Here is a 57,671-nt window from a genome sequence, read left to right as displayed (position 1 = left end):
CCGCGGCGCGGGCGGTTTCGAAGGCGTCCTCGTTCTTCACGGTGATCACTTCGTCGTAGGCGCCGGTATTCAGCACCGCCGGCACGAAGCCGGCGCCGATGCCCTGGATCGGGTGCGGACCCTTGGTCCCCTTGGACAGCATGGGAGAAGCTTCCGGCTCCACGGCGATCGCCTGGAAGCCCGGCTTGCGCGCCTTGATCACTTCACTGACACCGGTGATGGTGCCGCCGGTACCGACGCCGGCCACCAGGATGTCGACGCGGCCGTCGGTGTCGCGCCAGATTTCCTCGGCCGTGGTGTTGCGGTGGACTTCCGGGTTGGCCGGATTGTTGAACTGCTGCGGCATGAAGCAGCGCGGATCGGAGGCCACCAGCTCCTCGGCACGGCGGATCGCGCCCAGCATGCCTTCGCTGCCCGGCGTGAGCACCAGTTCGGCGCCGTAGGCGCGCAGCAGCATGCGCCGTTCATTGCTCATGGTCTCGGGCATCACCAGCTTGCAGCGGTAGCCGCGCGCGGCGCACACCATCGCCAGCGCGATGCCGGTGTTGCCGCTGGTGGGTTCGACGATGATGGTATCCGGCTTGATCATCCCGGCCCGCTCGGCGGCCTCGATCATGGCCAGGCCGATGCGGTCCTTCACGCTGTGCGCGGGATTGTGGAACTCCAGCTTGCCGAGGATCTCGGCGCCTGCCTTCGGCGCCAGCCTGCGGATTCGTACGAGAGGAGTGTTGCCGATCAGTTCAGTAACGTCGTTCGCGATGCGCATGCCGGTCTCCGGTGAGTTGACTTTGGACTTACTTCACGTTCATCAGTTCCACGTCGAAGATCAGGTCGGCATCGGGCGGGATCATGCCGCCGGCGCCGCGCTTGCCGTAGGCCAGCGCGCTCGGGATGATCAGGGTGCGCTTGCCGCCGGTCTTCATGCCCTGTACGCCCTGCTCCCAACCCTTGATGACCATGCCGGCACCGAGCTGGAACTCGAGCGGGTCGCCGCGGTCGAGCGAGGAATCGAATTTCTTGCCGCGCTGCTTGGGCGCCAGCGGCTTGTGCAGCCAGCCGGTGTAGTGGACCAGGACCTTGCTGCCGACGGTGGCTTCCTTGCCCTTGCCGACCACGCGGTCGATGATCTCGACCTGGGGCGGCGGCGGCACCGGGATCGCCGGCTCGGCTTGCGGCGGGACGCTTTGCGGCTGGGTGGCCTGCGGCACGGTCTGCTGCTCGGGCGCAGGCTGGGTGGTGGGCTTGGAGGCGTCCTGCTGCTGGGCGGCGGTATCCTGGGCGGCAGCAGCGGTGGCCACCAGCATCAGGGCGGCGAATGCGGTACGACGGATCATGTGGGCTCTTCCATCAAAGTGATCAATAACTGATCCTATGATAGCAAGGCCTCTTCCGCTTGCACAGTTTGCATGTGAGCAACAGGTTTGGCCTCGGCCAAGGTCTCGGCATTTGCGGCGTCCGCCAGCTTGCGCAGCAGGTGGCCGGCCGCCACCATGCCGAAGGTGGCCGTGACCACCATGCTCGAGCCGAAGCCGGCGCAGTTCAGGCCGGTGATGCTGTTCGGATCCACCGCGCAGGCATCGCCGCTCTCGGGATAGCGCAGCGGTTCCATCGAGAACACGGCGTCGATGTGGTACTTGTTTTTTTCGCCCTTGGCGAAGCCGTACTGGGCGCGCAGGATCTTGCGTACCTTCTTCAGCAGCGGCTCCTGTTCGGTGCGGGCCAGGTCGCGTATTTCGATCTTGGTCGGATCGGTCTGGCCGCCGGCGCCGCCGATCACGACCAGCGGCAGCTTGTTGGCGCTGCAGTAGGCGATCAGGGCCGCCTTCGACTTGACGCCGTCGATGGCGTCGACCACGTAGTCGAAACCTTTACCGGCGATCATCGTCTCGATGTTCTCCGGATCGATGAAGTCCTCGACCAGGGTCACCTGGCAGAACGGGTTGATCTGGGCGATGCGCTGCTTCAGCGCCTCGATCTTCGGCATGCCGACGGTCGAGGTGAGTGCCTGCAGCTGGCGGTTGATGTTCGATTCGGCCACGTTGTCGAGGTCGATCAGGGTCAGGTGGCCGACGGCGCTGCGCGCCAGCGCCTCGACGATCCAGGAGCCGACGCCGCCGACACCGATCACGCAAACGTGCGCCGCACGGAAGCGTTCGAGCGCACGCTCGCCGTAGAGGCGCGCAATCCCGCCGAAGCGGCGCGCAAAGTCGACTTCGTCGTCCAGGGAGGCTGCAAGAGTGGGGGTGTCAGTCAGATTCATCCCGCCATTTTAACGGACCTCGCTTGCGCGTCTGCACTAAAATAGCTCCTAGTCAATCAAATTCTTCTCGTGTGTCAACAAAACGCCAATGACTCTGAACCTCCACGACACTGCCCCCGATTTCGACCAGCCGATTGCCGTCCTCAAGCATTGCCACGGACGCATCCGCAAGCAGCTGGCGACCCTCGACAAGCTGCTCGCCCACCTGCCTGAATTCGGCGCCGACGAGCAGGCGCGCCAGGCGGCGCGCGCGGTGCTGAACTACTTCGAGAAAGCGGCCCACCTGCACCACGACGACGAGGAACAGGACCTGATCCCGATGCTGCGCGCGGTGGCGCAAGGCGACGACGCCGCCACGCTGCAGGCGCTGGCGCCGGTGATCCTGCAGGACCACAAGGAGATGGACGCGCTGTGGCAGGATTTGCATGAGCAACTGAGCGCCATCGCGGAGGGCCAGGCGGCAAGCCTGTCGGCCAGCGCGGTACAGCGTTTCAGCCAGCGCTACCTGGCCCACATGGAGCGCGAGGAAAGCACGATGGCGCCGATGGCGCTGCGGCTGTTCAGCCCGGAACAGATGGCGCAACTCGGCAAGGCGATGCAGCGCCGGCGCGGCATCGGCGCCGAGGCCAGCCCGCCGCCCTCGGTCGGCCAGGCCGTGGCCGACCTGCGCAAGGATTACGGCCAGGCCAGCCTGAACGAAGACGAGGTGCTGGACGACCCGATGCTCCAGTTCACCCAGTGGTTCGAGCAGGCCCTGAAGGCCGAGGTGAACGAGCCGAACGCCATGTCGGTGGCCACGGTGGCCGCCAACGGCCGCCCGAGTTCGCGCATCGTGCTGGTCAAGCAGTTCGATGAGCGCGGCTTCACCTGGTACACCAACTACGACAGCCGCAAAGGCCAGGAGTTGGAGGATAATCAATACGCAGCTTTGTTATTCTTTTGGAGCGAACTCGAACGTCAGGTTCGCATCGAAGGACGAGTAGAGCGCACCTCGAGCGAGGAAAGCGACCGGTATTTCCGCAGCCGGCCGCTGAAAAGCCGCCTGTCGGCCATCGCCTCGCACCAAAGCGCTCCGATCGGCAGCCGTGCCGAGCTGGAACAGAATTACGAAGCCGTGGCACGGCAGGCCGGTGAAGAACCGGCGCGTCCGGAAAACTGGGGCGGTTTCCGCCTCGTGCCCGAGCGCCTGGAATTCTGGCAGGGACGCCGCTCCCGCTTCCACGACCGCATCGTCTACGAGCGGCAGGAAGACGGCAGCTGGACCCGCCTGCGCTTGCAACCTTAGGCCGGCTACCGCGCAAGCGGTTCATCACGCGCATGCCGGCCGTGAATGCCGGAGGTAGCCGTGTTCGAACAGATGATGCTGTCGGCCTGGAGTGCGGGCCTGCGTGACAAACTGTCCCTGCCCTTGCGGGTCGAGCTCTGGGACGGCCGGCAAATCGAGTTCTCGCCGGATCCGCGCGTGACCATCCGCGTCCCCGACCGCTCCGCCCTGCGCTACCTGCGCTCGCCCTCGCTGTACAACCTCGGACGCGCCTACGTCGAGGGCGCGATCGACATCAAGGGCCGCGCCGCCGACATCATCAACGTCGGCAATACCCTGGCCGCCAGCCTCGACAAGGGACGCAGCCGCCTGGGCGAGCTGCTGCGCCGCGCTGCCCCGCACACCCGCCAGACCGACGCCGAGGCGATCCGCTACCACTACGACGTCTCGAACGACTTCTACGCGGCCTGGCTCGACCCTGGCATGGTGTATTCCTGCGCCTACTTCGAGAACGGCAGCGAAGACCTGGCCACGGCGCAGCAGAAGAAGATCGACCACATCCTGCGCAAGATCGACCTGCGGCCCGGCCAGCTGCTCCTCGACATCGGCTGCGGCTGGGGCGCGCTGGTGCTGCGCGCCGCGCAGGCCTTCGGCGCGCGCTGCATCGGCGTCACGCTGTCGGAGAACCAGGCGGGGCTTGCGCGCGAGCGGGTCGAACGCGCGGGCCTGCAGGGACAGGTCGAGATCCGCCTGCAGGACTACCGCGACGTCGACGGCGAGTACGACCGCATCACCAGCGTCGGCATGTTCGAGCACGTCGGCGTGCAGCAACTGCCCGGGTATTTTTCACGCCTCAACGGGCTGCTGGCGCCGGGCGGCGTGGCGATGAACCACGGAATCACGACCACCAATGTCGACAACGGCGCCACGCCCTATGGCGGCGGCGAATTCATCGACCAGTACGTCTTCCCGCACGGCGAGCTGGCCCACCTGTCCACCGTGGTGCGGGCGATGCAGGAAGGCGGGCTGGAAGTACGCGACGTCGAGAACCTGCGGCGCCATTACGCCAGGACCTGCGCGCTCTGGACCGACAATGTCGAGAACAACGCCGAGCACATCCGGACGCTGACGGACGAGAAGCACTTCCGGATCTGGCACCTGTACCTGGCCGGCTGCGCGTATGCCTTCGCGCATGGCAGGATCAGCCTCTACCAGATCGTGTGCGGGAAGGCGGATGGGAGTGTGGAACAGCTGCCGTGGTCGCGCCGTTACATGTACCCTACTTGAGGCGCTCGCTGAAGGTCTTGCGGAACTTTGCCACCTTCGGCGCCACCACGAAGGCGCAATATCCCTGCAGCGGATGCTGCGCGAAATAATTCTGGTGGTAGTCCTCGGCCTTGTACCAGGTCTCTTGCGGCAGCAACTGGGTCACGATCGGCGCGTCCCACACCGCCGCCATCTCGGCCATCACCTTGCGCGCCGTGGCTTCCTGCTCCGGCGAGGTGGTGAAGATCACCGAGCGGTACTGGGGACCGACGTCGTTGCCCTGGCGGTCAGGCGTGGTCGGGTCGTGGATCGTGAAGAAGACCTCGAGGATGTCGCGGTAGCTGATCACGGACGGGTCGAACTCCACCCGCACCACCTCGGCGTGGCCGGTAGTTCCCGAGCACACTTGCTCGTAGGTCGGGTTGACGACTTGGCCGCCCATATAGCCCGATTCCACGCGCGTCACGCCGCGCGCTTCCAGGTAGACCGCCTCCAGGCACCAGAAGCATCCGCCGCCCAGGATGGCTACCTCGCTCCTTGATTGCTCGCTCATCGCACACCTTGGTTCGTCAGTTTTGATGGTACTTAATGTAACGCAAAGCAGGCTTTCTTGCAGTGAATGCAGGATGCGGAACCGGCCAATGCCCCGACAGTGGCATAATGGCGGTCCAATGAATACACGTGCTCCCCGCGCCACGACGCGCGGTTTCGATTCGGCGCATTTTCGCCATGCGCTGTCGCAATTCGCCACCGGTGTCACCGTCATCACCACGCGCCTTGCCGACGGCTCTTTCCGCGGGCTGACCGCCAGCTCCTTCAACTCGGTCTCGCTCGAGCCTCCGCTCGTCCTGTGGAGCCTGGGGGCCGGCGCCAACAGCCTGCCCATCTTCAGCGGCAACTCGCACTACGTCATCAATGTGCTGGCCGCCGGCCAGCAGGAACTGGCGCTGCGCTTTTCGCGCCGCAGCATCGAGAATCCCTTCGACGGCGTCGACTACGAACTGTCGCGTACCGGCCAGCCGATCCTGAAGGGCGTCTCGGCCTGGTTCGAATGCCACAACCGCAGCCGCTATCCCGAAGGCGACCACGTCATCTTTGTCGGCGAAGTCGAGGAATGCGCGGTCCATCCGCAGTCGGCCCTGCTGTTCCACGGCGGACGATTCGGCGCAACCGAATAGGACTGCATCCGGCGAGGATCGCGCCAGTTGTCGGATTTTCAGGCAAGTCCAGCCGCCAGCCGCGCCTTACCATTCTCTTCACCTCAACGCCGCTCCCAGCGGCATAACCTGGAGAAGAGAAATGCCTAAAGTCTGGTTCATCACGGGCGCCGGTCGCGGCATCGGCGCAGAAATCGCCCACGCAGCCATCGCCGCCGGCGACCACGTCGTGGCGGCGGCCCGCAGCCTGCAACAACTGAAGACCAGCTTCGCCTCGGTCGACCCGGCCCGGGTCGCGCTGGTCGAGCTCGACGTCGCCAGGCAGGAACAGGCGCCGGCCGCGATCCAGGCCGCCGTCGCGCGCTTCGGCCGCATCGACGTGCTCGTCAACAACGCGGCCTACGGCCTGCTGGGCAACTTCGAGGAATTGTCCCCGGCCGAGATCGAGCAGCAATTCGGCGTCAACGTGTTCGGCGTCATGCACGTGCTGCGCGCCGCCCTGCCGGTGCTGCGCAGCCAGCGTGCCGGCCATGTCATCAACATCAGCTCGATCGCCGGCGTCACCGGCTTCGACGGGGCCTCGGTCTATTGCGCCACCAAGTACGCGATCGAGGGCCTGTCCGCCTCGCTGGCGCTGGAACTGGCCAAGTTCGACATCAGGCTCACCACCGTCGAGCCGGGCTTCTTCCGCACCGACTTCCTCGACCAGTCCTCGGTCCGCTACGGCCAGAAAGTGATCGAGGACTATGCCATGCACGGCTCGGTCGAGAACGCCTATGGCGCCTACCACGGCAAGCAGCTGGGCGATCCTGCCAAACTCGCCGCCGCCGTGCTGCGCTTGGCCGGTATGGAAAATCCGCCCAGGCAATTCCTGGCCGGCAGCGATGCACTCGTCATGGCGAGGACAGCGATCGACGCCAGGTTGAGCGAGCTGAACGGCATGGCCGCGCTGTCGTCCTCGACCGACCACGCCTCCTGAGCGCCTTGGGGTGGACTGGTGTATCCTGCGATCGAGCCATGAACTCGCCCCAGTTTCCCATCCTCGCCGGCGCCCAGCCTGCCATGCAGCCAGCCACGCCGCTCGCGCGGCTGGCGCGGCTGCTTGCCGCCAACGCGCCCCAGGACGGTTCCTTCGAGACCTGCATTCCCGGGGTACATGCCATCCGTGCCTCCACCAGCAGCGCCGAGCTGGTGCACGGCCTGCACCGCCCTGCCCTGTGCATCGTGGCCCAGGGCGCCAAGACCGTCATGCTGGGCGAGGAGTCCTACGAGTACGACCCGTCGCGCATGATGATCTTCTCGCTCGACCTGCCGATCGCCGCCATGATCCGGCAGGCCAGCGTGGCGGCTCCCTACCTGTCCTTTCGTCTCGACTTCGACCAGGAACGCCTGGCGGAATTGATCCTGAAAGCCTACCCGGACGGGGTGCCGGCCGTCGCCGACAAGCGTGCCGTCTATGTGGCGCAGGCCGGCGAGGCCATTGTCGATGCCGCCGCCCGCCTGGTGGCCCTGGCCGGCCAGCCCGAGGAAGCCGCCCTGCTGGCGCCGCTGGCGATCGACGAAATCGTGCTGCGCCTGCTGCGCGGCCCGTTCGGCGCCCGCCTGGCCCAGCTCGGGCGGATCGAATCGCACCGGATCGGCAAGGTGGTCGACTGGATCCGCCGCCATTACGACCAGCCGATCCGCATCGAGCACATGGCCGCGCTGGCGCACATGAGCGCCTCATCGCTGCACGAGCATTTCAAGTCGCTGACCTCGATGAGCCCGCTGCAATTCCAGAAGACGCTGCGCCTGCAGGAAGCGCGCCGCCTGATGCTGTCGAGCGGCATGGATGCCGGCCTGGCCTGCCAGCGCGTCGGCTATGCCAGCCCCTCGCAATTCAGCCGCGAGTACGCGCGCCATTTCGGTTCTGCGCCGACCAGGGACATGCTGCGCCTGCGCAATGCCGGCCTGGCGCAAGCGGTATCTTTTACACAATGAAGCAGGGCTTGCCAACCGGGCAAAAATGAAAATGCCTGTCGCAGATTCAAAAGATGCGGCGCTGCGTCATTCCTATAATGGGCAGGCTATGGCGCGCCCCAGGGACGGGTGCACGCCTTCGTTTTGTGAAAAAACCCACCGAGACAGGAAGATCCATGAGCCATTCCGATTCGCCCCGCAAAGCCGCTTTCCACTGGGATGACCCGCTGCTGCTGAACAGCCAGCTGACCGACGAGGAGCGCATGGTGCGCGACGCCGCCGCGGCCTACAGCCAGGACAAGCTGAAGCCGCGCATCCTCGAGGCTTTCCGCCACGAGCGCATGGACAACGCGATCTTCCGCGAGATGGGCGAACTCGGCCTGCTCGGTCCGACCATCCCGGAACAGTACGGCGGCCCCGGTCTGAACTACGTGGCCTACGGCCTGATCGCGCGCGAAGTCGAGCGCGTCGACTCCGGCTACCGCTCGATGATGAGCGTGCAGTCCTCACTGGTGATGGTGCCGATCTATGAGTTCGGCAATGAAGAAACCAAACAGAAATACCTGCCGAAACTGGCCACCGGCGAATGGATCGGCTGCTTCGGCCTGACCGAGCCGAACCACGGCTCCGACCCGGGCTCGATGGTCACCCGCGCGCGCAAGGTCGAGGGCGGCTACTCGCTGACCGGTTCCAAGATGTGGATCACCAACTCGCCGGTCGCCGACGTGTTCGTGGTCTGGGCCAAGGACGATGAAGGCGCCATCCGCGGCTTCGTGCTGGAAAAGGGCTGGAAGGGCCTGAGCGCCCCTGCCATCCACGGAAAGTTCGGCCTGCGCGCCTCGGTCACCGGCGAGATCGTCATGGACGAGGTGTTCTGCCCGGAAGAAAACGCTTTCCCGGAGGTGCGCGGCCTGAAGGGCCCGTTCACCTGCCTGAACTCGGCGCGCTACGGCATCGCCTGGGGCGCGCTGGGCGCGGCCGAAGACTGCTGGCACACCGCGCGCCAGTACGTGCTGGACCGCAAGCAGTTCGGCAAGCCCCTCGCCGCCAACCAGCTGGTGCAGAAGAAGCTGGCCGACATGCAGACCGAAATCACCCTCGGCCTGCAGGGCTGCCTGCGCCTGGGCCGCATGAAGGACGAAGGCACTGCCGCCGTCGAGATCACCTCGATCATGAAGCGCAATTCCTGCGGCAAGTCGCTGGACATTGCCCGCACCGCAAGGGACATGCTGGGCGGCAACGGTATCTCGGATGAGTTCGGCATCGTGCGCCACATGGTCAACCTCGAAGTGGTCAACACCTACGAAGGCACCCACGACATCCACGCGCTGATTCTCGGCCGTGCCCAGACCGGCATCGCCGCGTTCTGATCTCTCCAGGCGCGCCGCTGCCCAGCGGCGCGCTCTGTCTTGCGGGCGCTAGCCCAACTACAACATTCTTTTCGAATTTCAATCGCGCGGCGTCAATACGGTGCAGTTTTGCGCTACCATGGTTACTGGCATTGCATAACTAAATCTATAAGTTCCTAGACCACTTCGAGAGGCCGCATGAGCGCTCTTGACGGACCGCAATCGCACGCAGTCAGCGACGCCCATGTGATGTCGCTCGAACGGCTGCTTCAAAACCTGCCCGGTGCGGCCTACCGCTGCCGCGTCGACAGTGACTGGACGATGGAATTCGCCAGCGAGGGCATCGAGCGGCTGACCGGCTATTCCGCCGCGGCTTTCCTGGCGCGTCCCGGCATCAGCTTCGCCGGCATCATCCATCCCGAGGACCGGCTTCCCGTCGAACGCGGCGTCAACCTGGCCGTTCAACAAGGCCGCTCCTACCAGCTGACCTACCGCATTCGCTGCGCCAACGGCGAGACCAAGTGGGTGTTCGAACAAGGCGCCGCCATGCCGGGAAGTGATGGCCATCTGCTCGAAGGCTTCCTGTTCGACTACACCCAGCTGCGCAATGCAAACATGCTGGTGCACGAGCAGGCTTCCTATCTGCAGCAGGCGCGCGATGCCATCATCGCGATGGACCTGAATTCGCGCATCACCTACTGGAACAATGGCGCCGAACGGCTCTACGGCTGGAGTGGAACCGAGGCGCGCGGCAAGAAATTTTCCGAGCTGTTGTGCGAAAACCTGCCGGCCTACCATGCCGCCTACGAGAACACCCTCGCGAACGGAGAGTGGAGCGGCGAGCTGTCGCACCTGCGACGCGACGGCGTCTGCATCGAGACCGACACCCGCTGGACCCTGCTGGCAGCCGACCGCGAAGCGGGCGGGCCGCAGAAGATCCTGGTGATCAGCACCGACATCAGCGAGCGCAAGCACAACGAAGCGAAGATCTACCACCTCGCCTTCTTCGACCCGCTGACCGACCTGCCGAACCGTGCCAGCCTGCTCGACCACCTGCGCCGCGCCCTACTGGGCAGCGCGCGCACGCGCAAGTGCGGCGCCCTGATGTTCTGCGACCTCGACAACTTCAAGTACCTGAACGATTCCCAGGGCCATGCGGCCGGCGACATGCTGCTGCAGGCGGTGGCGCGCCGCCTCGAACACTGCGTGCGCGAGGCCGACATGGTGGCGCGCCTCGGCGGCGATGAATTCGTGATCCTGATCCAACCAGGGGACGACACGCGCGAAGGCGCCGCGGCCCAGGCCGAGACGGTAGCGGCCAAGGTGGTGGCCGCGATGGCGGCGCCCTTCCAGCTGGCCGACATGATGTATTCGGTATCGGTCAGCGTCGGCGTGACCACGATGTGCGGCACCGTGGACACGGTCGAATCGACCTTGCGCCAGGCCGACGCCGCGATGTACCAGGCCAAGGCTTGCGGACGCAATACCTACCGTTTCCACGACCCGGCAGTGCAGGCCGCATGGTCGGCCCGCGCCGAGCTGGAGAGTGCGATGCGGCGCGCGCTGCGCGACGAGGAGTTCGTCCTGCATTACCAGCCGCAGCTGGATCGCAGCAGCCGGGTGATCGGGGCCGAGGCGCTGCTGCGCTGGCGCCTGCCGGACGGCAGGCTGCTGTATCCGGCGGAGTTCATCCGGGCCGCCGAAGAGAGCGGCCTGATCATCGACATCGGACGCTGGGTGCTGCGCACCGCCTGCGCCGAGCTGGCGCGCTGGCAGCGCTACCCGGACACGGCCGGACTGACGCTGTCGGTCAACGTCAGCGCCGGCCAGTTCATCGAGCCGGATTTCGTACCGATGCTGCAGCAGATTTTCGAAGAGACCGGGGTCCAGCCCTCCAGCCTCAAGCTCGAGCTGACCGAAAGCCTGGTGGTGAGCGACTTCACCCAGACCGCGCGCACCATGGCCACGCTCAAGCGGCGCGGCATCAGCTTCTCGCTGGACGACTTCGGCACCGGCTACTCCTCGCTGGCCTACCTGCGCAAGCTGCCGCTCGACCAGCTCAAGATCGACCAGTCCTTCATGCGCGACGTGCTGACCGACCAGAACGACGCCTCGATCGTGCGCTCGATCATCGCGCTGGGCGAGAGCCTGGGCCTGCAGGTGATCGCGGAGGGCGTCGAGACACCGGGGCAGCGCCAGTTTTTATCGGACGCCGGCTGCTTCATCTACCAGGGCTTTCTCTACCAGCATGCGCTGAGCGCCGAGCATTTCGCCCAGTACGCGCGCACCGTCCACTAGCGGCGCACCGAGGGATCGTCGTGCAGCGCCAGCGGCACGCCGCGCGCCCAGCGGTTCGCGGACAGCGAAAAACTCAGCGCACGCACCTGGTGGTACCAGCCGGCCGGCACGTACAGCAGCTCGCCCGGCTGGACGATGCACTCGATCATGTTGGCCTGGCGCGCCAGCGGGAAGCGCTCGAAGTCGGGCGCTTCCGGATCGACGGGCGATCCGAACAGCACCGGGTTGGCTTCGCGCACGTACAGGTAGGCATCGTGGTGGGGCGGCACCAGGAAGATGCGCTTGGTCCCCCAGATCTGGGCGAAGATGTTGTCGTCGAAGTCGCAATGCAGGGGCGTCACCGTGCCGGTGGGGCCGAGCCAGAAGCGCGGCGGCCCCATCTTGCGAAAATACGTCGGCCAGTGGCACAGGCTGTTCAGCTCACGCAGTTCGAGGTTGCCGACATAAGGAGGCGGCAATGCGCCGCTGCCGCAGGCCACCAGTTCCAGGTACTCGCGCATCGACATGTCCTGCATCGGACGGTCGGCGCGGAAGGCATTGTTGATGTAGTCGCCGGTGCGGGCCCGCACCCGCAGTTCGCTGTAGCGGTCGCACAGGACCTGCGGCGGAAGGTCGCACAGGGGCCAGCGCCCGACCAGGCCGCTCATCAGGAAAGGCAGGCCCTGCTCGGCGCGCTGCTGGAACACCGCGGCACTCAAGGGGCCCGTGCGGGGCACTTCGGAGATCGAGGGGAGTGCGCGTGCCGTGCGCTTGACGGCCTCGCGCATCGCGGGAATCGAGACGACACCGCGCACCGCCGCATCGCGCTCTTCCTGCGCCAGGCGGCGGGCGGCTTCCTCTTCGGGGGTGGCGGCGAGGGTGGGCAGCGGCGGCATGCGCGCCGCCGCTGGTTTTATTGCATCACTACTATTACCAGACATCTTTCAGCATTCCAGGCAAACCGTTCACGAAATCGCGACAGCTTACTGCCTGAAAGCCGGAAAGTCGATGTCAGCGGCCGGCGCCGAACGGCGTTTCCGCCACACCCTGCACGCCCGGGCGCAACATCACCACCGAGCCAGCGTCGCCACCGATGCCCGGATCGATCGAGGTCACCAGCAGGGTGTCGAGCGCCGGGCCGCCGAAAGCGCACATCGAGGGCTTGGCCATCGGCAGCGCGATCTCGCGGTCCAGCTTCCCGTCCGGGGTAAAGCGCTGCACCAGGCCGGCGTCGTTGGCACAGGTCCAGTAGCAGCCGTCGGCATCGACCGCGGCGCCGTCGGGGCGGCCCTTCTGCCCGGTCAGGTCGAGGAAGACCCGCTTGTTGTGCGGGATCCCCTGCTCGATGTCATAGTCGAAGGCCCACACCGTGCGGCACTGCGGATGCGAATCCGACAGGTACATGGTGCGGCCGTCGGGCGACCAGGCCAGGCCGTTCTGGGTCAGCATATTGCTGACGACCGGGCCGTGCAGCTCGCCGTCGGCGCTGTAGCGGTACAAGCCGCCGACCGCGCGCGCCGCGCCCATGTCCATGAACATGGTGCCGCTCCAGAAGCGGCCCTGGCGGTCGCAGCGCCCGTCGTTGAAGCGCATGCCTTGGCCCAGCGCGTCGCCCGAAGGCGCCGCCAGGCGTGTGGCCTCGGCCTTGCCGTCTCCACCCAGCTGCAGGCGGAAGATGCCGGTCTCCATGCCGGCCACCAGGCTGCCGTCAGAGGCGGCGGCCACGCAGGCCACCATCTCCGGCGCTTCCCAGTGGCGCAGCGCGCCGCCGGCATGCTCCATGCGCCAGACGCGGCGCGCCGGGATGTCGACCCAGTACCACGCCCCTTCGAGCGCGTTCCAGGTCGGGCTCTCGCCGGTGGCGCAGTGCACGCCCTCGAGTCGGATGATCTCCATCGCCATTACAGGTCGGTGATCTCGCGGTGTGCCGGCACCAGGGCCTTCATCACCAGCCAGGCGACCATGTAGGCCAGCGCGCAGATCGAGAACATGATCAGGTAGCCGGTCTCCAGGTGGCCCTGGGCACCGTAGTAGTCGAACAGCCAGCCGCCCAGCTTGGTGAGCAGCACGCCGCCCAGGCCGCCGGCCATGCCGCCGATGCCGACCACCGAGCCGACGCTGTGTTTCGGGAACATGTCGGAGACGGTGGTGAACAGGTTGGCCGACCAGGCCTGGTGGGCCGAGGCGCCGATGCCGATCAGGATCACCGGGAACCAGAAGCCCAGGTAGCCGAGCGGCTGGGCCAGCAGCACCACCAGCGGGAACAGGGCGATGGTGAACATGGCGCGCATGCGGCCCTGGTAGATGCTGTGGCCGCGGTCGATGAACCAGGTCGGCAGCCAGCCGCCGCCGATCGAACCCACCATCGTCATGCTGTACAGGACCGCCAGCGGCACGACCATTTCCGGGCCGGTGAGGCCGTACTGGGCCGACATGTACTTCGGCAGCCAGAACAGGAAGAACCACCACACGCCGTCGGTCATGAACTTGCCGAAGGCGAAGGCCCAGGTCTGGCGGTAGCCGAGCAGCTTGAACCAGGAGGCTTTCGGCTTGGCCGCTGCCGCGGCCGGGCTGGCGTCCACGGGTGCGCTGTCGCTGTTGATGTAGGCCAGTTCGCCCGCGCTGAGGCGCTTCTGGCGGTCCGGCGTGTCGTACAGCCAGATCCAGATGCCCATCCAGAGGAAGCCGATGGCGCCGACCATGATAAAGGCGGCCTGCCAGCCCCAGAATTCGGCGATCAGCGGCACGGTCAGCGGCGCCAGGATCGCGCCGACGTTGGCGCCGGAGTTGAAGATGCCGGTGGCGAAGGAACGCTCGCGTTTCGGGAAGTACTCGGCGGTGGCCTTGATCGCGGCCGGGAAGTTGCCCGCCTCGCCGATCGCCAGCACCGCACGGCCCACCATGAAGCCGATGATCGAGACCGGTACCGCGGCCAGGCCGAGGGTGGTGAACACGCTGTTGACGGCGGTGCCGATGCCGATCGCGTAGGCGTGCGCGATGGCGCCGATCGACCACACCACGATCGCGAGGATGAAGGCGCGCTTGGTGCCGAGGCGGTCGATCACGCGGCCGGCGAACAGCATCGAGATCGCGTAGACGAACTGGAACACCGCCGTGATGTTGGCGTAGTCGGTGTTCGACCAGCCGAATTCCTTGGTGAGCAGCGGCGCGAGCAGGCTCAGGACCTGGCGGTCGAGGTAATTGATGGTGGTAGCGAAGAACAGCAGGGCGCAGATGGTCCAGCGGTATTTGCCTACCGTGGAGGTGTGCCCGGAGGCTTGCTCTGGGCTCATGCTCATGACTTGCTGATTCATGGGATCAGTTCTCTTCAAATGAAACAGCCGGTGTCTCCCCCGGCTGGTGGTGCGATGGGATACAAAGGGGGCGCCGTAGCGCCCCCCACATTACTCTGCGACTTTCAAATCTCCGTCCAGCACGCGTGCGAGGCGCAGTGGATTGTCGTCGCGAAGTGCTTCCGGCAGCAAGCCTTCCGGCAGGTTCTGGTAGCACACCGGACGCAGGAAGCGGTCGATCGCGCTCGCGCCCACCGAGGTGCTGCGGCTGTCGCTGGTGGCCGGGAACGGGCCGCCGTGGACCATCGCATGCGACACTTCGACGCCGGTCGGGAAGCCGTTGAACAGCACACGGCCCGCCTTGCGCTCCAGCACCGGCAGCAGGCGCGCCGCCAGCGGATGGTCGGCCGGCTTCACGTGCACGGTCGCGGTCAGCTGGCCGTGCAGCTGCTCGGCTGCCCGCAGCAACTGCTCGGCACTGTCGAAACGCACGACCAGCGCGGCCGGGCCGAAGACCTCGTCCTGCAGGTCCGGGTTGGACAGGAAGTCGGCGGCTTCGCATTCGTACAGCGCTGCCTGGGCGGCGCAGCCGATACCTTCGGTGCTGCCCTGGGCCACCAGGCGCACGCCCGAGGTGGCGCCGAAGCGCGCGATGCCGCTGTTGTAGGCGTCATGGATGCCGGCGGTCAGCATGGTGCCGGCGCCCTTGCCTGCCAGCGCGGTGGTCGCCGCTGCAGTGAAGGCGTCCAGTGCCGCGCCCTTGACCGCGAACACCAGGCCCGGGTTGGTGCAGAACTGGCCGACGCCCAGCGTCAGCGAGTCGACGAAGCCGTTCGCCAGCGCGGCGCCGCCTTCTTCCAGCGCGGCCGGCAGGAAGAACACCGGGTTCACGCTGCTCATCTCGGCATAGACCGGGATCGGTTCCGGACGGCTTGCTGCGGTGCGCATCAGCGCGGTGCCGCCGCCACGCGAGCCGGTGAAGCCGACCGCCTTGATGGCCGGGTGGCTGACCAGCTGCTGGCCGACGGTACGGCCGTCGCCGAAGATCATCGAGAACACGCCTTCCGGCAGGCCGCACTCGGCGACCGCGCGCTGGACGGCGCGGCCGACCAGTTCCGAGGTGCCGAGGTGGGCGCCGTGCGCCTTCACGATGACCGGGCAGCCTGCTGCCAGTGCCGAGGCGGTGTCGCCGCCCGCGACCGAGAAGGCCAGCGGGAAGTTACTGGCGCCGAAGACCACGACCGGGCCGAGGCCGATCTTGGACAGGCGCAGGTCGGGACGCGGCGGGGTGCGTTCCGGCAGCGCGGTATCGATGGTCGCGCCCAGGAAGCGGCCGTCGCGCACCACTTTCGCGAACAGGCGCAGCTGGTTCACGGTGCGCATGCGCTCGCCTTCCAGGCGGGCTTGCGGCAGGCCGGTTTCCTGCTGGGCGCGTTCGATCAGGGCCGAACCGATGGCCAGGATCTGCTCGGCCACCGCTTCCAGGAAGCGGGCGCGCTGCTCCAGCGGCAGGGCGCGATAGGGATCGAAGGCGGCGGCTGCGAGTTCGCAGGCGCGTTCCACGTCGGCGCCGGTGGCCTGGCCGAAGCCAGGTGCGATCTCGGCGCGGGTGGACGGGTTGTAGGCTTGCACCTCGCCCGCGCTGCCGCGGACGAGTTGGCTGCCGATGATCATTTCACCAGTGATCTGCATGGCTTATACCGCGTTCTTTTGTTTCTTGATCAGTTCCAGCAGCATTTCGTCTTCTGCCGGGGTCAGGTCGGTCAGCGGCGGACGCACCGGACCTGCGCCATGGCCGACCACGCGGGCGCCGGCCTTGACGATGCTGACGGCGTAGCCGCCCTTGCGGTTGCGGATCTCCAGGTAAGGCAGGAAGAACTCGTCCAGCATGCGGTTGGTGGTGGCGGTGTCGCCGGCGACGGTGGCGTGGTAGAAGTCCATCGCCAGTTGCGGCACGAAGTTGAACACGGCCGACGAGTACACCGGGGTGCCCAGGGCCTTGTAGGCGCCGGCATACACTTCCGCGGTCGGCAGGCCGCCCAGGTAGCTGAAGCGGTCACCCATCTTGCGATAGATCGACACCATCAGTTCGATGTCGCCGATGCCGTCCTTGAAGCCGATCAGGTTCGGGCAGCGGTCGGCCAGCTTGGCCAGCGAATCCGCGCTCAGGCGGCAGGCAGCGCGGTTGTACACGACCACGCCGATCTTCACGGAGCGGCACACCGCTTCGACGTGGGCGATCAGGCCGTCCTGGTTGGATTCGGTCAGGTAGTGCGGCAGCAGCAGCAGGCCCTGCGCGCCCTGGCGCTCGGCTTCCTGTGCGTGGGCGATGGCGGTGCGGGTCGGGCCGCCGCAGCCTGCCAGGATCGCGACGCCGCTGCCGGCGCAGGTGTCGACCGCGGTCTTGACGATCTGGCTGTATTCCTCGCCGTGCAGCGAGAAGTATTCACCGGTGCCGCCGGCGGCGAACAGCGCGGTCGCGCCGTACGGTGCCAGCCACTCGAGGCGGGAACGGTAGCCGGCCGGATTGAAGTCACCTTGTGCATCGAAGTCGGTAACTGGGAAGGACAGCAGGCCGTGCGACAGGACTTTTTGTAGTTCGAGTGGTTGCATTACAGAGTCTCCAAGACAGTGATGGGTGAGATGTGCTGCTAAGTTGTATGTCATCGTACAACTGAACGGATGACCCCGCAAGCACAAATTTCAAATTTTTTTAATTGATCATCGACTCGATACGGTGCTGCGCCTGCACCAAGCGTTCGCGGCTATTGGACAGGTGGGTACGCATGGCCGCGCGCGCGGCCTCCGGATCGCGCCGTTCGATGGCGCGGAAGATGTCGTCGTGCTCGCGGCTGACGCGCTCGTTGAAATTGGCGGGCTTGTCCTGCTCCAGCTCCACCGTGTTCAGGCGTGCACGCGGGATGATGGCGTGACCCAGCTGGGTCAGGATGTCGGCGAAATAACGGTTGCCGGTGGCTTGCGCGATCAGCAGGTGGAAACGCCGGTCGGCCTCCGCCGCCGAGCGGCCCACCGCCATCGCCTCGTGCATCTCGCCGAGCGCTGCGCCCAGCTCCCGCACCTGTTCGTCGCTGCGGCGCGCGGCGGCCAGGCCGGCGGTTTCGGTCTCGACGCCGATGCGCAACTCCAGGATGGCGAGCACGTCGCGCAGGGTCAGGATGCTCTCGGCATCGATGCCCAGGCCCGACTGCGGCACGGGTTCCAGCACGAAGGTGCCGATGCCGTGGCGGGTCTGCACCAGGCCCGAGGCCTGCAGGTGTGAAATCGCCTCGCGCACCACCGTGCGGCTGACCCCATGCTGGGACATCATCGACGATTCGGTCGGCAGCTTCTCGCCCGGCTTGAGCACGCCCTGGCGAATACTGCTGCTGATCTGTTCGACGACGCCTTGTGCCAGGTTGCGGGGTTTGCGCTGCGAAGGGATCATGGAGATATCTGGATTGGGAAGAGGACAAGACGATTATATATCAAGACAAGATGTCTGACATCTTATGACAAGACGAGTGTCCTTCACATGCAACAACCGCATCCCGGCCTGGCCGCTTGATAAATTGGCCAGACCAAAATAGAATCTGACGATTATCCAGGAGTCTGCCCATGCCACGTCTTGCCCGCTCTCTCGTCTCTGCCCTCCCCCTGCTCTTCGCCCTCCAGGCCGGCGCCGCGCCGGCCCTGCCCGACCGCGTGATCCTGGTCGGCGATTCCACCATGGCCAGCACCACCGGCTACGGCGACGCCCTGTGCGCGCGCTTCACGCCGGAGACGGCCTGCCACAACCTGGCGCGCGGCGGCCGCAGTTCGGGAAGCTTCCGCGCCGAGAAGCGCTGGGATGAAGTCATGGGCCTGCTGCGCGACGGCGCGGGCTTCCGCAAGACCTATGTGCTGATCCAGTTCGGCCACAACGACCAGCCCGGCAAGCCGGGTCGCTCCACCGACTACGTCACCGAATTCCCGGCCAACATGAAGCGCTACGTGGAAGAGGCGCGCGCGCTGGGCGGCGTGCCGGTGCTGGTGACGCCGCTGACCCGCCGCAGCTTCAAGGAGGGCTATGTGCGCAACGACCTCGCCCCCTGGGCCGGCACGGTGCGCGAGATCGCGCGCGGCACCAGGACGCCGCTGGTCGACCTGAATGCGCTGTCGCTGGCGGCCGTGCAGGCCATGGGCCAGCAGGAAGCGGACAAGCTGGCGCGCACCGGCTCGAATTTCGATTACACCCACCTCGGCCCGCTCGGCGCCGAACGCTTCTCCAGCATCGTGGCGCAGGAACTCGTGCGCAAGGTGCCGGCCCTGTCGGCGTCGATGCGGGGTGCACAGTGAAGCTGTCCTTCGCACTGGCCGGGCTGGCCGCGGCAGGCGCAGTGGCCGCGCCGCTCACGCCGCCGCCCTTCCGGCCCGCGACGGCCGCGGTCCCGATGCCCACGGCCGAACGCCAGCATGCACCCTTCGACGGCTGGGCCGCGCAAGAAGGCGGCACCCGCGGCGGCGCGCTGGCCAGTCCCGCCCATGTGTACACCGTGCGCGACCGTGCGCAGCTGCTGGCGGCGCTGGAGGCGCCGGCGCCGGCGCGCATCGTGCGCGTGGCGGCGGCCATCGACATGAGCGAGGGCCGGCCCTATGGCAACAGCGAAGACCAGGGCAAACGCGGCACGCTGCGCATCCCGTCGAACACCACGCTGATCGGCGTGGCCCCGGGCGCGGGTTTCGTCAACGCCTCCCTGGCGGTAGCCAACGTCTCGCAGGTGGTCATCCGCAACCTCGCGCTGCGCAATCCCTGCGACGTGGCGCCGCGCTGGGATCCGAAGGACGGCCCCAAGGGTAACTGGAACTCCCTGTTCGACGCCATCACGGTCTCGAACGCGCGCCACGTCTGGATCGACCACAACAGCTTCACCGACGCCCCGGCCACCGACGACAGGCAGCCGGTCGAGAACGGCAAGCTGAAGCAATGCCACGACGGTGCACTCGACATCAACCAGGCCTCGGATTTCGTCAGCGTCAGCTACAACCACTTCACGCTCCACGAAAAAAACCTCCTGATCGGCTCGAGCGACCGCGCCACCGGCGACCAGGGACACCTGCGCATCACGCTCAAGGGCAACCTGTTCGAACACGTCGCCGAGCGCGCCCCACGGGTGCGCTACGGCCAGGTCCACCTGCTGAACAATTATTACGTCGGCGACCGCAAGCACCCGGTCTACGGCCACGGCTACAGCGTCGGCGTGGCCCACGCCTCGCGCATCATCTCGAGTGCCAATGCCTTCGACATCGCGGGTGCGAACAGCTGCCGGCAGCTCGTGCGCGATCCGGGTGCGAGCCCGGGCATCTTCACCGACCAGGGCTCGCTGCTGAACGGCGCAGCGCTCGCGGATTGCCCCTACGGCGGCGACGCCGGCTGGCGCGTGCCCTACGGCTTCACCGCCCTGCCGGCGGCCGAGGTGGCGCGCCATGTGCGCGACAATGCCGGCCCGCGGCCCATGCAGGAAAAAGCGGACGGCTATGCCGAGGCACGTTTCGTCCCTGCCGCGGGCAGCCCCTTCCTGCTGCGCGCACGCCAGGATGCGAACGGCGACTGGCAGGGCGCGAGCCTGCAGCTGGTCGATGGCGGCAAGGTGTTCCAGGTGGAGCTGCTGGAATCGCGCGGCGGCGAGATCAGGCGCATCAAGCAGGTGCGCCGCAATGCCTCGCTGCCGGGCGTTCCGGTGGTACTGCGCTATGCGGCCGAGCCGGGCCCGCAGGGCGAGCTGCTGAACGTGCTGGTGGACGGCGAGCGCGCGACCTGGCTGGTGGCGCCCCCCTTCCCGGCCGTGCAGGCGATTTCCTGGGACGCCGGCGCCAACACGCTGCTCGACTTGCGCGGCGGCCCGGCCGGCACGCCTCCCGAGCGCGTCACCGTACACGTCGGCGCGGACCGCCTTGCGCTGCAGGCGGGCGATACGCCGGAAGCCATCCGCGTCGGCGGCGCATCCCGCATTGCCGCCGTCGCCGCAGATCCGCGCATCGCCGTCGCCGAGGTCTCCGGCGGGGCCTTGCGCGTCACGCCGCTCGCGGCCGGCCGCACCACCATCACCGTGCGCAGCCTGGATGATCCATGGGCCCAGGCGGTCTTCACGGCCACCGTCGGCGCGCCGTTTTCCGCGCCGGCCACGGCCGCGCTCCCGGCCGCCGCTACCGCCTACCCGGCACATGGCGAGCGCGGCGTCCCGCCCGACACGCCGCTGCGCCTGGTCTTCGCGGAACAGCCGGCCCTGAGCGGCGAAGGCAGCGTGCGCATCTACCGCAAACGCGACAAGGCGCTGGTCGCCGTGGTGCGCCCCGGCGAAGCCATCACCCCGCTCGGTCCGCAGGGACGCCGGCGCCTGGTGCGCCAGCATCCGATCACGCTGCAGGGCAAGGAACTGCGCGTGCGGATGCCGCAGGCGCTCGAATATGGCCTCGACTATGAAGCAGTGGTCGATGCCGGCCTGGTACGCGCCAGGGGTTTCGCGGGCGCACGCTGGTCCTTCCGCATCACCCCGCACAAGCCGGTGGGCGACAGCGTCACCGTGGACGACGATGGCCGTGCCGACTTCCGCACCGTGCAGGCCGCGCTCGACCACGCCATGTCCCTGCCGCGCGAGCAGGCGGTCACGGTGAACGTGCGCGACGGCGTCTACCCGGAGCTGCTCTACCTGCGCGACAAGGACAATGTCACGCTGCGCGGCCAGAGCCGCGAGGCGACGATCATCCGGGCCGCCAACAGCGAAACCCGCAACCCGGGCTCCGGCACGGGGCAGCCGGAAGGCAGCGCCGGCCTGCTCGGCGGCCGCGCCCAGTTCCTGGCCCAGGACGTCGACCTGCTGGAGATCCGCGACATCGCGCTGCACAACAGCACCCGCCGCAGCGACGGCCACTCGGCGCAGGCCGAGACCATCTTCTTCTTCAGCGACCAAGGGCGCCTGCTGGTGCGCAATGCCCACTTCATTAGCGAGCAGGACACGCTGCAGCTGCATGGCTACGCCTGGTTCCACAAATCGCTCATCGAAGGCAACGTCGATTTCGTCTGGGGGAACAACCGCGCGGCCCTGTTCGAGGACAGCGAACTGCGCACCGTCGGCGACAGCGCCAATCCGGACAGCGGCGGCTACATCGTGCAGGCGCGCACCGTGGGCAAGGATGAACCGGGCTTCATCTTCCTGCGTTCGCGCCTGACCCGCGGCCCCGGCCCGCTGGGGAACCTGCCCCCCGACGGCGCCACCTATTTCGCACGCTCGCCCGGCACCGCCAACACCTGGGACAACGTGGCCTTCATCGGCTGCAGCGTCGGCCCGCACATCGCCCCGGATGCCTGGTACCGCAAGCCGGTGCCGAATCCCGTCCAGGGCGGCTTCCGCGAATACGGGAACAAGACGGAGGACGGACAGCCGCGCAGCTACGGCGGCTTCCAGATGGACCGCGCGCAGGCCGAACGCCTGTCCAGCCGCGCCGCGGTGTTCGCGGCGCGCGGCTGGAATCCCCAGCCTTGACCCTCCGCGCATAAAGGGTCTCGCCGCGCTTGACAGTGCCGTTTACAGCTGTAATCATTGATTGAGATTACAACTGTAAATGGTACTGTCATGTCGAATACGTCGGGAATCAACATCAGCGACGCCGAGTCGCATGTCATGGAAGTGCTGTGGCGCGCTCCCGGCCCGGTCGTGGCCGAGCAGGTCGTGGTCGCACTCTCCGAGAGCCAGCACTGGCAGACCGCCACCGTCAAGACCCTGCTCAACCGCCTGCTCAAGAAAGGCGCGATCGCCGCGCAGAAGGATGGACGGCGCTTCCTCTACTCTGCCATCCTGCCGCGCGAAGCCTGGCTGGCGCGCGAGAGCGAAAGCCTGGTGCAGCGCCTGTTCGGCGGGCGCATCGCGCCGCTGGTCGCGCATTTCGGCAGCCGGCGCAAGCTCTCGCAGGCGGACATCCAGGAACTGCGCAGGCTGATCGACGAGCTCGATGATGGGGATGACCGTCATAGCTCAACCGTAAACACGGTCGCCGTTGACGTATAATTGGTTGGTCCACTTGCAACAACACCCGCGCCAAACTAAGATTCCTTGTTTGGCTTCGGCCACCAATTATCCAGACGGACCATCGATGAAGAAAACCGCTGCGCTGAACGACACCAGCGCCAACGAGCCGCGGCTGTACCGGGTGGTCTCGGCCAAGATCGAAGAGCTGATCCGCGCCGAGAGCATCCAGCCGGGCGAGCGCCTGCCGGCCGAACGCGAGCTGGCAACCAAGCTCGGTGTCAGCCGCACCTCGCTGCGCGAAGCCCTGATCGCCCTCGAACTGGGCGGCACGGTCGAAGTGCGCGGCGGCTCGGGGGTCTACGTCAGCGAACAGGCCAGGCCGCAGGCCGAAGTACCGACCGCCGGTCCCGGCCCCTTCGAAGTGCTGGCCGCTCGCCGCCTGATCGAGGTCGAGGTGGCGGCGCTGGCCGCGAAACACGCCAGCGATTCGGCCATCGACGCCATCCTGCGCGCGGTCGAAGAGATGGAGCAGCACCACGAAGAACGCAGCGGCAATGAATCGGCCGACCGCAACTTCCACCTGGCGATCGCGCGCGCCACCGGCAACAGCGCCATGGTCGGCGTGATCGAATACCTGTGGAGCCAGCGCGGCTCGCTCTGGCACAAGTTGAAGGAGCACTTCCAGACCGAGGAATTGCGCCAGCAGACCCTGATCGACCACCGCAACATCTTCGCCGCCATCGCCTCGCATGACGTGGCCGGCGCCCGCACCGCCATGCGCGCCCACCTCGACCGCGTGACCCGCACCTTCTCGCGCGGCTGATCGTCCGCCGGGACGCCGTCCCGGCTGCTCCCCTCTCCACGCCTCACGGCGCGCTGCCTCGTCCAGCGCGCCGCTGCATGCTGCGCAACATTATTTTTTCAATAATTGGCTCGACCAGTTAGCGCGTATTTACAGTCCAATAAAAATAAGTGGCAAGTCCAGATTGCGAAAGCGGTCAGACCAAAGTAGAATCGCCAACATCCAATCATCCGCTGAATATCCTTCATGGCGCCTCTGAATGACCAGGCCGCCCGCGAACCACAGCGCTGACCATGGACCACGCGATCCAGGACGACACAGGACGCACTCGACGATTTAAGCAGGAGACATGCAGTGAAACACCAGAGAATCACCGGGCCGCGCCTGGCCCAACCGCGCTTCCTTCTGTCGGCAGTCGCTGCCGCAGTGCTCACCATGACGAATACCGCAGCGGCGCAGGAAGCGCCGATGCAACGCGTCGAAGTCACCGGTTCCTCGATCAAGCGCCTCGCCACCGAGAACGCCCTGCCGCTGACCACCTACAAGGCCGAAGAGCTGACCAACCAGGGCCTGACCACGATGACGGAAGTCGCGGTGGCCCTGACCGTTGCCGCAACCAATGAACCGGTTGGCGGCGGCGGCGGCGGCACCATGATCAACATGCGCGGCCTGAACACCAACCGTACCCTGGTCCTGCTGAATGGCCGCCGCCTGGCGAACGAGGCGCTGGGCGCCAGTTCGGTCAACGTCGACGTCATCCCGATGGCCGCCATCGAGCGCGTCGAAGTGCTGCGTGACGGCGCCTCGGCCCTGTACGGCACCGACGCGATCGCCGGCGTGGTCAACTTCATCACCAAGCAATCGGTCAAGGACGTGACCATCCACGCCAGCACCGTGCAGCCGCAAAAATCCGGCGGCGGCGACCAGAAGCGCGTCACCCTCGTCGCCGGCAAGGGCGACCTGGCGACCGACGGCTGGAACGTCTACACCGCCTTCAGCGCCCAGCGCCGCGAATCGCTGATGCAGAAGGACCGCCCGAACATCTGGGATCCGGTCAAGCTGGCTGCGCTCGGCGGCAACCCGTTCACCGCGAACACCTCGGGCGGCTCGGCATCGCCCGCGAACTACACGATCTACCGCAACGGCAAGTCGGCCAACATCACCGGCAACCCGTATTTCGCAAGCGGCTGCGTGGCGCCGGGCCTGCCCCAGACCACGGTGCCCTCGACCCGCACCAATGCCAACGGCGGCAAGACCTGCATCACCGACCCGACCATCTACCCGCAGCTGCTGCCGGAAAACCAGCAGGTCACCCTGTTCACCAAGGGCAGCCTGGCCCACGGCGACGGCGGCGTGCTGACGGTGGAACTGAACCTGTCGCGCTCCTACATCGACGCCATCAGCCCGCCGCAGCCCTTCGGCGCGAATACCAACTATGACGTCCTGACCGCGTCGCGCAAGCCCCTGATGATCACCAAGGCCAGCAAGTGGTACCCGGGCGGCAGCGGCGGCGTGCCGGCCGTGGCCGGCCTGAACGGCGAAGACCTGGCGCTGACCTGGAGCCTGGACGAGCTGGGCGCAGCCAAGCTGCACGACGTGCAGAAAAACGGCCGCCTGGTCGTCGCCGACGAAGGCCAGATCAAGGGTTGGGATTATCGCGTCGGCGGATCGTATGGATACAGCCACCGCGACACCGGCTTCAAGGAAAACTTCGTGCGCACCCCGGCCGTCTACGCCGGTGTCGCCAATGGCACCCTGAACCCGTTCGGCGCGCAGGATGCGGCCGGCCGCGCCTACCTCGACAGCATCTCGGCCGACGGCGAGGACTTCCGCGTGGCCGACGTGCGCCACTACGGTGTCGATTTCAACCTGAGCCGCACGCTGATGGACCTGCCGGGCGGCTCCCTCGGCCTGGCCGTCGGCGGCGACTGGCACCGCGAGACCTACGAGGAAGATGCGCGCATGATCGCCGACGAGGTGGTCTGGCGGGTCTCCGGCGCGCCGGGCAATAACCCGAGCGGCGCGCGCCGTGTCGCCGGCCTGTACGCCGAACTCGATGCGCCCGTCACGAAACAGCTGAACCTGAACTTCGCGGTGCGCGGCGACCATTTCAGCGACTTCGGTTCGACCTTCAACCCGAAGGCCAGCTTCCGCTACCAGCCGCTCAAGCAGCTGATGGTGCGTGGTACGGTCAGCACCGGTTTCCGTGCACCGACCCTGCCCGAACTGTACGGCACCCCGCGCACGCTGACCCCGTCGACCTCGAGCTGGGACGACCCGCTGCTGTGCCCGAGCGCCACCCCGAACGTGGCCGGTTCCGGTACCCTGACCACCGATCCGCGTTTCGCCGGCCTCGGCCTCGACGCCGAGCGCGTCTGCAACACGCGCCTGACCACGCTCACCGGCGCCAACCCGGACCTCGAGCCGGAAAAGTCGAAGACCTACACCGTCGGCTTCGTGGTCGAACCGGTCAAGAACTTCGTTGCCACCGTCGATTTCTGGAAGATCGACATGAAGGGCACGATCGCCCAGATCAACGAAGATTCCATCTTCGACAACCTGGCGCGCTACCAGGACCTGTTCGTGCGTAATCCGGACGGCACGCTGCAGTACATCACGAAGACGCGCCTGAACATGGGCGGTCTGAAGACCCAGGGCATCGACCTGAGCCTGAACTACTCGCTGCCGACCCAGAAGTGGGGACGCTTCGGCTTCTCGATGGACGGCACCTACACCGACAAGTACGAAGGCCAGAACGACGCCGGCAGCCCATGGGTCGACAGCGTCGGCCGGATCGGCGCCCTGTCCACCGGTTCCACCTCGGCCAACACTTACATCTTCAAGTGGAAGCACCAGGCGCGCGTGAACTGGAACTACGGTCCCTTCTTCGCCCAGCTGACGCAGCAGTACTCGTCGAGCTACGAAGACACCAACGCCCTGCCGACCCAGCAGCCGGGCCAGCCGTTCTACAACGTGATCGCGCCCTACCGCGTGTACAACCTGTCGACCACCTACAAGTTCTCGAAGAACCTCAAGGTCGGCGCCGGCGTGAACAACCTGTTCGACACCGATCCGCCGCTGTCGAACCAGCGCCTGTCCTCGCGTGTCGTGTTTGCGCAGAACATCGCCAAGCCGATCGGGCGCGCCTTCACGGTGCGTGCGGACTACACGTTCTAAGCGTCCGTAGTTCGTGACCGACACAGGGCGGACGGGCATACCGTCCGCCCTGTGCATATTCAGCCAACGCAAGCGATCCTCATGAAGAAGCTCCCCTTTGCCCTGATCGTCTCGGCCGTGCTGGCAGGTCCGGCGCTTGCCGCTTCCGCGCCCATCCGCGAGGCGGCGCCGGCGGACGGCTGGGCCGCACAGGCAGGCGGTACCCGCGGCGGCGCGGATGCCCCCGCCGCCAACATCCTGACCGTCAGCAATGCGGCACAGTTGCGCAGCGCACTGGGCAAGACCATCCAGGGCAGCCGGATCGTCCAGGTGGACGGCGTCATCGACATGAGCGAAGGCCGCCCCTTCAGCAGCCATGCCGACCAGGCCAAACGCGGCCTGGTACGCCTGCCGGCCAATACCACGCTGGTCGGCCTCGGCACCGGCGCGGGCTTTATCAACGCCCACCTGCTGGTATCGAAGGTCACGCAGGTCATCATCCGCAATCTCAAGCTGCGCAATCCCTGCGACGTCGAGCCGACCTGGGATCCGCAAGACGGGGACGAGGGCAACTGGAACGCGGAATTCGACGCCATCTCGATCGTCGGCTCGCAGCATGTCTGGGTCGACCACAACAGCTTTACCGACGCGCCGTTCACGGACGACACGCTCCCGGTCGAGAATGGCAAAACCAGGCAGTGCCATGACGGTGCCCTCGACATCCGCGAAGCCAGCGACTACGTGACGGTCTCGTACAACCATTTCGCGCTGCACACGAAGAACACGCTGGTCGGCGCCAGTGACAAGGCGGTGGACGACGCCGGCCGCCTGCGCGTCACCTTCAACAACAACCTGTTCGAACACATCGCCGGCCGCGCGCCGCGCGTGCGCTTCGGCCAGGTCCACCTGTTCAACAACTACCACGTCGGCGACCGCAAGCATTCGGCCTACCGCCACGGCTACAGCGTCGGCGTGGCCAGGCAGGCGCGCATCGTCTCGCATGCGAACGCCTTCGAGATCGCCGGTGCGCGCAACTGCCAGGATGCGGTACGCGCTTTCGCCACCGGCGCCGACGCCGGCAGCTTCAGCGACAGCGGCTCGCTGCTGAACGGTGCGCCCCTGGCGCCCTGCGGACGCGATGCCCCCGCGTGGAGCGTGCCCTACCCCTTCACCGCACTTCCCGCCGGCGCCGTTCCCGCCCACGTCCGCGCCCATGCAGGCGCCGGCAAGCTGCACATCCAATCATCCCCGGAGACGACATGAGCACCAAACAGATCAACCCGCAGCGCCGTTCCCTGCTGTGCGCCGCATCGGCATCGGTGGCCGGCCTGACGGTCGCCGGCCCGGCACTCGCCGCCAAGAAGTCCAGCACGTCCGCCAAGGACGATCCATGGGCCCGCGCCCAGGGCATCATCGACCAGTTCAGGAAGCCGCTGGTCTTTCCCAAGCGCGACTTCGTGATCACCGCCTACGGCGCCGAGCCCTGCGAGACGATCATGGTCACCGGCTATGTCGCCGACCACGAAGAGGGCAAGCTCAGCACCCCGGCGCCGGGCGCGAGGGATTGCTATGCCGCGATCGCCGCTGCCATCGCCGCCTGCAGCGCGGCGGGTGGCGGCCGGGTCGTGATCCCGGCCGGTAACTGGCTGGTGAAGGGTCCGATCGTCCTGAAATCGAACGTCAACGTGCACCTGGCGAAGGGCGCCCACGTCTACTTCAGCAACGATCCGGAAGACTTCGCGAAATACGGCGACTACGACTGCGGCCCAAGCGGCAAGCTGGTGATTTCGCGCTGGCAGAGCAACGACTGCCTGAACTATTCGCCAATGGTCTACGCCTATGGCCAGACCAACATCGCCCTCACCGGCGAAGACTGGACCAGCATCCTGGACGGCCAGGGCGGCGTGCCGCGCGCCGATGGCGAGACCTGGTGGGACTGGAAAGGCAAGCGCAAGGGCGTGGCAGGGAAGAGCCCGAACCTGCAGCGCACCCAGATTGCCGTGAACCCGGCCAACCCGGCCTCGATCCGGGCCCTCGCCCCCAAGCTGAACGACGCCCAGGTGGCGCTCATGGAAGGCAAGAACGACAAGTGGCGCACCGACGAAGCCTACCTGCCGACCCTGTCGGAAGCCGGCGTGCCGGTGGCCAAGCGCGTGTTCGGCCGCGGCCACTACCTGCGCCCCTGCATGGTCGAATTCATCGGCTGCACCAGGGTGCTGCTGCAGGGCTACCAGCTGAACCAGTCGCCGTTCTGGCAGCACCACCCGGTCAACTGCAGCAAGCTGGAGATCCGCGGCGTGCACATGGACAGCATGGGTCCGAACAGCGACGGCTTCGATCCGGAAGCCTGCAATACCGTGCTGGTGGACGGCTGCACCTTCAACAGCGGCGACGACTGCATTGCGATCAAGGCGGGCAAGAACCTCGATACCCAGTTCGGCCCGACCCAGAACGTGGTGATCCAGAACTGCGTCATGAACAGCGGCCACGGCGGCGTGACCCTGGGCAGCGAAATGTCGGGCGGGATCCAGCACGTGTACGCGCAGGACATCGAGTTCCGCAATACGCACTGGGCCACGGATCCGCTGAATACCGCGATCCGTCTCAAGACCAACATGAACCGGGGCGGCTTCCTGCGCCACTTCTACGTGCGCAACGTGAGCATGCCGAACGGCGTGAACCTGAAGCCGCAGTTCTACACCCCGCTCCCGGGCTCGCCGATCCAGCCAAAGTCGGTGGGATCCGGCGCCGGCGCCGTGATCACCTTCGACTGCGACTATGCGCCGAACGCGGACAACGTACGCACCCGCCCGCCGGTCGTGGAGCACGTCCACATCTCGGGCGTCAGGGTCGGCAACGTCGCTACCAAGGATGGGCCGCGCTCGTGCTACCAGGCCCTGCTGCTGCTCGGCCCCGTCGCCTTCGACTACAACGGCGACAAGCCGGCGCAGATCCTGCCGATCCGCGACGTGACGATCACCGACTGCGATTTCGGCACGCCGGTGAACGCGGACCAGCCCTGGTTCATCCACAACGTCCGCAACGTCAGGCTGACGAACGTGCGCATCGCGGGCAAGGTTCATAACACGACCCTGCAAGCCTGAGCGTGAGGGGCGGCGGCCCAGGATAGGCTAGGATGTCGGACCTGCTCCTACCGATTTCGGCCCTCGCCCCCATGCTCGACCTTATCAACGCCATCCCGCGCAGCCTGTTCCTGCCTCCAACGAGCCTGTTCCTGCTCATCCTCGCGGGACTGGCGATGCGGCGTCGCTGGCCACGCGCCGGACGCGGCATCGCCGGCGTCGCGCTGGCGGCACTCGCCCTCCTGTCCACGACCGCAGTGGCCGACCTGTTCATCCGGCCGCTGGAACGGATGACCGCGCCGCTGCATTCGCCCGAGCGCGCCGGGGCACAGGCGATCGTGGTGCTGTCGGCCGGACGGCTCCGTGACGCCCCCGAATACGGCGGCCGCGACATTCCCGACTACACCGCCCTGGCGCGCGTGCGCTATGCAGCGCACCTGCAGCGGCGCACCGCACTGCCCATCCTCGTCAGCGGCGGCAGCGCCGGCACCCCGGCGCCGGACGAGCGGCCCTACTCACTGGCCGATGCCATGGCGGTGGCGTTGCGCGAGGATTTCGGGGTGCCCGTCAAGTGGATCGAGGCGCGCTCCCGCGACACCGGCGAAAACGCGGCCTTCAGCGCCGCGCTGCTGCGTGCTGACGGCATCCGGCGCGTCCTGCTGGTGACCGATGCCATGCACATGGCGCGCTCCCGCGCCGCATTCGAACGCGCCGGAATCGAAGTCGTCGATGCGCCGACCATGTTCTTCAGCGGACAGGCCCGCAGTATCCATGCCTGGGTGCCCAGTGCCGAGGGTTTGCGCCGGTCCTGGTACGCCATGTATGAACTCATCGGCATCGTGTGGTACCGGCTGAGGTTCGGCAGCGCATGAGCCGGCGCTAACTGCCGAGCACGCGCTCGAGGAAGTTCGCCATCGCATCGACGGTCGGCGCCAGCCACGGATCGAACAGCCAGAACGAATGCGGGGTACCGGGCAGCGCGACGGTATCGGTGTGGATGCCATGCGCGGCCAGCCTGGCCGCCATCGCCTCGCGTCCCACCGAGAAGCGCGGCACGCCGCTGACGATGAACAGCACCGGCGGGCTGTCCTTGCCGGCATGGGTGATGGGCGAGGCTTCGCGCCACAGGGCCTCTTTCTCGGCATAGCGTCCGCCGAACCAGGCGCCTGCAGCCGAGGGCTTCTTGTTCGGGTCGTCCTCGTGCTTGCGCGCGGCTTCCGTCGTGAAGTCGGACAGGCCGTCGATGTTCACCACGGCGCGGATCGCTTGCGGTTCCGTCATGCCGACCAGCGAGGCGATCTGCCCGCCGGCCGAGCCGCCGGCGATGGCGACGCGCGCGGGATCGAGGCCGAAGCTGCCGGCATGCTGACGCAGCCAGCGCAGCGCTTCCTTCACGTCATGGATTGCCGCGGGATAGAGCGCCTGTCCGGACAGGCGGTAACTGACGGTGGCGGCGGCATAGCCTCGCGCGGCGAGCCGGGAAGCGAGCGGCGCCAGGTTGCTGCGTTGGCCGCTCGCCCAGCCGCCGCCATGCACCAGGATCACCAGCGGTACCGGTTTTCCGACCGGTCCCGGCAGGTAGAGGTCGAGCGCCAGCGGCAGGTCGCCGCGCTGCAGGTACACCAGGTCCTTGCGTACCTGGACCGGCGCGGCGATGTCGGCGCTGGCGATCCGGATATCGGGATAGTCGCGGACCAGCTTGCGGTAAGTCGTTTCGGCGTTGTACGGCGCCTGGGCGGCGGCGGCCGTCATGGCAAGGCCCAGCAGCATTCCCACCGTCAGCCGCTTCATAGCGCCTCTCCGCGGAACACGCAACGGCGCCGCAGCGTGGCGCCCGGGGCCAGCACGGTCAGGCCCGGGTAGCCCGGCAGCTTGTGCGCGTTGATCGGGTGGTCCACCGGTTCGAAGCAGAAGAAGTCGCGCCCCGGCGGAACGTAAAGGATGAAGTAGTCCATGTCGGCTTGTACCTCCAGTGCCAGGCCGCGTTCCGGCCAGGTGATACGGGCGGCGCCATGCCAGCCCTCGAATACGTTGTCGACGCCGTCCAGTGGCAAGGGTGACGGCTTGTCGAAGCGCCAGTGGGCGGGAATGTCCTGGCGCATGAGCGGCAGCTTGTCCGGTCCGGCCATCCACACGCTGTTGGCGCCGGCCTCCAGCCGCGCTCCCTGCGGATCGGGCATCCAGGGATGCAGGCCAAGTCCGAAAGGCAGCGCGCTGCGCCCCGCGTTGCGCACGCTGAGTTCCACCACCAATGCGTCATCGGCCAGGGTATAGCGCAGCTCGGCCGTATAGGCGAAAGGCGCGGCATCCCGGCGATCGAGCGTCAGGGTCAGGGAAGTGTCGACGTGTGCCGCCACGCGCCAGGGCTGCTGCCAGCCGTCGCCATGGATCGGGCAAGGCTCGCCGGCCCGGTTGGGTGCGGGTATGTGGCGCTTGCCTTCGAAGGCGAAGCCGGAGGGCGCCATCCGGTTCGACCAGGGCAGCAGAGGGAAGCAGGCCAGCTGCCCGGGCAGCGGCAAGTCGGTGACTTCAGGCGGCAGGCCACGCAACAGCTGCAGCGGCCGGGCTGTATCGCCGCGCAGCCAGTCCAGCCGCGCGAGGCCGCCGCCTATCTGGGGCACGACCTCTGCCAGCAGGCTGGCGTTGCGCAGCGTGAGCCGGTCGAGCATGGGTCAGTATTGCGGCCCGTCGAGCAGGAACTTGCCGCCCTGGTACATCGTAGTGACGTCGTCCTTGGCCGGGAACTCGGAGGTATCCGGGAACAGGTGCGCGAATTTCGAGGAGCTGTCCTTCGGCTTGTAGCCCAGGTGCGAGGCCAGGCGGTTGTCCCACCAGACGCTGTCGTTGTCGGACATGCCGTAGACGATCGTGTGGCCGACGCGCGGTGCGAACAGCGAGCAGCGCAGCAGTTCGGTCAGGTCGTCGTAGGAGAACCAGGTGCTCATCATGCGCTTGTTGGCTGGTTCGGGGAAGCTCGAGCCGATGCGCACGCACACGGTCTCGATGCCGAAGCGGTCGTAGTAATAGCGCGCGATCTGCTCGCCGAAGACTTTCGACAGGCCGTAGTAGCTGTCCGGGCGGGTCGGCGAGTTCGCGTCCAGCACCGTGTTGACGTGGTGGTAGCCGATCGCGTGGTTCGAGCTGGCGAAGATCACGCGCTTGGTGCCCGCCTTGTGCAGGGCTTCGTACAGATTGGCCACGCCGAGGATGTTGGCCTGCATGATCGGCTCGAAAGGCTTTTCGGTGGAGATGCCGCCGAAGTGCAGCACCGCGTCCACGCCTTCCAGCAGTTTCAGAACCGCTTCCTTGTCGGCCAGGTCGCACTGGACGATTTCCTCGCCCTCGCGCGCTTCGCCCATGTCGGCGACGTCGGACAGGCGCACGACTTCCGCCCAGGGCTTGATGCGGTCGCGTAGCACCTTGCCGAGGCCGCCGGCGGCGCCGGTCAGCAGGATGCGTTTGAATGGTTTGCCTTTTGCGGCTTCGGTCATGTCAAAACTCCTTGATTTCGTCGCGCCGTCGTAGGGTGGGCGGGTCTCCCGCCCGCGCGTTCAACTAGTGCGAGCGATGTGGAGACGCAAGCGTTAGTCGAACGCGCGGACGGCGAAGCCGTCCACCCTACGCGGCAGTAACAGCGCAATTTTGGTTCAGGTCACCGGCGCAGGATTGAACAGCGCCAGCGCATTATGCAGTTTCCAGTGTTCGGCCCAGGTCTTGCGCCCGCTGGCCACGTCGAGGATCAGGCGGAACAGCTCCCAGCCCACATCCTCGATAGTAGCCTCTCCGCTGGCGATGCGCCCGGCATTCACGTCCATCAGGTCATGCCAGCGGTTGGCCAGCTCGGTGCGGGTGGCCACCTTGATGACCGGGACCGCCGCCAGGCCGTAGGGGGTACCGCGGCCGGTGGTGAAGATGTGCACGTTCATCCCGGCGGCCATCTGCAGGGTGCCGCAGATGAAATCGCTGGCCGGGGTGGCGGCGTAGATCAGGCCCTTCTGCTGGAGCTTCTCACCCGGCGACAGCACGCCGGTAATCGCCGTGGTGCCCGACTTGACGATCGAACCCATGGCTTTTTCCACGATGTTCGACAGGCCGCCCTTCTTGTTGCCGGGCGTGGTGTTGGCGCTGCGGTCGACGCCGCCGCGCACCAGGTAATCGTCGTACCACTGCATCTCGCGCACCATCGCCTGGGCGATCTCGGGTGTCGCGGCGCGCGCGGTCAACTGGTCGATGCCGTCACGGACTTCCGTAACCTCGGAGAACATCACGGCGGCGCCGGCGCGCACCAGCAGGTCGGTGGCGAAGCCGACGGCCGGGTTGGCGGTGACGCCGGAGAAGGCATCGCTGCCGCCGCACTGGACGCCGACCACCAGGTCGGACGCCGGGCAGGTGACGCGCTGGCGCGCGTTCAGTTCCTGCAGGTGCTTCTCGGCGGTCTGCATCAGGTTGTCGATCATCGACATGAAGCCGACGTGCTGCTGGTCCTGCAGGGTGACGACCGAGGGTTCGGCATTGCCGATCGGGATGGAGCCGGCCGGGAACAGGCGCGCCGGCGGCAGCTTTTCGCAGCCCAGGCTCACGACCATCACGCTGTCGCCGAAGTTCGGGTTGCGCGACAGGTTGCGGATGGTCTTGATCGGGATCTCGGCGCCCGGGGCGTCGATCGCCACGCCGCAGCCGTATACGTGCTCGAGCGCGACAATGTCCTCGACGTTCGGGTAGCGCGGCAGCAGCTCTTCCTTGATGCGCTTGACCGCGTAGTCGATCACGCCCGAGACGCATTGCACGGTGCTGGTGATGGCCATGATGTTGCGCGTGCCGACCGAACCGTCCTTGTTGCGGTAACCTTCGAAGGTAAAGCCTTCCAGGTCCTGGACGGCCGCCACCGCACGCGTACCGATGGGCAGGTCATCGAGCGAGCGTGCCGCCGGCATGCGCAGCACGCGCTCCGATACCCAGCTGCCGCGCGGGATCGCGCCGTTGGCGTAGCCGATCGTCACGCCGTAGCGGATGACGGCATCGCCGTCCGCCAGGTCCACGAGCGACACCTTGTGCCCTTGGGGCACGCCTTCGAGCAGGGTCAAACCGTCCGGAAAGACGGTGCCCGCGGGCAGTCCGCCGTCGTTGACGACGATGGCGACGTTGTCGCTGGCCTGCATGCGGATGGTGCGCGGAACTTGGGTGGTCATGATGGTCGTGCCTTGGTCGGTAGGTTCTTTTTCAGTATGCCATACAAGTCCGCACAGTGGCTAGTCCACCTTGCGATTTTGGCCCGACCAAATTAGAATGGCCTGACCAAAATGTAGTCAAACCGCAGCTGTATACCTAGTAAGACGAACGAAGCGGACAAATCCGCGCACCGGAGACATATGAAGACGACCCTGCTGGCAGCTTCGCTTGCCACTGTATTAGGATGCGCCCTCGCCTGCGGCCCCGCCCTGGCCCAGGGTGGTCAGTACCGCAACACCGACAACAAGAACCTGCTGGACCATTCCGAAGGCACTTACCCGGTGCCGTACAAGAAGCCGGTGGTGGCGGAAGTGACGGCCCAGCTCAAGGCGATCCGCGGCTACATGGATCAGGCGACGCCGACCCGGATCATCAACAAGAAGACCGGCGACCAGATCACTGACCTGAAGACGCCGAACGCCGACGCGATCTTCGAGCCCAGCAGGGGCGACTACGGCATCCAGGTATATGAAATGGGCGTGGTCCACTCGGGCCTCTTGAGAGCGGCGGAAGCCACCGGCGACCAAAGCTTCACGGCGATGAGCCAGCGCCATTTCCAGTTCTTCTCCCAGACCCTTCCCTACTTCCGCGCCCAGGAACAGAAATTCCGCCTCGATCGGGCCAACAGCTTCATACGCTTCCTCGACCCGCACTCGCTGGACGATTCCGGCTCGATGTGCGCCGCCCTGATCCGCGCGCGCCTGGCCAAGGTCGGCCCGGACCTCAAGCCCATGATCGACACCTGCAGCGACTGGGTGATCAACAAGCAGTTCCGCCTCGACGACGGCACCATGGCGCGCAAGCGTCCGCAGGCAGTCTCGCTGTGGGGCGACGACATGTACATGAGCATCCCCTTGCTGGCCGAGATGGGCCGCCTGACGGGTGATCGCAAGCACTTCGACGACGCCGTCAACAATGTGATGGGCATGAGCAAGCGCCTGTTCAACGCCCAGAACAAGCTGTACACCCACGGCTGGCACGCCAACCACCCGGACGCGCCGCGCTTCTACTGGGCGCGCGCCAACGGCTGGGCGGTGCTGGCCATGTCCGACCTGCTCGACGTGCTGCCGAAGGACCACCCGGGCTATCCAAGGGTGCTGGAGCAGCTGCGCGCTTCGATCAAGGGCATCGCCGAACTGCAGTCGGGCAGCGGCCTGTGGCACCAGATGCTGGACCGGAACGACTCCTACCTCGAGACCTCGGCCAGCGCCATCTTCACCTACGTGATCGCGCACGCGGTCAACCAGGGCTGGGTCAGCCCGACCACCTACGGTTCGATCGCGCAGGCCGGCTGGGTCGGCGTGTCGACCCGCATCACCGCCAAAGGCGAAGTAGAAGGCACCTGCGTCGGCACCACCCTGGCCGGCGACATGGTCTATTACTACAACCGCCCGACCAGCGTCGACGCCCTGCACGGCTACGGCCCGACCCTGCTGGCCGGCGCCGAGATCATCAAGCTGATGAACAATCCGGCTTTCGAGATCCAGCACAAGGTTCGCACGTATCATTACGTGCCCAAAGGGGGCAAGACCGACTACAACAAGCATCAGCAATGATGCGTCCATCACCGAGCGAACCCATGAAACGACTGATCCTGGCCGCGGCACTGGCCGCATCGCTGAACGCCTACGCCGCCGAAAAACTGGCGGTAAGCGTCCAGCACGACCTGTCCATCGCACGTCCGTCCGAGACCATCTCGATTCCCTGGAGCGACGTGAATGCCGCCCTGCCCGGCGCGCTGATCCAGAAGATCGCGGTGAAGGACGCCAAGGGCCGCGTGCTGCCCTACCAGGTGACCAACGTGGCGCCGCTGTCCAAGGATCCTGAGGGTAAAGGCATCGCCTACGGCGAGCTGCTGTTCCAGCACAGCTTCGCCCCGGGCGAGAAGAGCGCCAGCTTCACCGTCGAGAAGATCGATACGGTGGCGCCGGTGTTCGCCCAGAAGGCCTATGCCCGCTACGTGCAGGAACGCCTCGACGACTTCGCCTGGGAAAACGACAAGGTGGCGCACCGCACCTACGGTCCGGCCCTGGCCGCACCCGCACCTAGCGGCACGAACAAGGAAGTGCTGGTGACGAGCGGCCTGGACCTGTGGTTCAAGCGCGTCCCGTATCCGATCGTCGACCGCTGGTACAACAAGGGCCATGACCACTACCACGAGGACGAGGGTGAGGGCATGGACATGTACCAGGTCGGCAAGTCGCGCGGCGCGGGCGGCACCGGCGTGTGGGACGGCAAGCAGCTCTACACCAGCGTGAACTACGCTTCGTGGAAGGTGCTGGCCAACGGTCCGGTGCGTGCGGTCTTCGAACTGCACTATGCAAACTGGGATGCCGCCGGCAAGCCGGTCAGTGAGGTCAAGCGCTTCACGGTCGACGCCGGCCGTCAGCTCGACCGCATCGAGAGCATCTTCCAGTACGAGGGTAGCGAGCCGATCACGGTTGCGGTAGGCCTGAACAAGAACCCGAGCGACAAAGGCCAGGATCCGGTCATCACGGTCAAGCGCGAAGGCCCGGTGCTGCTGCAGTGGATCGAGCAGAAGAGCAATGGCGCCTTCGGCACCGCGGTCGTACTGCCCGGCGCGGAAGGCTTCACCCAGGACAAGCTGAACGAGCTGATCCTGGCCAAGGCCACTTCCGGCAAGCCGCTGCGCTACTACGCCGGCGGCGCCTGGAGCCGCGCCGGCGACATCACCACACTCGCCCAGTGGCAGCGCCTGGCGCAGGATACCGCTGCGCGCGATGGCAATCCGGTGCGCGTGACGCTCAAATCCGGGAAGTGAGATGACGATGACATTCCAGCCACGCCGCCGCGCCCTGCTGCGCACCATTCCTGCCGCCGGCCTGCTGTTGGGCGGGGCCGGCTGCGCCATCCCGGGTGCCAAGATGACTGCTGCCGATCCCTGGCAGCGCGCCAATGACATCATCGCGCGCCTCGCCACCCCGCTGCGCTTCCGCGACGAAGACTTCCCTATCACCGCCTATGGCGCCAGGCCTTGCACCATGGTCGAGGCCAAGGGACAGGTCGCCTCGCTGGTCAACGGCACCGTGCGCACGCCTGCCCCCGGCTCGCCCGACGCCTACCCGGCGATCACGGCCGCCATCGCGGCCTGCCACGCCAAGGGCGGCGGCCGGGTCCTGATCCCTGCCGGCGACTGGTATTGCGCCGGCCCGATCGTGCTGCGCTCGAACGTGCACGTGCACCTGGCCGCGGGCGCCCGCGTGCATTTCTCGGCCAATCCGGAACACTATGCACGCCACGGCGAATTCGATTGCGGCCCGAACGGCAAGCTGACCCTGTCGCGCTGGCAGGGCAACGACTGCCTGAACTACTCGCCGATGGTCTATGCCCACAAGCAGACCAACATCGCGCTCACCGGCGCCGACTGGACCAGCATCCTGAACGGCCAGGGCGGCGTGCCTTTCGAGGACAAACCGGACGAATGCTGGTGGGACTGGAAAGGCCGCGGCACACCGCTGCGCACCCGCACCGAGATCGCCGCCAACCCGGCCAACCCGCCGCTGGACAAGGTGGCGCCGACGCTGCCGGCGGCGCAGCGCGCCCTGATCCAGGGCGAAGGCTGGCAGACCGATTCGCGCTACCTGCCGGCCCTGTCGGAAGCCGGGGTGCCGGTGGCGCGCCGCGTGTTCGGCCGCGGCCACTTCCTGCGTCCCTGCATGATCGAGTTCATCGGCTGCGACAAGGTGCTGCTGCAGGGCTACCAGGTGAACGCCGCGCCGTTCTGGCTGCACCATCCGGTGAACTGCCGTGACCTGGCGATGCGCGGCGTGAACATGGAAAGCCTGGGCCCGAACAGCGACGGCTTCGACCCGGAAGCCTGCGACGGCGTGCTGGTGGAAGACTGCACCTTCAACAACGGCGACGACTGCATCGCGATCAAGGCAGGCAAGAACCTCGATACGCAGCATGGGCCGACGCGCAATATCGTGATCCAGCGCTGCATCATGAATAGCGGCCATGGCGGCGTGACCCTCGGCAGCGAGATGGCCGGCGGCATCGAGCACGTCTACGCCCAGCAGCTCGAGTTCCGCAACACGCATTGGGCCAAGAAGCCGCTGAACACCGCGATCCGCCTCAAGACCAACATGAACCGCGGCGGCTTCCTGCGCCACCTGTACGTGCGCGACGTCAGCATCCCGAACGGCGTCAAGATCGAACCGATGCTGTACAAGCCGCTCGACGGTGCGAAGGAAATCACCCAGCCGGTGGCCTCGACCGCCGGCGCGATCATCACGATCGACTGCGACTACGTGCCGGGCGACGATGCGGTGCGCATCCGCCCGCCGCAGGTCTCGGACATCGACATCCGCGGCATCCGCACCGGCAATGTCGACACCGGCAGCGGCAAGTTCTCGTGCTACCAGGCCTTCGTGCTGCTGGGCCCGGTCGCCTCCAGCTTCAACGGCCCGGCCGGTACCCCGATCCTGCCGATCACCCGCGTGCGCATCAGCGATTCGGACTTCGGCACTCCGAAGAACGGCGCCCAGCCGTGGTTCCTGCACAACGCCACCGGCATCACCCTCGACAAGGTCACCATCGGCGGCAAGCGCTACGACACGACCCTGTCTTCAAGCAATCCCTAATACGGGATAGGTCAGGCCAATTCATGTATTTATTTGAAGTGGCCTGACCAAATCTGTCAACATTGCCGTAAAATCTAGAAACTGGCCTGACCAGATCTAGCTAAAAACGCATGGAGACAGCATGAAACAAACAAAGCAACGTGCCGCCTTACGTCAACTTACCCTGCGCCTGCTCGGCTCGGCATCGGTGTCCGCCCTTTCCATTGGCGCCGCCTTTGCCCAGGATGCCCCGGCCGCCCAGCCACAACAGATCCAGACGGTCCAGGTGACCGGCCTGCGCGCCTCGCTCGAGAGCGCGCTCAACGCCAAGCGCCAGGACAACGGCATTGTCGACGTCATCAAGTCTGAAGACATGGGCAAGTTCCCCGATACGAACCTGGCCGAATCGCTGCAGCGCGTGCCGGGCGTCGTGATCGACCGTGATGCCGGCGAAGGCCGCAACATCACGGTGCGCGGCCTGGGCCAGGACTTCACCCGGGTGCGCATCAACGGCATCGAGGGCCTCGCCACCACCGGCGGCACCGACAGCTCGGGCGGCACCAACCGCGGCCGCGGCTTCGACTTCAATGTGTTCGCTTCTGAACTGTTCAGCTCCCTCACCGTGCGCAAGAGCTCTTCGGCCGACGTCGACGAAGGCTCGCTCGGCGCCACCGTCGACCTGCAGACTCTGCGCCCCTTCGACCTGAAAGGCTTCAACGCCACCATCGCGGCCAAGGGCAAGTACAACGACGGCTCGGAAAAGATCGACCCGCGCGTTGCCTTCATGCTGTCGAATACCTTCATGGACCGCACCCTGGGCGTGCTGGTCTCGGGCGCCTTCTCCAAGCGCCGCGTACTGGAAGAAGGCTTCAGCACGGTGCGCTGGGATAACGGCCCCTCGTCGGGCGGCTGGTGCGCGCCGATGGGCGTCGCCAACAACCCGGCCAACTCGACCGCCACCACCTGCGGCCCGGCGGCCCAGGGCGTGCCGCGCCTGCCGGCCTCGCAAGCCGCCACCGATGCCTACAACGCGGCCAGCAGCGTCAACAACTTCCATCCGCGCCTGCCTAGATACGGCCGCCTGACCCACGACCAGGACCGCCTCGGCCTGACCGCCTCGGTGCAATGGCGTCCCCAGCGCGGCACCCTGCTCACCTTCGACATGCTGTACTCGAAGCTGGATGCAACGCGCCAGGAAGACTTCCTGCAGGCGATCTCGTTCAGCCGCAGCGCCACCCAGGGCGGCAAGCCGCAGATGAGCGTGGTCGAAGCGCAGTACGCGCCGAACGGCGCCCTCCTGTACGGCCGCTACAACGGCGTGGACATCCGCTCGGAATCGCGCTTCGATGAACTGAACACCACCTTCACCCAGCCGACCCTGACGCTGGAGCACAAGTTCAACGACAGCTGGAGCATGAGCGCCAAGGTCGGCCGCGCGAACTCGAAGTTCCGCAACCCGGTGCAGACCACCGTCACGCTGGACGCGCTGAACGTGAACGGCTACACGATCGACTTCCGCGGCGACGACCGCCTGCCGGCGATCAGCTACCCGTTCGACCCGATGGCCGCGAACGGCGCGCTCGGCATCATCAGCGTACCGCAGGTGGCCAGCGGCACCCAGCCGAACACCATCCCGAACACGACCAGCAGCGAGATCCGTATCCGCCCGCAGGGCGCGACCAACGTCAACGACGTCGGCCAGTTCGACCTGGCCTGGGAAGCCAGCGATCACCTCAGCTTCAAGGGTGGCCTCAACCGCAAGAAGTACGAGTCGGACACCTTTGAATTCCGCCGCGTGAACCAGAACGACACGATCTTCGCCCCCGCGGCAGGTTCAACCGGCCTGACCACGACCGTCACCGGCTTCGGCAAGGGCCTCGATATGCCGGGCGCTAACGCAACTGGCTGGGTGATCCCGAACCTGTCCGCGATCGCCGCCGCCTACGACATCTACTGCAACTGCATCAAGGCCGGCCCCGCAGGCGGTCCGGGCGACTTCACCCTGTCCTCGATCACCAACGGCAACGCTCGCGGCAACAACCGCACCGTCACCGAGCGCGACGACGGCTTCTACCTGATGGGCGAATTCCGCTACGACCTGTGGAACATCCCGGTGCGCGGCAACCTCGGCGTGCGCCACGTGAAGACCGAGCTGGAAGCGATCGGCTACCAGGCGGCCGGCGGCGGCACCGCGGTGAAGGTGAACCACGAGTACAAGGACACCCTGCCCTCGTTTAACATCGCGGCCAACCTGACCCAGGACTTCATCGTCCGCTTCGGCGCGGCCAAGGTGATGACCCGTCCGCAGCTGGGCTTCCTGTCGCCGGGCGGCACCATCTCGACCACCGGCACGCTGACGATCAACACCGGCAACCCGCTGCTGAAACCCTTCCGCGCCAAGACCTTCGATTCCAGCTTCGAGTACTACTTCGGCAAGAACGCCTTCGTCGGCCTGGGCCTGTTCCAGAAGAACATCGACACCTACATCCAGTCGCTGCGCACCAACGTGCCCTTCCGCGAGACCGGCCTGCCGCTGTCGCTGCTGCCGGCCAACTTCAACGGTGAAGAAGTGTTCCAGGTGACGGCGCCGATCAACACCGATGGCGGCAAGCTGAAGGGCTTCGAGCTGAACTACCAGCAGCCGTTCACCTTCCTGCCGGGCTGGGGCCGCAACTTCGGCACGCTGCTGAACTACACCAAGGTGAGCTCGAAGATCGAGTACGCGGTCTCGCCGACCAGCAACGAGCGCATCGTCGACGACCTGCTGAACCTGTCGCCGAAGTCCTGGAATGCGACGCTCTACTACGATGACGGCAAGTTCAGCGCGCGCGTGTCGGGCGCCAAGCGTTCCTCGTTCATCACCCGCGTGCCGGGCCAGAACAACAACGACGTCGAAGGCAAGAACGAAACCTTCAACGTGGACGTGTCGCTCTCGTACAAGTGGAACGAGCGCCTCGAGTTCACGCTGGAAGGCGTCAACCTGACCAACGAAGCGAACGACCAGTTCATCAGCCGCGCACGCAACAGCGTGGTGGTGAACAACGTCACCGGGCGCGAGTTCCTGGCGGGGCTGCGCTACAAGTTCTGATCGAATCTCCTGCAGTGCTTCCCGGCCCGCGCTTGCGCGGGCTTTTTTCATGGCGAAGGGCTTTCATCCTTCTTGTCATCGTGCCCCGCATATGGAAAGATGCGCTGGACCCTATCTACAGGACCGCCATGGACCGCTTCGCCGAACTCACTACCTTCTGCGCCGTCGCCGCCTGCGGCGGTTTCTCGGCGGCGGCACGCCAGCTGGGGGTGGTGACGTCCTCGGTCACCCGCGTCGTCGACGCACTCGAAGGACGGCTCGGCGCGGTGCTGCTGAACCGTTCGACCCGCAGTGTCACGCTGACCGAAGCGGGCCGCGCCTATTACGAGGACGCGCAGCGCATCCTTGCGCAACTCGATGCCGCCGACGATGCGGCGAGTACCGGCGCGCTCGGCGCCGCCGGCGTGCTGCGCGTCGCGGCCCCGGTCACCTTCGCGGCGCTGCACATCGCACCGATTCTGCCGGCGCTGCGCGCACGCCACCCGCGCCTTGCGCTCGACCTGCGCCTGAGCGACAGCGCGGTCAGCCTGGTCGACGAGTCGATCGACGTGGCGATCCGCATCGGCAGCCTCGATCCGGAGGCGACACTGGTGGCGCGCCGCCTGGCCGGGCATGGCCGCGTGCTGTGCGCCAGTCCCGCCTACCTTCAGCGCCATGGTGTGCCGCAAGCTCCGGCGGAACTGTCCCGGCACGACTGCCTGCAGTTCAGCTATGCCGAGCATCGCCGCGGCTGGCGCCTGGGGCGCAAGGACGACGGTGAAACCGGCATGCAGGTGGAAGAAGTGGCGATCAAGGGCGTCGTCCAGGCCGACAACGCCGAGATCCTGCGCCAGGCCGCCGTCGCCGGCCTCGGTATCGCGATGCTGGCGCGCTGGCTGGTGCACGAGGACCTGCGGGCAGGACGGCTGGTACAGGTGCTGGAAGACTACGAGGTGAATCCGGGACCGATGGACGTGGCCCTGTATGCGCTCTACCAGGCCAACCGCCGCGGTTCGGAGTCGATCCGCAGCTTCGTCGAGCTGCTGGCCGAGCACCTGGCGCGATCGGGCGTACCGCTGGAATGATGCGTCCCCCGTCAGCCCGCCTTGCGCAGCGCCGCGGCGCGTCCCGGCAGTTCACCCAGCCAGTAGACCAGTGCCGCGGCCGGGAAAGCCATGCCGGCCAGCAGCGCGGCGTGCCAGCCGTGGTGCGCATACACCCAGGCCCCAGCCGCCGAACCGAGCGCGCCGCCGCCGAAGAACAGGGCGAAGTAGATGCCGTTCAGGCGGCTGCGTACCTCGGCGCCGAGCCCGAAGATGGCGCGCTGCCCCAGCACCAGGTTGGCGGCCACCGCCATGTCGAGCACGATCGAGGCCAGGGCCAGCACGCCGATGGCGAGTTCGCGCGAGGCCGGCTGGAACAGCGGCAACGCGAAGCCGGCGATGCCCAGCACCAGGGCCGCTGCCGTGGCGGGCAAGGTATGGCCGCGGTCGGCCAGGCGTCCCGCCACCGGCGACGCGATGGCGCCCGCCATCCCGACCAGGGCGAAGATGGCGATACCGGTCTGCGACAGGCCGAACTGCGGGCCTTCCAGCACCATCGGGGTAACGGTCCAGAACAGGCTGAAGGCCCCAAACAGTCCCGCGTGGTAGGCGGCGCGGCGGCGCAGCAGCGGAGTGCCGGCCAGCAGGGTCCACAGCGAGCCGATCAACTGGCCGTAGCCCAGCTGCTGCACAGGCTGGCGTTGCGGCAGCTTGTGGCGCAGGACGAAGGCCAGCACCAGCATGGCGGCAGCGGCCGTGCCGAACACGGCATGCCAGCCGGCGTGGTCGGCCATCAGGCTGGCGGCCGGACGCGCCAGCATGATCCCCAACAGCAGGCCGCTGACCACCTTGCCGACGGCCTGGCCACGGGTTTCCTCGCGCGACAGGTGGGCCGCGAAAGGCACCAGCACCTGCGCCGCCACCGAACCGAGTCCGATGCCGAGCGAGGCCGCCAGGAAGCTCCAGGCACTGGTGCTGCCGGCCGCGACACCCAGGGCCACCGCGGTCGCGAGCAGTGCGCCGACCACCAGCCTGCGGTTTTCCAGCAAGTCCCCGAGCGGGACGATGAAAAGCAGGCCGAGCGCGTAGCCGACCTGGGTCAAGGTGACGATCAGGCCCGCGGCTTCGGCGGACAGGCCGGTGGCGCTGCTGATCGGCCCGACCAGGGTCTGGGCGTAGTACAGGTTGGCGACAATGAGGCCGGCGGAAACGGCCAGCAGGCGCACCATGCCCGGCGCGATGTCGGGGGTGGCGGGATGGTTCATGTGGTTCTCCTTGCGCGGTGGATGCGTTGCAAGGATTGTAGGTGCGTCGGGCCCATCGATTGTTAGCGCGCAGCGCAAGACTGTTTTCGACGGCGCCAAGAAAAAGGCCCGCACACGGCGGGCCTTCGAAGGGAGCGAAGCGCTGCTTAGAACTTGTAGCCCACAGCCACCATGACCGCCACCGGATCCAGCTTCATGTGCTGCTTCTGGCCGGTCGAGAAGTGCACGTCGGTGCGCAGGCGGCTCTTGTTGACGGTCACGTCGGCGAACCAGCGCTCGTTCATGTTCATCGCCACGCCGATTTGGCCGGTGTAGGTGAACTTGTTGTCGATGCTGAAGGTCGTCGGCACGCCGTTGCCCGGGTTGGTGATCGCGGTCATCTTGGCCGAACCACGTTCCTTCATGAAGTAGGCATAGGTGGCGCCGATGCCGACGAAGGGACGGAAAAGCGCGTTCGGTGCGCCGAAGCGGTACTGCGCGAACAGGGTCGGCGGCAGCGCTTCGACGGTACCCAGCTCGCCGGTGCCGGCGATGGCGCCCGCGCCGTAGATGGCGTGCTTGTAGGGCGTGCCCAGGCAGGTCTCGAGCGAGATGTTATCGGTCAGGCCGTAGGTAAAGCTCAGCACCGGCTGGAGGTCCTTGCCGACGTCCGCCTTGGTGCCCGGCAGGGCCGGCGCGCTGATGTCGCCGCTCTCGACCTTCGGGGTCAGCTGGTTGAGGCCGAACTTGACGGTGAGCTGGCCGGCCGACTGGGCCGATGCCGTCGAGGCGCAGGCTAGCGCGGCGGCCACGCCCAGCACTTTGACGAGGCTGTTGAAACGTACTTTCATCTTTTCTCCTGAAATCTGTTGTAGAGGCCCGTCCTTCCGGGACGGGCCTGCCTCGTCTTACAGCCAGCCCTTGACGGCCATGTCCTTCAGCACGTAACGCGCCACCAGGTTGTTCTCGAACGGCGTCGGGTGGATGTCGTCGGCGAACATGTAGCGGCTGACGTCACCGGCCACCGTGTTGGAGTTGGTGCAGATCAGGGAAGTGGTGCCCAGTGCGTTCGGGCCGCAGGCCGGGGTCGAGGTATTGGTCAGGCCGTACGGCGCCGGGTTCTTCACCTGGTCGTTGCTGACGGTGTAGAGGTCGACGTACAGGATGCGCGGGTCTTCCGCGCCCAGGCCGGCCTTCAGCTGGGCGTTGAAGGCGTTGACCATGGCGGCGGTCAGCTGCTGGACCTCGGCGGACTTCGACTTGGCGGCCGGGGTGCTGGCCACGTCCGGCAGGTTGGCGACCACGACGTACTTGGCGCCCTTGCCGACGACTTCGTTCTTCACCAGCGCCGCCATCTGCGCGCCGGCGGCGCCCAGGTCCTGGACCAGCTTCGGACCGTTGGCGCTCAGGTAGTCGGCGCCGGCCTTGTTGCCGGCAGCGGTCGCGTCGGCCGTTGCCTTGGTAACCATCGGGCCATACACCGAAGCCTGGGCCACGGCCGCGTTGCCCGGCTGGCGAGCGGCGGCGCCGACGGCGGCGGCGACGATGGTCTGGGTGCTGCTGCCCGCACGTGCGCTCTCGGCGGCGATGGCCGCGCCGATTGCCTGGGCGGCGGTCTGCGGGTTGGTGGCGCCGGCTGCCAGCTGCATGGTCAGCGAGGTGCCGAAGGCTTGCGCACCGGCGGCGCTGCCGGCGGCGGTCGCGGATGCCTGCAGGGTGCTCAGCGCCATCAGCACGTCGTTACCGCCCGACAGGAGGGTGACCAGTTCGGTGCCGCTGAACTTGTTGCCGTTGCGGGACAGGTGGTTGGCGACCTGGGTCACCAGCGGCACCGTCATTTCGCCGATCGGCGAGCCGGTCGCCTTGTTGCCCGGGCCGATCGGGTTGGTCACGCGCGAACCGCCCTGGGCGTAGTTGAAGCAATTCAGGTTGTTGCTGATCGGGACCGAGAAGCCGCGGGCGGCATCGCCTTCCAGGCCGGTCTGGGCGGCGCAGGGCGCCGGCAGGCGCAGCTCGGCTGCCAGGAAGTCGACCCAGATCTTGCCGTTCAGCTCAGGGTTCTTGGCGGTGCCGTCACCGTTGATGGTGAACTTGCCGCCGCCTGCGGTCTTGACCGCGCCGACGGCATAGGTGCCCACGTCCGAGAGGCTGTCGCCGAAGGAGACCTGCTGGGTGAACTTGAGCTTCTGCGTTTGGTCGCCGCCGCCCGGGCTGGTACCGCCGCAGGCTGCCAGCACCGCTGCCGTCAGCAGGGCAAGCGCGAGTTTGGTTTGACGCATTGTGTCTCCTAAAGTGGTTATTTTGAAACGAACGGGCGTGCTATTCGTATCACAATAATATGCCAGTGTTCAACTTTCTTGTATAGAGAATGCTTGCCTGCACGTCAGTTTTCTGTGACAACAGACAACATCCGGGGACGCGATTATATCCCTGCCATGCGGCAAGAATAAAATGCTTTGGAAAACAGTTTGATATGGAAGAACGCCCGTACGTACGGGCGTTCTGCTCCATGAGCCTGCTCAGGCCTTCGGTGTGAACTGGTTCAGCAGGCCATGCACGATGCCGGTCGAGCCGTGAGCGGCCCGGCGCAGGCGGTCATTGACGCCCAGCCAAGCCCCGTCCTGCGGCGGCGCCTCGACCAGGATCAGGTCGGCGCCTTGGCCGTCCATCGCGCGCAGCGCGGCGTACAGGGCGTGGGCGAAGCCGTCCGGGGTGGCCGGCAGGCGCAGCGCGGCATGCGTTGGAGGCATGTCGGAGTAATGGATCAGCGCGACCTTGCGTCCCGCCGCCGCGAGTTCGGCCAGGGTCTGGCGCAGTTGCGCGCCGTCCTGCATCGCCACCGGCGTATGCGGCGCGTAATGCGATTCCAGCGTGCCCGAGGCGCGCGGTGCGGCGGCATCGGGGGCGCTCGGCACCTGGTCGATCACGGCCGCGATGGCGTCGGCACTGATGTGGCCGGGACGCAGCAGCACCGGGCCATGCGTGGCCAGGCGCGACAGGTCGACGATGGTCGATTCGATCCCGACCTGCGAGGCGCCGCCGTCCAGCACCATGGCCACCGATCCATCCTGGCCGAATTCGTCGCGCACGTGCTGGGCCAGGGTCGGGCTGACCGCGCCGAACTTGTTGGCCGAAGGCGCCGCGACGCCGCCCTTCCCGCCCTTGAAGGCGCGCAGCAGCGCGATCGCCACCGGGTGCGAAGGGCAGCGCAGGCCGACCGTGTCCTGGCCGCCGCTGACGGCATCCGGGATGTTCGCTGCGCGCTTGAGGATCATGGTCAGCGGGCCGGGCCAGAAGGCCTCGGCCAGCGCATGGGCTTCGCGCGGGATGTCGGTCGCCCAGTAGTCGAGCGGCGCATCGGGCGCCAGGTGCACGATCACCGGGTGGTCTTGCGGCCGGCCCTTGGCGGCATAGATGGCCGCGACGGCCGCCGGGTTCTCGGCGTCCGCGCCGAGGCCGTATACGGTCTCGGTCGGGAAGGCGACCAGCGCGCCGTCTTCCAGCGCGCGTGCGGCCGCCGCGATGGCGGCCTGGTCCAGGTCCTGGAGTTCCATCCTTACTCCGGAATGCCGAGAATGGCGCAGGCCTGGCGCAAGCTGTCCTGTGCTTCAGCCAGCGTCGGCGCAACGAAGCTGATGTGGCCCATCTTGCGTGCACGGCGCGGATCGTCCTTGCCGTACAGGTGCAGGTTCGCGCCCGGCAGCGCCAGCACGCGATTCCAGGCCGGCTCGCGCGGGGTGTCGCTATCGCCGTCGAACCACACGTCGCCCAGGATGTTCAGCATGACGGCCGGCGAATGCTGGCGCACGTCGCCCAGCGGCAGGCGCGCCATCGCGCGTACCTGCTGCGCGAACTGGCTGGTGATGCAGGCGTCGATGGTGTAGTGGCCGCTGTTGTGCGGACGCGGGGCCATCTCGTTGACCACCAGGGTGCCATCGGCAAGCACGAAGAACTCGATGCACAGCACGCCCACATAGCCCAGCTGGGCCACGATGGCGCGCGCCGCATCCTGCGCCTGTTTCGCGCAGGCCTCGGACACGTTCGGTCCCGGCACCGTGGTCGTGAACAGGATGCCGTCGCGGTGCACGTTCTCGGCAATCGGATAGACCACCGAGGCGCCGTCATGGCCGCGCGCGGTCAGCACCGAGACCTCGTAGGCCAGCGGCAGCATCTTCTCCAGCAGGCAGGTCACGCCCTGCATGGCGTCGAAGGCGGCGCGCACGTCCTCGCGGGTGCGCACGCGTACCTGGCCCTTGCCGTCATAGCCCATGCGCACGGTCTTGAGGATGCCCGGCAGCAGCTCGTCGCCGATGGCGTCGATGTCGGCGTGCGAGGCGATGGTCTTGTGCGGGGCCGGCATCACGCCGGACGTCGGTGCGCACTCGACGAAGAAGCGCTTCTCGGCGATGCGGTCCTGGGCGATCGACACGCAGGAGGCGGCGGGCGCCACGAAGCTGCGCTCGCCCAGCCAGGCCATGCTGTCGGCCGGGACGTTCTCGAATTCGGTGGTGACAGCCACGCATTGCTGCGCGAGTTCGGCCAGGCCGGCGGCATCGCTGTAGCCGCCCGTGATCAGGCGCTCGGCGACCTGCCCTGCCGGGCAATCCTTGCTTGGCTCGAGCACGGCGACCTTGTAGCCCATCGCCTGGGCGGCGTGGGCGAACATGCGGCCGAGCTGGCCGCCGCCCATCACGCCGAGCCAGGCCGACGGATGGGCGGTGGGAAGCAATGGCACCGCCATTGCCGAGTTGGTCACTTTAGGCATTTTTCAGACGGGAAGGGTCATGGCCTGGGCGGCCGCGGTCTGTTCGAGGCGGAAGGCCAGCAGCTTCTCGGCCAGCGCGTCGTCGGTAGCAGCCAGGATCGCCACCGCGGTCAGGGCCGCGTTGGCGGCGCCGGCTTCGCCGATGGCAAAGGTCGACACCGGCACGCCTTTCGGCATCTGCACGATCGACAGCAGCGAATCCTCGCCGCGCAGGTACTTCGATGGTACCGGCACGCCCAGCACCGGCACGATGGTCTTGGCGGCCACCATGCCCGGCAGGTGGGCGGCGCCCCCTGCCCCGGCGATGATCGCGCGCAGGCCGCGCGCACGTGCGGTTTCAGCGTAGGTGAACATCTCGTCCGGCATGCGGTGCGCCGAGATCACCTGCGCCTCGAAGGGCACGCCAAATTGCTTCAGCACGTCCACCGCGTTCTTCATCACGTCCCAGTCGGACGAGGAACCCATGATGACGCCAACGACTGGTTTTGCTTGATCGGTCATTGCTCAGGCCTTCAGCTTGTCGCCGGTGAGGCGTTCGATGGCTTCGAAATACTTGGCCTGGGTCTTGGCGATGACGTCCGGCGGCAGGGCCGGGGCCGGAGCGGTCTTGCCCCAGTCGGTCAGGGTTTCGAGGTAGTCGCGCACGAACTGCTTGTCGAAGGACGGCGGCGACATGCCCGGCGCGTAGGAGTCGGCCGGCCAGAAGCGCGAGGAGTCGGCGGTCAGCACTTCGTCCATCAGGTGCAGGACGCCGTTGTCGTCCAGGCCGAATTCGAACTTGGTGTCGGCGATGATGATGCCGCGGGTAGCGGCGTATTCGGCGGCGGCGGTGTACAGCTGGATGCTGATGTCGCGCATCTTGGCGGCGAGTTCCTTGCCGATGCGCTGCTCCATCTCTTCGAAGGAGATGTTCTCGTCGTGTTCGCCGATGTCGGCCTTGGCCGCCGGGGTGAACAGCGGCTGCGGCAGCTTGTCGGCCTGGCGCAGGCCGGCGGGCAGCTGGATGCCGCAGATGGCGCCGCTTTCCTGATAATCCTTCCAGCCCGAACCGATGATGTAGCCGCGCACGACGGCTTCGACCAGGATTGGCTTGAGGCGCTTGGCCACGACGGCGCGGCCGCGGACCTGCTCCACTTCTTCCGGTGCCACGACGGATTCCGGCGCGACGCCGGTCAGGTGGTTCGGCACGATGTGGCCGAGCTTCTCGAACCAGAAGTCGCTCATCTGGTTCAGCACCATGCCCTTGCCTGGGATCGGCTCGTTCATGACAACGTCGAAAGCCGACAGGCGGTCGGTCGTGACGATCAGGATCTTGTCGTCGCCGACAGCGTAGTTGTCGCGTACCTTGCCGCGGCCGAGCAGTGGCAGGGACTGGATGGTGGATTCGTAGAGGCTGTTCATAGATGGGATATCAGGGAAACGGGACCGGGATTGTCGCCGGTCGAGTGGGTCAGGTCTGGGGGTGGCCTGGGCCAGTGCGTAATTTTACGTCAATTCGCGAGACGTCGTCCCGGCGAAGGCCGGGACCCAAGTTTGTTTGCGTGTCGACTGCAGAAAACTTGTCGACTGCGGTGAGGAAATTGGATCCCGGCCTGCGCCGGGATGACGTTGAAACGGATAGTGGCAGGATCGGCTTTTGCGAATCCTGCCACGCAAGCAATTACTGCACGATCTGGGCCAGTTCGCCCAACTTGTAGCGCTCGGCCATCTTGTCCAACGGCATCGGCTTGATCTTCGCGGCCATGCCTTCGCAGCCGAAGGACAGGTAACGCGCCTTGCAGACTTCCATCGCGGCTTCGCGGGCCGGCTTCAGGTAGTCGCGCGGGTCGAACTTCGACGGGTTCTGGAACATGTACTTGCGGATCGCAGCGGTCATGGCCAGGCGGATGTCGGTGTCGATGTTGATCTTGCGGACGCCGTGCTTGATGCCTTCCTGGATCTCTTCGACCGGCACGCCGTAGGTCTCTTTCATGTCGCCGCCGAATTCACGGATGATCGCCAGCAGTTCCTGCGGCACCGACGAGGAACCGTGCATCACCAGGTGGGTGTTCGGGATGCGTGCGTGGATTTCCTTGATACGGTCGATCGCCAGGATGTCGCCGGTCGGCTTGCGGGTGAACTTGTAGGCGCCGTGCGAGGTGCCGATGGCGATGGCCAGTGCGTCGCACTGCGTCTTGGCGACGAAGTCGGCGGCCTGCGCCACGTCGGTCAGCAGCTGCTCGCGGGTCATGGTGCCGTCGGCGCCGTGGCCGTCTTCCTTGTCGCCCTTCATGGTTTCCAGCGAACCGAGCACGCCCAGTTCGGCTTCGACCGTCACGCCGATCGAGTGCGCGAATTTCACGACTTCTTTCGACACTTCGACGTTGTATTCATAGGAAGCGACCGACTTGCCGTCGGCTTCGAGCGAACCGTCCATCATCACCGAGGTGAAGCCCGAACGGATCGCGGCCATGCAGACCGCCGGCGACTGGCCGTGGTCCTGGTGCATGACGACCGGGATGTGCGGGTAGGCTTCGACGGCGGCGTCGATCAGGTGGCGCAGGAAGGCTTCGCCTGCGTATTTGCGGGCGCCGGCCGAGGCCTGCATGATCACCGGCGCGTTGACCGCGTCGGCGGCGGCCATGATGGCCTGCACCTGCTCCAGGTTGTTGACGTTAAACGCCGGCAGGCCGTAGCCGTGTTCGGCGGCATGGTCCAGCAGTTGACGCATCGATACGAGTGCCATGGTTGATTACTCCAAACAATTAAGAAACTATTTCGTCCAGCTCGCCCACGCGCACGATCTTGAGCGCGTTGGTGCCGCCGGCCTGCCCCATCGGCGAGCCCCAGGTCACGACGATCAGGTCGCCCTTGCGCACCATGCCTTCGTTGATCAGGACCTCTTCTGCGCGGCGCAGCACAGCGTGGCTGCCGCCTTCCTGCAGGAGGTGGAATGCTCGCACGTTCCGGTACAGCGACGCCTTGCGCTGCGTCGTCTGCAGCGGGGTCAGGGCGAAGATCGGGGTGTCGATCGAGTGGCGGCTCATCCACAGCGCGGTCGAGCCCGATTCGGTCAGGGCCACGATCGCCTTCACCTTCAGGTGATGGGCCGTGAACAGGGTGCCGTAGGCGATCGACTGGTCGATGCGGGTGAACTGGACATTCAGGAAATCTGCATCCTGCTTGTTGTATTCGGATTGTTCTGCCTCGAGGCAGATGGCGGCCATCATTTCGACGGTCTCGACCGGGTACTTGCCCGATGCGGTCTCGGCCGAGGTCATGACGGCGTCGGTGCCGTCCAGCACGGCGTTGGCCACGTCGGACACTTCGGCGCGGGTCGGCACCGCGTTGACGATCATCGACTCCATCATCTGGGTCGCGGTGATGGCCAGCTTGTTCGAGGCGCGCGCCATCTTGATCATGCGCTTCTGCAGCGCCGGCACGGCCGCATTGCCCACTTCCACCGCCAGGTCGCCACGCGCGACCATGATGCCGTCCGAGGCATCGAGGATTTCCTGCAGCACGGGAATGGCTTCCGCGCGCTCGATCTTGGCGATCATCATCGGCTTGTGGCCGTAGCGCTCGCCGGCGATGTTGGCCAGCTGGCGCGCCATTTCCATGTCGGTGGCGTTCTTCGGGAAGGAGATCGCCAGGTAGTCGGCCTGGAAGCTCATCGCGGTCTTGATGTCTTCCATGTCCTTCGAGGTCAGGGCCGGCGCGGTCAGGCCGCCGCCCTGGCGGTTGATGCCCTTGTTGTTCGACAGTTCGCCACCGACCTTGACGGTGGTGAAGATCTCGTGGCCCATGACCTTGTCGACGACCAGCACGATCAGGCCGTCGTTGAGCAGCAGCTTGTCGCCCGGCTTGACGTCGCGCGGCAGCGCCTTGTAGTCGAGGCCGACACGTTCCTGGTTGCCCAATTCGCCGTTGTCGCCCCACTTCGCATCCAGGATGAACTTGTCGCCGTTGTTCAGGAAGATCTTGCCTTCTTCAAACTTACCGACGCGGATCTTCGGCCCCTGCATGTCGGCCATGATCGCCACCTCGACGCCGCATTCGGCGGCGGCACGGCGCACCAGCTCGGCGCGGTCGATGTGATCTTGCGCCTTGCCATGCGAGAAGTTCAGGCGCACGACGTCGACGCCGGCACGGATCATTTTGACGAGGATGTCGAAGTCGGTCGACGCCGGGCCGATGGTGGCAACGATCTTGGTGGCGTTGTACAGAGGGCGCGCAGCTTGCATGGGTTGGCTTTCCTTGATTCTGAAAGAGAAGCGCAGCCTCGGGGCTGCGCTGGTATCACTTACTTGGCGTTACGCTGGAGCAGGATCTCGACTGCCGGCAGGGTCTTCCCTTCCAGGAACTCGAGGAAGGCGCCGCCGCCGGTCGAGATGTAGCCGATCTGGTCGCCGATGTCGTACTTGGCGATCGCGGCCAGGGTGTCGCCGCCGCCGGCGATCGAGAAGCCTTGCGACTTGGCGATGGCCATGGCCAGGGTCTTGGTGCCTTCGGCGAACTGGTCGAACTCGAACACGCCGACCGGGCCGTTCCAGACGATGGTGCCGGCCTTGGCCACCTGCTCGGCCAGCATGGCGGCGGTCTTCGGGCCGATGTCGAGGATCATGTCGTCATCCGCCACGTCGGCCACTTCCTTTACCGTCGCAGCGGCGTTCGGGCTGAATTCCTTGGCGCAGACCACGTCGACCGGGATCGGCACCTTGGCGCCGCGGGCGGCCATCATGTCGATGATCTGCTTGGCTTCGCCGACCAGGTCGTTCTCGACCAGCGACTTGCCGATGTTCAGGCCGACGGCCTTCATGAAGGTGTTGGCGATGCCGCCGCCGACGATCAGGTTGTCCACTTTACCGGCCAGGCTCTGCAGGATGGTCAGCTTGCTCGACACTTTCGAGCCGGCAACGATGGCCAGCAGCGGACGGGTCGGCTGGCCCAGGGCCTTGCCCAGCGCATCCAGCTCGGCGGCCAGCAGCGGTCCTGCCGCGACGATTGGGGCAAACTTTGCGATGCCGTGGGTGGTCGCTTCGGCGCGGTGCGCGGTGCCGAAGGCGTCGTTGACGTAGACGTCGCAGAGCTTGGCCATCTTCTCGGCCAGTTCGTCGCTGTTCTTCTTTTCGCCCTTGTTGACGCGGCAGTTTTCCAGCAGCACGACCTGGCCTGGAGCGACATCGACGCCGCCAACCCAGTCCTGCTTCAGTTCCACCGCTTGGCCGAGCAGCTCGGACAGGCGCGCGGCGACCGGCGCCAGGCTGTCTTCCGGCTTGAACTCACCCTCGGTCGGGCGGCCCAGGTGCGAGGTGACCATCACGGCGGCGCCGGCCTTCAGGGCAGCCTGGATCGCCGGCACGGAGGCGCGGACACGGGTGTCTTCGGTGATATTGCCAGCGTCATCCTGCGGTACGTTCAGGTCGGCGCGGATGAATACGCGCTTGTTTTTCAGCGCGTCGCGGTCGATCAGGTCTTGCAAACGGGTGAAACTGAGAACGTCGTCCATTGGCTAGTCAACAGTGAAATAGTGAAAAACCGTCATTGTACATGAGGGCAGCTACTCGAAAACCTGCAGTACGCGCAAGAGTGTAAAGACTCCCATGCCGAAGAAGATGGTCATCAGCATGCTGCGGCGCCACAGATAAAAGGCGAGCGCCGCCAGGCCGGCGATCAGCTTCGGATTGGCCAGCGTGAACTGCGCATGGCCTTGGGTATCGACCAGCAGGTCAGGCCCGATGATCGCGGCCAGGGCACAGGCCGGCGCATAGCGCAGCATCTCCTGCACCCGGGGCGGGATGCTCACGCGGTGGCCAATCAGCCAGAACGAGCTGCGGGTGGCGGCGGTGGCCACGCACAGCACGCCGATGGTGATCCAGATTTCCCAGTCAGACATGCTTGGCCTTTCGCTTGGCCAGGGTTTCCTCGACCGCCATGGCGGTGACCATGCCGAGCACGACCGCCAGCAGCAGCCCCAGCTTGTACGGCAAGCCATAGGCCAGCACCGACACCGCCAGCGCCACTGCCACCCCGCACAGCGCAGCGTTATTGATAATCAGCGGAACCATGATGCACAGGATTGCCAGCGTGCCGGCAAAGCCCAGCCCCCATTCGGAAGGGATGGCGCTGCCCAGGAAGATGCCGGTCAGCGAACCGATCTGCCAGGCGAACCAGTTCGGGTACATCAGCCCCTTCAGGTAGGACAGCTTGCCGGCAACCCGTTCGGCGGTCGGGTAGCGCTGCAGGAACATGGCGACCGTCAGGTCGCCGGAAACGTAGCCGAGCAGGAAGCGCTGCTTCCAGGGCAGATGGGCGAAGTGCGGGCCGAGCAAGGCGGAGAAGATGACGAAGCGCAGGTTGACGACCAGCGCGGTTGCGAAAATGACCCAGATCGGCGCGGCCGCCGCGATCAGGGGCAGTGAAGCAAGCTGGGCGGAACCGGCGAAGACCAGCAGGGTCATGCCGACCGCCTGCACCGCCGTCAAGCCGGTCTTGACCATCGCGATGCCGACCACCAGGCCCCAGGCGGCAATGCCGAACAGGGTCGGCAGGCCGGCCTTGAAACCCTCGCGCCAGGCGGCGGGGTCATGGGCTTCGATGGGCTGTCCGCCTGGCGGCGCAGCCGGGCTCATGTGGTTTTCCTGCAACTGCCGTGACGGGCGGGCACAGGGACGGGCTTGAAACGGTCGGGCATGAAACGCATGTAAGGGGCTGGCAACGCGGTGCAAATACGGCGTCCCGGGCTCGATGATGATCAGTTTGATATTCTACCGATCATTTCGGTATGCAGGTTGAATCGGATAGAATCGTGTTTTTGCGCACATCCCATTTGACGGAGAAAACCAGATGACCCAAACGACGATGCCTGTGGTGGAACTCGAGGCCAAAGACCTGCCGGCGCACTGCCCGAATCCGGCAATGCCGCTGTGGTCCTCGCACCCGCGCGTCTTCCTCGATTTCGACCACCACGGCGATGCCAAGTGCCCGTACTGCGGCACCCAGTACCGCCTGGCCCCGGGCGTCGAGCTCAAGCACCACTGATCCTTCCGCCGCGCCGACCGGCCGCGGCCTACAGCATGTCCTATCGTGCGCCTGCGTGGCTGCCTGGCGGCCACCTCCAGACCATCTATCCGGCGACCTACGTCGCCAAGCCGCCCGTCGTCTACCGGCGCGAGCGCTGGACCAGTGCGGACGGCGATTTCATCGACGTCGATTTCGTCGACGGCCAGCCGGGCAAGCCGCTGGTCGTGCTGTTCCATGGCCTGGAAGGCTCCTCCAACAGCCATTACGCGCGCAGCCTGATGGACGCGCTGCGCGAACGCGGCTGGTCCGGCGCGGTGCCGCATTTCCGCGGCTGTTCGGGCGAAGCCAACCTGATGCCGCGCTTCTACCACTCGGGCGACGCCGCGGAAGTCGAGTGGATCGTGCGCAAGCTGCATGCGCGTGCGCATGGGCCAGTCTTCGCGGCCGGCGTATCCCTGGGCGGCAATGCGCTGCTGCGCTGGCTGGGCGAATCCCGCCACGGAGCGGAGATCGTCGACGCCGCCTGCGCGGTGTCGGCGCCGCTCGACCTGGCGCGCGGCGGCGCGGCGCTGTCGTCCGGCTTCAACATGCTGTACACCCGCATGTTCCTGCAGACGCTCAAGCCCAAGTGCCTGGCCAAGCTGGAACGCTATCCCGGCCTGTTCGACCGCGCCGCCCTGCTCGGCGCACGCGACCTCTACGCCTTCGACAACGTGGTGACGGCGCCGCTGCATGGCTACAAGGATACCGACGACTACTGGCACCGCGCCAGCGCCCGCCACGTGCTGCACGAGATCACGGTGCCGACGCTGGTGCTGAATGCCCGCAACGACCCCTTCCTGCCGGGCGAGCATTTGCCCGCGACCGCA

48 protein-coding genes (2 of these 48 cut by a window edge) are annotated in these 57,671 nt (G+C 66.5%); 22 read left to right on the top strand and 26 right to left on the bottom strand.

What is annotated here, in order from left to right:
• The 3 genes in view from cysK to tcdA are tightly spaced (at most 35 nt apart) and all read right to left on the bottom strand, a layout consistent with a single transcriptional unit that may run on beyond the window.
• Positions 1-766, bottom strand: the 5' portion of a protein-coding gene (gene cysK, locus ACSQ25_RS02500; RefSeq protein WP_436104137.1) for a cysteine synthase A. It extends 167 nt beyond the left edge of the window; 766 of the gene's 933 nt are visible here — the first part of the coding sequence; the start codon lies at positions 764-766; its stop codon lies off the left edge, out of view.
• A 28-nt stretch (positions 767-794) separates the two neighbouring features.
• Positions 795-1,334, bottom strand: a complete 540-nt coding sequence (locus ACSQ25_RS02495) for an FKBP-type peptidyl-prolyl cis-trans isomerase (protein ID WP_436104136.1) — start codon at positions 1,332-1,334, stop codon at positions 795-797.
• 35 nt (positions 1,335-1,369) lie between these two features.
• Positions 1,370-2,260, bottom strand: a complete 891-nt coding sequence (gene tcdA / locus ACSQ25_RS02490; protein WP_436104135.1) for a tRNA cyclic N6-threonylcarbamoyladenosine(37) synthase TcdA — start codon at positions 2,258-2,260, stop codon at positions 1,370-1,372.
• Positions 2,261-2,348: 88 nt separating this feature from the next.
• Here tcdA and pdxH point away from each other — a divergent pair, with 88 nt between their 5' ends.
• Complete coding sequence (gene pdxH / locus ACSQ25_RS02485) at positions 2,349-3,545, top strand: pyridoxamine 5'-phosphate oxidase (RefSeq protein ID WP_436104134.1); 1,197 nt, start codon at positions 2,349-2,351, stop codon at positions 3,543-3,545.
• A 60-nt stretch (positions 3,546-3,605) separates the two neighbouring features.
• Positions 3,606-4,811 (top strand): class I SAM-dependent methyltransferase, encoded by a 1,206-nt coding sequence (locus ACSQ25_RS02480; RefSeq protein ID WP_436104133.1) that lies wholly within the window; start codon positions 3,606-3,608, stop codon positions 4,809-4,811.
• Here the strand turns inward: ACSQ25_RS02480 and msrA are convergent.
• Complete coding sequence (gene msrA / locus ACSQ25_RS02475; protein WP_436104132.1) at positions 4,804-5,343, bottom strand: peptide-methionine (S)-S-oxide reductase MsrA; 540 nt, start codon at positions 5,341-5,343, stop codon at positions 4,804-4,806. The two genes, ACSQ25_RS02480 and msrA, sit on opposite strands and share 8 nt — an antisense overlap.
• A 118-nt stretch (positions 5,344-5,461) precedes the next feature.
• On the opposite strand from msrA, the gene ACSQ25_RS02470 reads away from it, so the two are divergent.
• The 5 genes from ACSQ25_RS02470 (at position 5,462) to ACSQ25_RS02450 (ending at position 11,553) form a co-directional block, all read left to right on the top strand.
• On the top strand, positions 5,462-5,968 hold the full coding sequence (locus ACSQ25_RS02470) for a flavin reductase family protein (protein WP_436104131.1): 507 nt from the start codon (positions 5,462-5,464) through the stop codon (positions 5,966-5,968).
• Between the two features lie 121 nt (positions 5,969-6,089).
• On the top strand, positions 6,090-6,926 hold the full coding sequence (locus ACSQ25_RS02465) for an SDR family NAD(P)-dependent oxidoreductase (RefSeq protein WP_436104130.1): 837 nt from the start codon (positions 6,090-6,092) through the stop codon (positions 6,924-6,926).
• Positions 6,927-6,964: 38 nt separating this feature from the next.
• Complete coding sequence (locus tag ACSQ25_RS02460) at positions 6,965-7,927, top strand: AraC family transcriptional regulator N-terminal domain-containing protein (RefSeq protein ID WP_436104129.1); 963 nt, start codon at positions 6,965-6,967, stop codon at positions 7,925-7,927.
• 155 nt (positions 7,928-8,082) lie between these two features.
• Positions 8,083-9,276: an acyl-CoA dehydrogenase gene (locus tag ACSQ25_RS02455; RefSeq protein ID WP_436104128.1), complete on the top strand. Its 1,194-nt coding sequence runs from the start codon at positions 8,083-8,085 to the stop codon at positions 9,274-9,276.
• Positions 9,277-9,453: 177 nt separating this feature from the next.
• Positions 9,454-11,553, top strand: a complete 2,100-nt coding sequence (locus ACSQ25_RS02450; RefSeq protein ID WP_436104127.1) for a putative bifunctional diguanylate cyclase/phosphodiesterase — start codon at positions 9,454-9,456, stop codon at positions 11,551-11,553.
• On the opposite strand, the gene ACSQ25_RS02445 is transcribed toward ACSQ25_RS02450, so the two are convergent.
• The 6 genes from ACSQ25_RS02445 to ACSQ25_RS02420 form a co-directional block, all read right to left on the bottom strand.
• Positions 11,550-12,428, bottom strand: a complete 879-nt coding sequence (locus ACSQ25_RS02445) for a cupin-like domain-containing protein (protein WP_436104126.1) — start codon at positions 12,426-12,428, stop codon at positions 11,550-11,552. The two genes, ACSQ25_RS02450 and ACSQ25_RS02445, sit on opposite strands and share 4 nt — an antisense overlap.
• Positions 12,429-12,543: 115 nt before the next feature.
• Positions 12,544-13,428, bottom strand: coding sequence for an SMP-30/gluconolactonase/LRE family protein (locus ACSQ25_RS02440; protein ID WP_436104125.1), 885 nt, complete (start codon positions 13,426-13,428; stop codon positions 12,544-12,546).
• A gap of 5 nt (positions 13,429-13,433) precedes the next feature.
• The gene (locus ACSQ25_RS02435; RefSeq protein ID WP_436104124.1) at positions 13,434-14,846 is read right to left on the bottom strand and encodes an MFS transporter; all 1,413 of its coding nucleotides are present in this window, start codon (positions 14,844-14,846) and stop codon (positions 13,434-13,436) included.
• A 90-nt stretch (positions 14,847-14,936) separates the two neighbouring features.
• Positions 14,937-16,517, bottom strand: a complete 1,581-nt coding sequence (locus ACSQ25_RS02430; protein WP_436104123.1) for an aldehyde dehydrogenase (NADP(+)) — start codon at positions 16,515-16,517, stop codon at positions 14,937-14,939.
• Positions 16,518-16,520: 3 nt separating this feature from the next.
• Positions 16,521-17,438: a 5-dehydro-4-deoxyglucarate dehydratase gene (kdgD, locus tag ACSQ25_RS02425; protein WP_436104122.1), complete on the bottom strand. Its 918-nt coding sequence runs from the start codon at positions 17,436-17,438 to the stop codon at positions 16,521-16,523.
• 100 nt (positions 17,439-17,538) lie between these two features.
• Complete coding sequence (locus ACSQ25_RS02420; protein WP_436104121.1) at positions 17,539-18,270, bottom strand: FadR/GntR family transcriptional regulator; 732 nt, start codon at positions 18,268-18,270, stop codon at positions 17,539-17,541.
• A gap of 170 nt (positions 18,271-18,440) precedes the next feature.
• Here ACSQ25_RS02420 and ACSQ25_RS02415 point away from each other — a divergent pair, with 170 nt between their 5' ends.
• The 8 genes from ACSQ25_RS02415 to ACSQ25_RS02380 all read left to right on the top strand — a co-directional run bounded on the left by ACSQ25_RS02415 (position 18,441) and on the right by ACSQ25_RS02380 (position 30,741).
• Positions 18,441-19,160, top strand: a complete 720-nt coding sequence (locus ACSQ25_RS02415) for a rhamnogalacturonan acetylesterase (protein WP_436104120.1) — start codon at positions 18,441-18,443, stop codon at positions 19,158-19,160.
• Positions 19,157-22,345: a pectinesterase family protein gene (locus ACSQ25_RS02410; protein ID WP_436104119.1), complete on the top strand. Its 3,189-nt coding sequence runs from the start codon at positions 19,157-19,159 to the stop codon at positions 22,343-22,345. The genes ACSQ25_RS02415 and ACSQ25_RS02410 overlap by 4 nt, the downstream gene beginning before the upstream one ends.
• Before the next feature lie 90 nt (positions 22,346-22,435).
• Entirely contained in the window at positions 22,436-22,867 is a 432-nt protein-coding gene (locus ACSQ25_RS02405; protein ID WP_436104118.1) for a BlaI/MecI/CopY family transcriptional regulator, read from the top strand.
• A gap of 85 nt (positions 22,868-22,952) precedes the next feature.
• Positions 22,953-23,651 (top strand): FadR/GntR family transcriptional regulator, encoded by a 699-nt coding sequence (locus ACSQ25_RS02400; RefSeq protein WP_436104117.1) that lies wholly within the window; start codon positions 22,953-22,955, stop codon positions 23,649-23,651.
• A gap of 333 nt (positions 23,652-23,984) precedes the next feature.
• Entirely contained in the window at positions 23,985-26,807 is a 2,823-nt protein-coding gene (locus ACSQ25_RS02395; protein WP_436104116.1) for a TonB-dependent receptor plug domain-containing protein, read from the top strand.
• A gap of 81 nt (positions 26,808-26,888) precedes the next feature.
• A complete protein-coding gene (locus tag ACSQ25_RS02390) occupies positions 26,889-28,049 on the top strand; it encodes a pectate lyase family protein (RefSeq protein WP_436104115.1) in 1,161 nt (386 codons plus the stop codon).
• Positions 28,046-29,890 (top strand): glycoside hydrolase family 28 protein, encoded by a 1,845-nt coding sequence (locus tag ACSQ25_RS02385; RefSeq protein ID WP_436104114.1) that lies wholly within the window; start codon positions 28,046-28,048, stop codon positions 29,888-29,890. The genes ACSQ25_RS02390 and ACSQ25_RS02385 overlap by 4 nt, the downstream gene beginning before the upstream one ends.
• Positions 29,891-30,045: 155 nt before the next feature.
• The gene (locus ACSQ25_RS02380; protein WP_436104113.1) at positions 30,046-30,741 is read left to right on the top strand and encodes a YdcF family protein; all 696 of its coding nucleotides are present in this window, start codon (positions 30,046-30,048) and stop codon (positions 30,739-30,741) included.
• 7 nt (positions 30,742-30,748) lie between these two features.
• Here ACSQ25_RS02380 and ACSQ25_RS02375 read toward each other — a convergent pair whose 3' ends face one another.
• The 4 genes from ACSQ25_RS02375 to garD all read right to left on the bottom strand — a co-directional run bounded on the left by ACSQ25_RS02375 (position 30,749) and on the right by garD (position 35,058).
• The gene (locus ACSQ25_RS02375) at positions 30,749-31,660 is read right to left on the bottom strand and encodes an alpha/beta hydrolase fold domain-containing protein (RefSeq protein ID WP_436104112.1); all 912 of its coding nucleotides are present in this window, start codon (positions 31,658-31,660) and stop codon (positions 30,749-30,751) included.
• Positions 31,657-32,538 (bottom strand): aldose 1-epimerase, encoded by an 882-nt coding sequence (locus ACSQ25_RS02370; protein WP_436104111.1) that lies wholly within the window; start codon positions 32,536-32,538, stop codon positions 31,657-31,659. The genes ACSQ25_RS02375 and ACSQ25_RS02370 overlap by 4 nt, the downstream gene beginning before the upstream one ends.
• Positions 32,539-32,541: 3 nt before the next feature.
• Positions 32,542-33,360 (bottom strand): NAD-dependent epimerase/dehydratase family protein, encoded by an 819-nt coding sequence (locus ACSQ25_RS02365; protein ID WP_436104110.1) that lies wholly within the window; start codon positions 33,358-33,360, stop codon positions 32,542-32,544.
• Positions 33,361-33,516: 156 nt separating this feature from the next.
• Positions 33,517-35,058, bottom strand: coding sequence for a galactarate dehydratase (gene garD, locus ACSQ25_RS02360; RefSeq protein WP_436104109.1), 1,542 nt, complete (start codon positions 35,056-35,058; stop codon positions 33,517-33,519).
• Between the two features lie 180 nt (positions 35,059-35,238).
• Here garD and ACSQ25_RS02355 point away from each other — a divergent pair, with 180 nt between their 5' ends.
• The 5 genes from ACSQ25_RS02355 to ACSQ25_RS02335 all read left to right on the top strand — a co-directional run bounded on the left by ACSQ25_RS02355 (position 35,239) and on the right by ACSQ25_RS02335 (position 43,833).
• Positions 35,239-36,654, top strand: a complete 1,416-nt coding sequence (locus tag ACSQ25_RS02355; RefSeq protein ID WP_436104108.1) for a glycoside hydrolase family 88/105 protein — start codon at positions 35,239-35,241, stop codon at positions 36,652-36,654.
• A gap of 23 nt (positions 36,655-36,677) precedes the next feature.
• The gene (locus ACSQ25_RS02350; protein WP_436104107.1) at positions 36,678-37,880 is read left to right on the top strand and encodes a DUF4861 family protein; all 1,203 of its coding nucleotides are present in this window, start codon (positions 36,678-36,680) and stop codon (positions 37,878-37,880) included.
• A gap of 1 nt (position 37,881) precedes the next feature.
• On the top strand, positions 37,882-39,702 hold the full coding sequence (locus ACSQ25_RS02345) for a glycoside hydrolase family 28 protein (RefSeq protein ID WP_436104106.1): 1,821 nt from the start codon (positions 37,882-37,884) through the stop codon (positions 39,700-39,702).
• 121 nt (positions 39,703-39,823) lie between these two features.
• On the top strand, positions 39,824-42,769 hold the full coding sequence (locus ACSQ25_RS02340) for a TonB-dependent receptor (protein ID WP_436104105.1): 2,946 nt from the start codon (positions 39,824-39,826) through the stop codon (positions 42,767-42,769).
• 128 nt (positions 42,770-42,897) lie between these two features.
• The gene (locus ACSQ25_RS02335) at positions 42,898-43,833 is read left to right on the top strand and encodes a LysR substrate-binding domain-containing protein (RefSeq protein WP_436104104.1); all 936 of its coding nucleotides are present in this window, start codon (positions 42,898-42,900) and stop codon (positions 43,831-43,833) included.
• A gap of 11 nt (positions 43,834-43,844) precedes the next feature.
• Here the strand turns inward: ACSQ25_RS02335 and ACSQ25_RS02330 are convergent, their stop codons facing one another.
• The 12 genes from ACSQ25_RS02330 to ACSQ25_RS02275 form a co-directional block, all read right to left on the bottom strand.
• A complete protein-coding gene (locus ACSQ25_RS02330; RefSeq protein ID WP_436104103.1) occupies positions 43,845-45,056 on the bottom strand; it encodes an MFS transporter in 1,212 nt (403 codons plus the stop codon).
• Between the two features lie 146 nt (positions 45,057-45,202).
• The gene (locus ACSQ25_RS02325) at positions 45,203-45,886 is read right to left on the bottom strand and encodes an OmpW/AlkL family protein (RefSeq protein WP_436104102.1); all 684 of its coding nucleotides are present in this window, start codon (positions 45,884-45,886) and stop codon (positions 45,203-45,205) included.
• Positions 45,887-45,943: 57 nt separating this feature from the next.
• Positions 45,944-47,314 (bottom strand): SGNH/GDSL hydrolase family protein, encoded by a 1,371-nt coding sequence (locus tag ACSQ25_RS02320; protein WP_436104101.1) that lies wholly within the window; start codon positions 47,312-47,314, stop codon positions 45,944-45,946.
• Positions 47,315-47,554: 240 nt separating this feature from the next.
• Positions 47,555-48,589 (bottom strand): L-threonylcarbamoyladenylate synthase, encoded by a 1,035-nt coding sequence (locus ACSQ25_RS02315; protein ID WP_436104100.1) that lies wholly within the window; start codon positions 48,587-48,589, stop codon positions 47,555-47,557.
• 2 nt (positions 48,590-48,591) lie between these two features.
• On the bottom strand, positions 48,592-49,776 hold the full coding sequence (locus ACSQ25_RS02310) for a 5-(carboxyamino)imidazole ribonucleotide synthase (RefSeq protein ID WP_436108011.1): 1,185 nt from the start codon (positions 49,774-49,776) through the stop codon (positions 48,592-48,594).
• 27 nt (positions 49,777-49,803) lie between these two features.
• Complete coding sequence (gene purE, locus ACSQ25_RS02305) at positions 49,804-50,301, bottom strand: 5-(carboxyamino)imidazole ribonucleotide mutase (RefSeq protein ID WP_436104099.1); 498 nt, start codon at positions 50,299-50,301, stop codon at positions 49,804-49,806.
• A 3-nt stretch (positions 50,302-50,304) separates the two neighbouring features.
• Positions 50,305-51,201: a phosphoribosylaminoimidazolesuccinocarboxamide synthase gene (locus ACSQ25_RS02300; protein ID WP_436104098.1), complete on the bottom strand. Its 897-nt coding sequence runs from the start codon at positions 51,199-51,201 to the stop codon at positions 50,305-50,307.
• A gap of 259 nt (positions 51,202-51,460) precedes the next feature.
• A complete protein-coding gene (gene fba, locus ACSQ25_RS02295) occupies positions 51,461-52,525 on the bottom strand; it encodes a class II fructose-bisphosphate aldolase (RefSeq protein WP_436104097.1) in 1,065 nt (354 codons plus the stop codon).
• A gap of 19 nt (positions 52,526-52,544) precedes the next feature.
• Entirely contained in the window at positions 52,545-54,005 is a 1,461-nt protein-coding gene (gene pyk / locus ACSQ25_RS02290; protein WP_436108010.1) for a pyruvate kinase, read from the bottom strand.
• A gap of 77 nt (positions 54,006-54,082) precedes the next feature.
• Positions 54,083-55,288, bottom strand: coding sequence for a phosphoglycerate kinase (locus ACSQ25_RS02285; protein WP_436104096.1), 1,206 nt, complete (start codon positions 55,286-55,288; stop codon positions 54,083-54,085).
• Positions 55,289-55,339: 51 nt separating this feature from the next.
• Entirely contained in the window at positions 55,340-55,675 is a 336-nt protein-coding gene (locus ACSQ25_RS02280; RefSeq protein WP_436104095.1) for an AzlD domain-containing protein, read from the bottom strand.
• A complete protein-coding gene (locus tag ACSQ25_RS02275; protein WP_436104094.1) occupies positions 55,668-56,411 on the bottom strand; it encodes an AzlC family ABC transporter permease in 744 nt (247 codons plus the stop codon). The genes ACSQ25_RS02280 and ACSQ25_RS02275 overlap by 8 nt, the downstream gene beginning before the upstream one ends.
• Positions 56,412-56,625: 214 nt before the next feature.
• Here ACSQ25_RS02275 and ACSQ25_RS02270 point away from each other — a divergent pair, with 214 nt between their 5' ends.
• On the top strand, positions 56,626-56,820 hold the full coding sequence (locus ACSQ25_RS02270) for a zinc-finger domain-containing protein (RefSeq protein WP_436104093.1): 195 nt from the start codon (positions 56,626-56,628) through the stop codon (positions 56,818-56,820).
• Between the two features lie 35 nt (positions 56,821-56,855).
• On the top strand, positions 56,856-57,671 hold the 5' portion of the coding sequence (locus tag ACSQ25_RS02265) for a YheT family hydrolase (RefSeq protein WP_436104092.1). It continues 171 nt past the right edge of the window; only the first 816 of its 987 coding nucleotides appear in the window; its start codon is at positions 56,856-56,858; its stop codon lies beyond the right edge, outside the window.

It is taken from the genome of Massilia sp. LjRoot122 (assembly GCF_964252725.1).
Classification (GTDB): domain Bacteria; phylum Pseudomonadota; class Gammaproteobacteria; order Burkholderiales; family Burkholderiaceae_D; genus Telluria.
The sequence above is the reverse complement of the archived record's forward strand: the minus strand, read 5'-3'. Positions and strand labels throughout refer to the sequence as shown.

Bases quoted from the DNA above. Each gene is read 5' to 3' on its own strand.
- ACSQ25_RS02315 (WP_436104100.1), bottom strand. From the start codon at position 48,589: ATGGAACTCCAGGACCTGGACCAGGCCGCCATCGCGGCGGCCGCACGC.
- ACSQ25_RS02335 (WP_436104104.1), top strand. From the start codon at position 42,898: ATGGACCGCTTCGCCGAACTCACTACCTTCTGCGCCGTCGCCGCCTGC.
- ACSQ25_RS02405 (WP_436104118.1), top strand. From the start codon at position 22,436: ATGTCGAATACGTCGGGAATCAACATCAGCGACGCCGAGTCGCATGTC.
- ACSQ25_RS02415 (WP_436104120.1), top strand. From the start codon at position 18,441: ATGCCACGTCTTGCCCGCTCTCTCGTCTCTGCCCTCCCCCTGCTCTTC.
- ACSQ25_RS02350 (WP_436104107.1), top strand. From the start codon at position 36,678: ATGAAACGACTGATCCTGGCCGCGGCACTGGCCGCATCGCTGAACGCC.
- purE (WP_436104099.1), bottom strand. From the start codon at position 50,301: ATGACCGATCAAGCAAAACCAGTCGTTGGCGTCATCATGGGTTCCTCG.
- ACSQ25_RS02340 (WP_436104105.1), top strand. From the start codon at position 39,824: ATGAAACAAACAAAGCAACGTGCCGCCTTACGTCAACTTACCCTGCGC.
- ACSQ25_RS02365 (WP_436104110.1), bottom strand. From the start codon at position 33,360: ATGACCGAAGCCGCAAAAGGCAAACCATTCAAACGCATCCTGCTGACC.
- ACSQ25_RS02450 (WP_436104127.1), top strand. From the start codon at position 9,454: ATGAGCGCTCTTGACGGACCGCAATCGCACGCAGTCAGCGACGCCCAT.
- ACSQ25_RS02460 (WP_436104129.1), top strand. From the start codon at position 6,965: ATGAACTCGCCCCAGTTTCCCATCCTCGCCGGCGCCCAGCCTGCCATG.
- ACSQ25_RS02495 (WP_436104136.1), bottom strand. From the start codon at position 1,334: ATGATCCGTCGTACCGCATTCGCCGCCCTGATGCTGGTGGCCACCGCT.
- ACSQ25_RS02280 (WP_436104095.1), bottom strand. From the start codon at position 55,675: ATGTCTGACTGGGAAATCTGGATCACCATCGGCGTGCTGTGCGTGGCC.
- ACSQ25_RS02375 (WP_436104112.1), bottom strand. From the start codon at position 31,660: ATGAAGCGGCTGACGGTGGGAATGCTGCTGGGCCTTGCCATGACGGCC.
- ACSQ25_RS02300 (WP_436104098.1), bottom strand. From the start codon at position 51,201: ATGAACAGCCTCTACGAATCCACCATCCAGTCCCTGCCACTGCTCGGC.
- pdxH (WP_436104134.1), top strand. From the start codon at position 2,349: ATGACTCTGAACCTCCACGACACTGCCCCCGATTTCGACCAGCCGATT.
- tcdA (WP_436104135.1), bottom strand. From the start codon at position 2,260: ATGAATCTGACTGACACCCCCACTCTTGCAGCCTCCCTGGACGACGAA.
- ACSQ25_RS02455 (WP_436104128.1), top strand. From the start codon at position 8,083: ATGAGCCATTCCGATTCGCCCCGCAAAGCCGCTTTCCACTGGGATGAC.
- ACSQ25_RS02440 (WP_436104125.1), bottom strand. From the start codon at position 13,428: ATGGAGATCATCCGACTCGAGGGCGTGCACTGCGCCACCGGCGAGAGC.
- ACSQ25_RS02330 (WP_436104103.1), bottom strand. From the start codon at position 45,056: ATGAACCATCCCGCCACCCCCGACATCGCGCCGGGCATGGTGCGCCTG.
- ACSQ25_RS02355 (WP_436104108.1), top strand. From the start codon at position 35,239: ATGAAGACGACCCTGCTGGCAGCTTCGCTTGCCACTGTATTAGGATGC.
- ACSQ25_RS02465 (WP_436104130.1), top strand. From the start codon at position 6,090: ATGCCTAAAGTCTGGTTCATCACGGGCGCCGGTCGCGGCATCGGCGCA.
- ACSQ25_RS02270 (WP_436104093.1), top strand. From the start codon at position 56,626: ATGACCCAAACGACGATGCCTGTGGTGGAACTCGAGGCCAAAGACCTG.
- garD (WP_436104109.1), bottom strand. From the start codon at position 35,058: ATGACCACCCAAGTTCCGCGCACCATCCGCATGCAGGCCAGCGACAAC.
- ACSQ25_RS02400 (WP_436104117.1), top strand. From the start codon at position 22,953: ATGAAGAAAACCGCTGCGCTGAACGACACCAGCGCCAACGAGCCGCGG.
- ACSQ25_RS02430 (WP_436104123.1), bottom strand. From the start codon at position 16,517: ATGCAGATCACTGGTGAAATGATCATCGGCAGCCAACTCGTCCGCGGC.
- fba (WP_436104097.1), bottom strand. From the start codon at position 52,525: ATGGCACTCGTATCGATGCGTCAACTGCTGGACCATGCCGCCGAACAC.
- ACSQ25_RS02380 (WP_436104113.1), top strand. From the start codon at position 30,046: ATGCGGCGTCGCTGGCCACGCGCCGGACGCGGCATCGCCGGCGTCGCG.
- ACSQ25_RS02470 (WP_436104131.1), top strand. From the start codon at position 5,462: ATGAATACACGTGCTCCCCGCGCCACGACGCGCGGTTTCGATTCGGCG.
- ACSQ25_RS02435 (WP_436104124.1), bottom strand. From the start codon at position 14,846: ATGAATCAGCAAGTCATGAGCATGAGCCCAGAGCAAGCCTCCGGGCAC.
- ACSQ25_RS02275 (WP_436104094.1), bottom strand. From the start codon at position 56,411: ATGAGCCCGGCTGCGCCGCCAGGCGGACAGCCCATCGAAGCCCATGAC.
- ACSQ25_RS02385 (WP_436104114.1), top strand. From the start codon at position 28,046: ATGAGCACCAAACAGATCAACCCGCAGCGCCGTTCCCTGCTGTGCGCC.
- msrA (WP_436104132.1), bottom strand. From the start codon at position 5,343: ATGAGCGAGCAATCAAGGAGCGAGGTAGCCATCCTGGGCGGCGGATGC.
- ACSQ25_RS02285 (WP_436104096.1), bottom strand. From the start codon at position 55,288: ATGGACGACGTTCTCAGTTTCACCCGTTTGCAAGACCTGATCGACCGC.
- ACSQ25_RS02370 (WP_436104111.1), bottom strand. From the start codon at position 32,538: ATGCTCGACCGGCTCACGCTGCGCAACGCCAGCCTGCTGGCAGAGGTC.
- ACSQ25_RS02420 (WP_436104121.1), bottom strand. From the start codon at position 18,270: ATGATCCCTTCGCAGCGCAAACCCCGCAACCTGGCACAAGGCGTCGTC.
- ACSQ25_RS02345 (WP_436104106.1), top strand. From the start codon at position 37,882: ATGACGATGACATTCCAGCCACGCCGCCGCGCCCTGCTGCGCACCATT.
- ACSQ25_RS02325 (WP_436104102.1), bottom strand. From the start codon at position 45,886: ATGAAAGTACGTTTCAACAGCCTCGTCAAAGTGCTGGGCGTGGCCGCC.
- ACSQ25_RS02445 (WP_436104126.1), bottom strand. From the start codon at position 12,428: ATGCCGCCGCTGCCCACCCTCGCCGCCACCCCCGAAGAGGAAGCCGCC.
- ACSQ25_RS02390 (WP_436104115.1), top strand. From the start codon at position 26,889: ATGAAGAAGCTCCCCTTTGCCCTGATCGTCTCGGCCGTGCTGGCAGGT.
- ACSQ25_RS02320 (WP_436104101.1), bottom strand. From the start codon at position 47,314: ATGCGTCAAACCAAACTCGCGCTTGCCCTGCTGACGGCAGCGGTGCTG.
- kdgD (WP_436104122.1), bottom strand. From the start codon at position 17,438: ATGCAACCACTCGAACTACAAAAAGTCCTGTCGCACGGCCTGCTGTCC.
- ACSQ25_RS02310 (WP_436108011.1), bottom strand. From the start codon at position 49,776: ATGGCGGTGCCATTGCTTCCCACCGCCCATCCGTCGGCCTGGCTCGGC.